Annotated in this window: 43 protein-coding genes and 1 pseudogene; 26 read left to right on the forward strand and 18 right to left on the reverse strand. The window is 60.4% G+C overall.

Features of this window, described 5'->3' with window-relative positions; genetic code table 11:
* Window positions 1-203: 203 nt before the first annotated feature.
* From FSO04_RS30900 to FSO04_RS30915, 4 genes are all read right to left on the reverse strand, one after another.
* On the reverse strand, window positions 204-1,853 hold the full coding sequence (locus FSO04_RS30900) for an outer membrane protein assembly factor BamB family protein (protein WP_154565407.1): 1,650 nt from the start codon (window positions 1,851-1,853) through the stop codon (window positions 204-206).
* Between the two features lie 228 nt (window positions 1,854-2,081).
* Window positions 2,082-4,901 carry an ATP-binding protein gene (locus tag FSO04_RS30905; protein WP_168435906.1) on the reverse strand — a complete coding sequence of 940 codons (2,820 nt, stop codon included), beginning with the start codon at window positions 4,899-4,901 and terminating at the stop codon, window positions 2,082-2,084.
* Window positions 4,898-6,031 (reverse strand): substrate-binding domain-containing protein, encoded by a 1,134-nt coding sequence (locus tag FSO04_RS30910; RefSeq protein ID WP_154565408.1) that lies wholly within the window; start codon window positions 6,029-6,031, stop codon window positions 4,898-4,900. The genes FSO04_RS30905 and FSO04_RS30910 overlap by 4 nt, the downstream gene beginning before the upstream one ends.
* 204 nt (window positions 6,032-6,235) lie before the next feature.
* Complete coding sequence (locus FSO04_RS30915; protein ID WP_154565409.1) at window positions 6,236-6,592, reverse strand: septal ring lytic transglycosylase RlpA family protein; 357 nt, start codon at window positions 6,590-6,592, stop codon at window positions 6,236-6,238.
* A 569-nt stretch (window positions 6,593-7,161) separates the two neighbouring features.
* Here FSO04_RS30915 and FSO04_RS30920 point away from each other — a divergent pair.
* From FSO04_RS30920 to FSO04_RS30975, 12 genes are all read left to right on the forward strand, one after another.
* On the forward strand, window positions 7,162-8,346 hold the full coding sequence (locus FSO04_RS30920) for an FIST signal transduction protein (protein WP_154565410.1): 1,185 nt from the start codon (window positions 7,162-7,164) through the stop codon (window positions 8,344-8,346).
* 93 nt (window positions 8,347-8,439) lie between these two features.
* Window positions 8,440-9,477, forward strand: coding sequence for a ribonuclease Z (locus FSO04_RS30925; protein WP_154565411.1), 1,038 nt, complete (start codon window positions 8,440-8,442; stop codon window positions 9,475-9,477).
* Between the two features lie 145 nt (window positions 9,478-9,622).
* The gene (locus FSO04_RS30930; protein WP_174825323.1) at window positions 9,623-9,841 is read left to right on the forward strand and encodes a hypothetical protein; all 219 of its coding nucleotides are present in this window, start codon (window positions 9,623-9,625) and stop codon (window positions 9,839-9,841) included.
* A gap of 6 nt (window positions 9,842-9,847) precedes the next feature.
* Window positions 9,848-10,327: a DUF417 family protein gene (locus tag FSO04_RS30935; RefSeq protein WP_154565412.1), complete on the forward strand. Its 480-nt coding sequence runs from the start codon at window positions 9,848-9,850 to the stop codon at window positions 10,325-10,327.
* 118 nt (window positions 10,328-10,445) lie between these two features.
* Window positions 10,446-10,733, forward strand: a complete 288-nt coding sequence (locus FSO04_RS30940; protein WP_154565413.1) for a TlpA family protein disulfide reductase — start codon at window positions 10,446-10,448, stop codon at window positions 10,731-10,733.
* A 118-nt stretch (window positions 10,734-10,851) separates the two neighbouring features.
* Entirely contained in the window at window positions 10,852-11,688 is an 837-nt protein-coding gene (locus FSO04_RS30945) for a shikimate dehydrogenase family protein (RefSeq protein ID WP_154565414.1), read from the forward strand.
* 593 nt (window positions 11,689-12,281) lie between these two features.
* Window positions 12,282-13,679, forward strand: coding sequence for an MFS transporter (locus tag FSO04_RS30950; RefSeq protein ID WP_154565415.1), 1,398 nt, complete (start codon window positions 12,282-12,284; stop codon window positions 13,677-13,679).
* Between the two features lie 189 nt (window positions 13,680-13,868).
* The gene (locus FSO04_RS30955) at window positions 13,869-14,921 is read left to right on the forward strand and encodes a Gfo/Idh/MocA family protein (RefSeq protein WP_154565416.1); all 1,053 of its coding nucleotides are present in this window, start codon (window positions 13,869-13,871) and stop codon (window positions 14,919-14,921) included.
* Window positions 14,922-15,160: 239 nt separating this feature from the next.
* Window positions 15,161-15,991: a 3-oxoadipate:acetyl-CoA acetyltransferase gene (locus FSO04_RS30960; protein WP_154565417.1), complete on the forward strand. Its 831-nt coding sequence runs from the start codon at window positions 15,161-15,163 to the stop codon at window positions 15,989-15,991.
* 115 nt (window positions 15,992-16,106) lie between these two features.
* Window positions 16,107-18,026 carry a bifunctional sugar phosphate isomerase/epimerase/4-hydroxyphenylpyruvate dioxygenase family protein gene (locus tag FSO04_RS30965; RefSeq protein WP_154565418.1) on the forward strand — a complete coding sequence of 640 codons (1,920 nt, stop codon included), beginning with the start codon at window positions 16,107-16,109 and terminating at the stop codon, window positions 18,024-18,026.
* A 54-nt stretch (window positions 18,027-18,080) separates the two neighbouring features.
* Window positions 18,081-18,914: a sugar phosphate isomerase/epimerase family protein gene (locus FSO04_RS30970; protein ID WP_154565419.1), complete on the forward strand. Its 834-nt coding sequence runs from the start codon at window positions 18,081-18,083 to the stop codon at window positions 18,912-18,914.
* A 235-nt stretch (window positions 18,915-19,149) separates the two neighbouring features.
* Window positions 19,150-19,620: a ribonuclease gene (locus tag FSO04_RS30975; protein ID WP_168435907.1), complete on the forward strand. Its 471-nt coding sequence runs from the start codon at window positions 19,150-19,152 to the stop codon at window positions 19,618-19,620.
* A gap of 441 nt (window positions 19,621-20,061) precedes the next feature.
* Here FSO04_RS30975 and FSO04_RS30980 read toward each other — a convergent pair whose 3' ends face one another.
* Window positions 20,062-20,349, reverse strand: coding sequence for a hypothetical protein (locus FSO04_RS30980; RefSeq protein ID WP_154565420.1), 288 nt, complete (start codon window positions 20,347-20,349; stop codon window positions 20,062-20,064).
* 66 nt (window positions 20,350-20,415) lie between these two features.
* Here FSO04_RS30980 and FSO04_RS30985 point away from each other — a divergent pair, with 66 nt between their 5' ends.
* The 3 genes from FSO04_RS30985 to FSO04_RS30995 all read left to right on the forward strand — a co-directional run bounded on the left by FSO04_RS30985 (window position 20,416) and on the right by FSO04_RS30995 (window position 23,589).
* Window positions 20,416-20,868, forward strand: coding sequence for a DUF3828 domain-containing protein (locus FSO04_RS30985; protein WP_154565421.1), 453 nt, complete (start codon window positions 20,416-20,418; stop codon window positions 20,866-20,868).
* Window positions 20,869-21,278: 410 nt separating this feature from the next.
* A complete protein-coding gene (locus FSO04_RS30990; protein ID WP_154565422.1) occupies window positions 21,279-22,658 on the forward strand; it encodes a M14 family metallopeptidase in 1,380 nt (459 codons plus the stop codon).
* 409 nt (window positions 22,659-23,067) lie between these two features.
* Entirely contained in the window at window positions 23,068-23,589 is a 522-nt protein-coding gene (locus FSO04_RS30995; protein ID WP_166618286.1) for a PH domain-containing protein, read from the forward strand.
* 157 nt (window positions 23,590-23,746) lie between these two features.
* On the opposite strand, the gene FSO04_RS31000 is transcribed toward FSO04_RS30995, so the two are convergent.
* The 4 genes from FSO04_RS31000 to FSO04_RS31015 form a co-directional block, all read right to left on the reverse strand.
* Complete coding sequence (locus FSO04_RS31000; RefSeq protein ID WP_154565424.1) at window positions 23,747-24,199, reverse strand: cupin domain-containing protein; 453 nt, start codon at window positions 24,197-24,199, stop codon at window positions 23,747-23,749.
* A 156-nt stretch (window positions 24,200-24,355) separates the two neighbouring features.
* The gene (locus FSO04_RS31005; RefSeq protein ID WP_154565425.1) at window positions 24,356-24,787 is read right to left on the reverse strand and encodes a (R)-mandelonitrile lyase; all 432 of its coding nucleotides are present in this window, start codon (window positions 24,785-24,787) and stop codon (window positions 24,356-24,358) included.
* 45 nt (window positions 24,788-24,832) lie between these two features.
* Window positions 24,833-25,660, reverse strand: coding sequence for an SDR family oxidoreductase (locus tag FSO04_RS31010; RefSeq protein WP_154565426.1), 828 nt, complete (start codon window positions 25,658-25,660; stop codon window positions 24,833-24,835).
* Between the two features lie 35 nt (window positions 25,661-25,695).
* On the reverse strand, window positions 25,696-26,442 hold the full coding sequence (locus FSO04_RS31015; protein WP_154565445.1) for an SDR family oxidoreductase: 747 nt from the start codon (window positions 26,440-26,442) through the stop codon (window positions 25,696-25,698).
* A 117-nt stretch (window positions 26,443-26,559) separates the two neighbouring features.
* On the opposite strand from FSO04_RS31015, the gene FSO04_RS31020 reads away from it, so the two are divergent.
* The gene (locus FSO04_RS31020; protein WP_154565427.1) at window positions 26,560-27,495 is read left to right on the forward strand and encodes a LysR family transcriptional regulator; all 936 of its coding nucleotides are present in this window, start codon (window positions 26,560-26,562) and stop codon (window positions 27,493-27,495) included.
* A 175-nt stretch (window positions 27,496-27,670) separates the two neighbouring features.
* A complete protein-coding gene (locus tag FSO04_RS31025; RefSeq protein WP_233465036.1) occupies window positions 27,671-28,372 on the forward strand; it encodes an SH3 domain-containing protein in 702 nt (233 codons plus the stop codon).
* 175 nt (window positions 28,373-28,547) lie between these two features.
* Here FSO04_RS31025 and FSO04_RS31030 read toward each other — a convergent pair whose 3' ends face one another.
* The 5 genes and pseudogenes from FSO04_RS31030 to FSO04_RS31050 form a co-directional block, all read right to left on the reverse strand.
* Window positions 28,548-29,282, reverse strand: coding sequence for an LrgB family protein (locus FSO04_RS31030; protein WP_168435909.1), 735 nt, complete (start codon window positions 29,280-29,282; stop codon window positions 28,548-28,550).
* Window positions 29,283-29,404: 122 nt separating this feature from the next.
* Window positions 29,405-29,728 (reverse strand): annotated as a pseudogene (locus FSO04_RS31035) (CidA/LrgA family protein); the annotation flags it as partial.
* A 150-nt stretch (window positions 29,729-29,878) separates the two neighbouring features.
* Window positions 29,879-30,142, reverse strand: coding sequence for a DUF4148 domain-containing protein (locus FSO04_RS31040; RefSeq protein ID WP_166618287.1), 264 nt, complete (start codon window positions 30,140-30,142; stop codon window positions 29,879-29,881).
* Between the two features lie 402 nt (window positions 30,143-30,544).
* Window positions 30,545-31,267, reverse strand: a complete 723-nt coding sequence (locus tag FSO04_RS31045) for a response regulator transcription factor (RefSeq protein ID WP_325063540.1) — start codon at window positions 31,265-31,267, stop codon at window positions 30,545-30,547.
* The gene (locus tag FSO04_RS31050; RefSeq protein WP_154565431.1) at window positions 31,191-32,861 is read right to left on the reverse strand and encodes an MASE1 domain-containing protein; all 1,671 of its coding nucleotides are present in this window, start codon (window positions 32,859-32,861) and stop codon (window positions 31,191-31,193) included. The genes FSO04_RS31045 and FSO04_RS31050 overlap by 77 nt, the downstream gene beginning before the upstream one ends.
* Window positions 32,862-33,304: 443 nt before the next feature.
* Between FSO04_RS31050 and FSO04_RS31055 the strand changes: the two genes are divergently transcribed.
* The gene (locus FSO04_RS31055) at window positions 33,305-34,360 is read left to right on the forward strand and encodes a hypothetical protein (RefSeq protein ID WP_154565432.1); all 1,056 of its coding nucleotides are present in this window, start codon (window positions 33,305-33,307) and stop codon (window positions 34,358-34,360) included.
* Between the two features lie 32 nt (window positions 34,361-34,392).
* Here FSO04_RS31055 and FSO04_RS31060 read toward each other — a convergent pair whose 3' ends face one another.
* Window positions 34,393-35,148 carry a TrmB family transcriptional regulator gene (locus tag FSO04_RS31060; protein ID WP_154565433.1) on the reverse strand — a complete coding sequence of 252 codons (756 nt, stop codon included), beginning with the start codon at window positions 35,146-35,148 and terminating at the stop codon, window positions 34,393-34,395.
* A gap of 296 nt (window positions 35,149-35,444) precedes the next feature.
* On the opposite strand from FSO04_RS31060, the gene FSO04_RS31065 reads away from it, so the two are divergent.
* The 4 genes from FSO04_RS31065 to FSO04_RS31080 all read left to right on the forward strand — a co-directional run bounded on the left by FSO04_RS31065 (window position 35,445) and on the right by FSO04_RS31080 (window position 38,200).
* Window positions 35,445-36,131, forward strand: coding sequence for a hydrolase (locus FSO04_RS31065; RefSeq protein ID WP_154565434.1), 687 nt, complete (start codon window positions 35,445-35,447; stop codon window positions 36,129-36,131).
* A gap of 206 nt (window positions 36,132-36,337) precedes the next feature.
* Window positions 36,338-36,484, forward strand: coding sequence for a hypothetical protein (locus tag FSO04_RS31070; RefSeq protein WP_233465038.1), 147 nt, complete (start codon window positions 36,338-36,340; stop codon window positions 36,482-36,484).
* 23 nt (window positions 36,485-36,507) lie between these two features.
* Window positions 36,508-37,425, forward strand: coding sequence for a glyoxalase (locus FSO04_RS31075; protein WP_154565435.1), 918 nt, complete (start codon window positions 36,508-36,510; stop codon window positions 37,423-37,425).
* Window positions 37,426-37,501: 76 nt separating this feature from the next.
* Window positions 37,502-38,200 (forward strand): YoaK family protein, encoded by a 699-nt coding sequence (locus FSO04_RS31080; protein WP_154565436.1) that lies wholly within the window; start codon window positions 37,502-37,504, stop codon window positions 38,198-38,200.
* A 118-nt stretch (window positions 38,201-38,318) separates the two neighbouring features.
* On the opposite strand, the gene FSO04_RS31085 is transcribed toward FSO04_RS31080, so the two are convergent.
* Complete coding sequence (locus tag FSO04_RS31085) at window positions 38,319-40,079, reverse strand: FAD-dependent oxidoreductase (protein ID WP_166618288.1); 1,761 nt, start codon at window positions 40,077-40,079, stop codon at window positions 38,319-38,321.
* Window positions 40,080-40,464: 385 nt separating this feature from the next.
* Between FSO04_RS31085 and FSO04_RS31090 the strand changes: the two genes are divergently transcribed.
* Window positions 40,465-43,230 carry an MGH1-like glycoside hydrolase domain-containing protein gene (locus FSO04_RS31090; protein ID WP_168435910.1) on the forward strand — a complete coding sequence of 922 codons (2,766 nt, stop codon included), beginning with the start codon at window positions 40,465-40,467 and terminating at the stop codon, window positions 43,228-43,230.
* 223 nt (window positions 43,231-43,453) lie between these two features.
* On the opposite strand, the gene FSO04_RS31095 is transcribed toward FSO04_RS31090, so the two are convergent.
* Window positions 43,454-43,717 (reverse strand): DUF4148 domain-containing protein, encoded by a 264-nt coding sequence (locus FSO04_RS31095; RefSeq protein WP_166618289.1) that lies wholly within the window; start codon window positions 43,715-43,717, stop codon window positions 43,454-43,456.
* Between the two features lie 568 nt (window positions 43,718-44,285).
* On the opposite strand from FSO04_RS31095, the gene FSO04_RS31100 reads away from it, so the two are divergent.
* The 3 genes from FSO04_RS31100 to FSO04_RS31110 all read left to right on the forward strand — a co-directional run bounded on the left by FSO04_RS31100 (window position 44,286) and on the right by FSO04_RS31110 (window position 46,421).
* Window positions 44,286-44,651, forward strand: a complete 366-nt coding sequence (locus FSO04_RS31100) for a DUF2946 domain-containing protein (protein ID WP_154565439.1) — start codon at window positions 44,286-44,288, stop codon at window positions 44,649-44,651.
* A 137-nt stretch (window positions 44,652-44,788) separates the two neighbouring features.
* Entirely contained in the window at window positions 44,789-45,847 is a 1,059-nt protein-coding gene (locus FSO04_RS31105) for a transporter (protein ID WP_154565440.1), read from the forward strand.
* On the forward strand, window positions 45,837-46,421 hold the full coding sequence (locus FSO04_RS31110) for a TlpA disulfide reductase family protein (RefSeq protein WP_154565441.1): 585 nt from the start codon (window positions 45,837-45,839) through the stop codon (window positions 46,419-46,421). Before FSO04_RS31105 ends, FSO04_RS31110 begins: the two co-directional genes overlap by 11 nt.
* 73 nt (window positions 46,422-46,494) lie before the next feature.
* Here the strand turns inward: FSO04_RS31110 and FSO04_RS31115 are convergent.
* Window positions 46,495-46,652, reverse strand: a 158-nt coding sequence (locus tag FSO04_RS31115; RefSeq protein WP_154565442.1) for an aldehyde dehydrogenase family protein, incomplete at its 5' end; no start/stop codon positions are given.

Genomic DNA, 46,652 nt, shown 5'->3' on the forward strand with positions numbered 1-46,652 from the left:
AACCCGTGCGCGTTCGTGCGGATGATGGTCGTTGGCCCGTGCAGCGGGCACACCGCTTTCATGGTGTCTCCTGAGACTCATAAGTCAACTGGTCCTATCGTACACGCAGCTCGCCGGTCCGGTATGGTCCGATGCTGGCGAGCGCTATTGCAACAGTTTTGACCGACCGACGGGGTGCGTTAAGGGTTATTCGATGCCGTGTGCTACAGACCGAAGGCACGCAGTATGTGGTCGAGGCCCGCCACGAAAAGCTGCCCGTTCACGACTGTGGGCGACGTTAGGACGCCGCCCGCGGGCCGCTCAGCGACCGGAAGGTTATCGGTGCTCCAGAGTATCTGTCCGCTTTTTGCGTTCACCGCATACACCTGGCTGGCGATGCCGTCGGCGTAGTACACCACCCCGTTGGCGACGATGGGAGGGATGGACGGATTGTCGGAAATCGTGTTTTTTCCGACCGGTTGCTGCCAGGCAAGGCTGACGGTACACGTGCTGTTGAAGGCCAGCGCGAGAAGCCCGTGCTTGTTGAAGCCGGTCGGCGAATCGGAGGGCGACCCGATGTATAGCTGTTTCAGTACCGGATCAAATGCAGGCAGACCGATGTTGGTTCCGGCATCCCTGGGCTGACTGATATCCAGTGTCTGAACGGGGCCGGACGGGATGGTGGCCTGGTTATAGAGGAACAGTTCGCCGGTCTTCTGGAACGCTGCCAGCATCGTTGGGCAACTACGCGGCTGGAACAGCGGTGCCGTCGCACCGAAGTCGGCGTCTTTGGTAGCCGGCGGCATCGGTGCGTTTGACGCAGTCACAGCGAGGCTGCTGGTGAGCTTGACGACGTGTTCTGCAAACGCGGTATTTTGCGGACTGGCGAACGCGTTGCCCGTCAGGGCGTACACCGCTGACCCGCCACGCACGACCGAGACGCCCCCAAACCCCCAGATACCACCGCCATTCGGTCCGGTTGCACCGTCCGGGTACCATTGCTGCAGGATCGCCCCGTTGGTAACCGAGAGTTGCACGCCTTTTCCATGGTACGGCGTGAAATCGCAGGCACTGGCCGTCGTGACGTATAGCGACGTGCCGCTAAGCGTCGGGCCGCCGAAGACAAAGGTCCTTGACACATCGGCCTTATCCGGGATCAAGACGTGCAATGCCGGAAGGTCGGCGCCGGTTGCCAGGTCATACGCATGTAGAAACCCGTCCCCACTCACGATGTACAGCCGGTTCCGGGTACGGTCGATGGCGGGCGTCCCGATGTACCCGATGTTGCCACCTGACATGTTGAAGTCGGCGCAGGTGGTATGCGCGGGCGTGACCTTTTGTTGCCAGATGACGGCACCGGTGGAAGCGTTAAGCGCAAACATGCTCCCCTGGAGGGTCGCGGCATAGACGACATCAGTCAGCGTGCCGTTGATGTTCACGCCCGCCGCCAGCGTCGGCTGGGTCAGGATGGGGCCGCCCAGATCCTTCGTCCAGTGAGTGTGCAAACTCGCCACGGTGGACGTCGTCAACACCGTCTCCACCGGGTTATTTCCGGTCCGCTGCGCGTTCATGCCGAACGTGGGCCAGTCGGTCGCGGTGAAGGATGGGGCGAGGGCGGCGCCAGGTGTCAGTGCGCGTGTCGCGGCACTAACAGCCGCAGATGCGAGGTTCGGAGGATCCTCCGCTGGCTCCGACCCGTCTGCAACGTTGTCCGGATCGACGCCACTTAGCGGCTGCTGCTGGCTCACGTGCGAAGCATCGGGGGGCGCAGTCGCTTGCGACGTTTGCGCCTGCGCACTCGAGCCGCCGGCAACAGCGAGCATCACAGCGGCGACCAGTGTACGGGGTTTGAGGGCGGGGCGGGCGTTCGTCATTAAGACACCTCCTGCACGTCGACTAAAAATGAATGGCTGGTAGGGAAACGTAATAGGTCGAAAATGTGACTGTATGGTGATTGTTCATAGCGCAAAGCATAGTCCTTCCGGAAGGACCGCATTAAGAATGCATCCGCTGCCGACGCTGTCCACTCTCATCAGGCACCAGCCGGCCACGAAGCCTCATTCGCCCGTCTTGCGGCTCGGACGCTCAGACGTCGGTGCCAATCATGGTGCTTGCCTCCTTTCCAGATATTGCTCGACGAAGCTGAGGATTGCTTTGGATCGGTAATCCTTCGCTAGCTGGCAAAGGTGGTCGGCGAAAGGACGATAGCGCTCGTCAAGCTCGGTCAGGTGCGTGGCATGTTGCACGATGGCACGCATGTCGCCCAGTCGCGCCAGGTGGTGTAGCGCTTCGATTTCCCCCGGCGGCGGCACGATCAAGCTTCCCACGGAGGGATCGGCGGCGCGTACAGCCGTTCGGCCCGCTCCGGCGGCTTGCGTCTGCGGAACTTCGTCGCTCCACTCGATATTCAGGAGGGCCGCGACCTGTGACAACAGCCGACTGAGGTCAACCGGTTTTGACAGAAAGGCGTTTGCACCGGCCGCCAGGCTTTTCGCCGCATCACTCCCCGAGGCGCCGGCGGAAACCGCAACGATGGGCAGATCCCCGAACTCCGGCATTTCGCGAAAGCGCCGCGTTGCTTCGAGCCCGTCCATCCCAGGCATGAGGACATCCATCAGGATGAGCGCCGGCCGTAGCGCTTTGGCTTTCTCCAATGCTTCAAATCCGTTGACGGCCTCCACCACGTCGAATCCGAGCTGGCCGAGCATATCGACTGCCACAGCACGGTTTGCCGCTACGTCATCCACGACGAGAATGGTCTTGCGCGGCCCCTTATAGCCGCTTACCGCCCATTCGGACGGGACGACAACTGCCTGAGGCGCCACCACCGGGACGTTCAGCTCGAACGAGAAGGCGCTGCCTGCACCGCGGCGGCTCTCGACGCGGAACTCGCCACCCATCAAACGCACAAGCTGCCGGCTGATGGCCAGGCCCAGCCCCGTGCCACCAACTCGGTGCCGAGCATCGCCCACTTGCTCGAAAGGCTGGAAGATCGCCTCCAGACGCGCTTCGTCTATGCCAATGCCGGTGTCCTGCACTTCGAAACGCAGCCGCGCAGGCGGCAGATAACCGACGCGCAGACACACACTCCCCTCTTCGGTAAATTTGATTGCGTTGGAGAGCAGGTTGAGCAGCACCTGGCGCAGCCGTTTTTCGTCGACCCGCACGCCCGCGGGCAGATCGGGTGCCATCTCGCACGCGAAGGCCAAGCCCTTTTCCGTTGCCTTCACCCGAATCGTCTCGGCGATGAAGTAGATGAACCGGTCAAGCGAAATGTCGGATAGGTTGAGCTCCGCCCTTCCGGCCTCGATTTTGGCCATGTCCAGGATGTCGTTGATGATCGCAAGCAGATGTTCGCTGCTGCGCTGGATCACCGTGACCCCATCGACCTGGCGTTGATCGAGGCGCTTATCGCGCTTCAGGATCTGCGCGTACCCTAGAATTCCGTTCAACGGCGTGCGCAACTCGTGGCTCATGTGCGCAAGAAAGTCACTCTTGGCTTGATTGGCCGCATCGGCGTGTTCCTTGGCGACGGCCAGTTCAGCCGTTCGCTCGCGGATCATATCTTCGAGGTGCTCGCGATAGCGCCGCAGTTCCTCTTCGGCACGCTTCTGCTCTGTGATGTCGCGTGAGATGCCGAGCAGGAACTGCGGCTCGCCGCGCACGTCGACGATCGGGATCTTCATTGTGTGCACCAGGCGCGGCCCGTGACGTGTGTGAACCGGCTCCTCTGGCACGTCGACCATCTGCTGCGACTCCAGCACGTCACGATCCTTCAGTGCGAAGAAATCTGCCTCCTGCGCCGGAAACAGCTCGTGGACGGACTTGCCGATGAGTTCCTCGCGCCGGTAGCCGAGCAGTTGCTCTCCCGCCTTGTTAAAACGCACGAAGCGCAGCGTCGCCGCATCCTTGACGAAGATCATGTCGGGGATGTTCTCGATGATGCTGTCCAGGAAGTGCTCGCTCGCTCGCGCAGCCTCTTCGGCGTGCTGCCGTTCGGCGATCTCGGCCGTCTGGCCCGCAAGCGCCGTGCTGAGTTCGGCCGTGCGCTGTGTCACGCGTGCCTCGAGTTCGGCGTTGAGTTCCTTCAGCGCATCCTCGGCTTGCCTGCGCTGGCGCCGGTCTTCGAGGAACTGCTCGACTGCGCGCGCCATATCGGCAATCTCATCGCGGCCGTGAACGGGGACACCGGCTTGCACGCCGTCGACGTCACCTTGCCGCAGGAAGTGGCTGACCCGGCGCAGCCGCGCCACGACGTGGCGACCGAGGAATGGCCGGGCGATCAGCCAGGCAAGCAGCAGGCTCACCGCAACTTCGCCCCCCACCCAGTTGCGCGTGCGGTCCAGGTCTTCGGCCAGATCCTGAACCGCTTTCCGGTAGTCGCGCGTGAAATAACCCAACTGCTGGCGCGCCGCGGCGGCCAGAGCGTCAGCCTGGCGGCGCAGATCGTCGTCCAGGCTGGCCAATGACGCGCCGGACCGCGGCGCGGCTCCGGTGCCCAGCGCAGTCTCGCGCACCTGCGCCTCGATGTTGACCGTGTTGCGGAAGCGCTGGCTCGATCGATGCATCGCCAGCGCGTCGACACCGACGTTGTCGCTCGTGGTCGCGGAGGCGAGGCGGTCCACCAGGCGGTCGAAGGATGCCAGCTGTTCGATGACATGCCGATGCGTCTCGCGCACAGCGTCCACCGTATCGTCACTGGACAACTGCAATGCCAGGCGTTCGATCATCAGCGTGCGCTGCGCCAGGTCCTGTGCGTCCTCCTGGCGGGCCAGCCGCTCTTCGGCCAACTGGCGGATCGCGTGGACCGAGCCGGCCAACGAGTAGAGGGTCGTGGCACTGACCGCGATTACCAGGGCGGCCAGGCACGAAACCGCGAGCGTGAACTGCGCGGTGAGCGATCGTGGGAGTGGAAGTTTCACGGGCGTTGCCAGATGCGGCGATAGACGTCGCGATAGCCGTTGGCCGGGTCGTAGAGCAGACGATTGCCGCCGTCCGCGGCGATGTTGTCCGCCGTCACGAGATGCACCGGAAACACGTAGTCCGTGACGCCTTCCCTGGCGAAGAGCCGGTTCATCTCGTCGACCAACTGCCAGCCGTGCAGATTCACGGGTTCGGCCACGGTGGCCGTCTGGAAGCTGCCCGTCTGGATACGCAGGAAGGCGGACTCGCTGCCGTCGCCAGCCGACAGCATGGCCATGGCGGTGTTCGGCATTTCGGCCTGGGTCAGCACCGGGGCGGCGTAGTCGAAGTAGATGTCGTTGACGGCCAGTGCATACGTCCACCGCTTGCCATACCGCGCGAGCAAGGCGCGTGTCGTGCCCGGCATCAGTTCATGGCTGCGCGAGATCGCCACGTCGCGCACTTCGAGCAAGGTGCAGCCGCTGCACGCGCGCACAACGGCAGCCATTTCATCTGCCTTGCCTTGCGCAATTCGGAAATTGGAGTCGGTGAAGATGACGACTGCCGCATGCCCGCCGGACTGTACGATGGCTGCCAGCGAGGTCACGCGCGCGACCTCGAGCGGATCCGTCGCCACGTTCATCGCCACGGGCGTGCCAGGCACCGGTCCGGCCTGGGCCGCGACATGCCAGCCGACGATCGGAATGCTCCGCTCGGCAAACGGCCGCAGCCCGGGCAGCAGCGCGCGTGCGTCGCCACCGACGATGATCAGACCGTCTGGACGACTTGCCAGCGCATTCGCAAGCATCTTCAGCCGCAGGTCCGGCGTGCCGCCGGAGTCGAATATCTTTACGCTCCAGCCGATGACCTTGGCCGCTTCCAGCACGCCGTCGACTACGCCGACGATGCCGCCGTTGCGCAAATCCTCGGCGACGATGGCGACGCGTTTCCCGAGTTGGGCGCGCGGCCCGTTGCGAGGCCCGTTCCAAGGTGCAGCGGGTTGCGCCGCAGCATCGACGACTCGCTTCGCTCCGGCCAGGTAGTCCTTCGCGCCGACCGTGGTCCCGGGCACGGGGGCAGTCGCCAGACCCTGCGCCGCGGCAACCGACAGCACACACGCGCATACCCATGCCACAAGCAAGCCCCTCATGCTGTTCCCCAAGGGCCCAATCGCGGTTTATTGACCGCTATTGACGACGTACCCAATGCCGCGCGCAGGATGATCCTGCGAATACGATAGTACACCCCGATGCTCGCGTGTCCTGTTCAGCCACGATTACTGTTGGTGGCGAAGTCGCTGGGGTGCTCTTTTAACGACCCGGAACCACAACGCCGTTGACGCCCCGCGTGTTTTCTACCGACTGCCGTTTCCCGTCGTCAAGATTCCGCCGCCGTCCGACTCCGTCTGTGTGTTCGCCGTGCTCTCTACTCGTTCAATCCGTACTTGCATCGACCGTGCGTCTGTCAAACCCAAGGTCTTCGCCGCGGCATAAGAGAGATCGATAATTCGGTGTTTGATGTATGGTCCGCGATCGTTGATACGCACGACAACCGACTTTCCTGTTGCCAACGAACTGACGCGCACATAGCTGCCGAGCGGCAATGTTCGATGGGCAGCCGTTAATGCGCCGCCATCATAGCGTTCTCCATTTGCGGTCAGATGCCCCTGGAACGTTGCCGAATACCATGACGCCTCGCCGGATTGCAACATCTCGTGTCGCATGCGACAGGAATCAACTCTGCACGCAGCATGTTCGGGCGCAATCTGTCCGCAAGCCGCGAACAAAGCGCAGATTCCCAAAACTCCCAAATAGCGGAGTGATAGCACCATAGACCACATGTCAGTTAATGAGGCGTGGTTTTAACGTTCTCAAAAAGCTCAGGCAAGCCGCATGCCCGGGTGACATAACATCTTGACAAATTTTTTGAGGTCTCATGCAGTGGGTCTGTCAGTCCGACCCTGATTTCATTGCAGGTGTCGCCGATGCGATTGGTACCGGCCTTGACGAAAATACGTGAAATACGTATTCATTTGCCGGGGGCCACATGGCTATCATAACGGCCACCGATCTCGCCCGGTGCGCGAAGTTACACGCCGCACCGCTCAATTGTTCGGGCTGCTCGCCACGATGCAACGTCCACGACGTTCCGGACATCACGAGTTGTACTCATGAACCGCAAGCCCTGGCGGCCGGTCTGATCTCGGGTTTCTCAACGGCCGGCTGAACATGCCTTGCCAGCGGAGGTCCAACTTATTGTTGTCTTCGACAGGGTTGGGCCATGTCCCGCGCTTCGTTTGTCCACGCTCACGCCGCCCACGCCGATTGGCGGGTGGCTCTCGCCGAGTGCCAGAGGCAAATTCAAACCCAAATTGCGGCCCGTGCGGCGCAGCTTGACGAATCCGCTCCGTTCACGCTCGGCTGGTGTTACGTGAGCGACTATTACGCACCCGCGTCCGAGGCGATCCTCGACGAACTGCACCGGGGTCAGCCAGGCGTCGCCTGGGTCGGTACGGTCGGTGTCGGTGTGGCCGCCAGCGGCATCGAATACATCGACGAACCGGCCCTGGTGCTGATGCTCGCGGCGCTGCCACGTGAATCGTTCCGGCTATTCTCCGGTTTGCAGCCCCTGCCTGCGACATCCTCCGGGTTCGTGGCCCATACCGCGCTCGTCCATGCCGAGGGCAGCACGCCGGACGTGCAAGAATTGCTGCACGAACTGAGCGCCCGCACGACCACGGGTTATCTCTTCGGCGGCCTGTCCTCGGCGCGAAACCGTCCGCTGCACATGGCGGATGGAGTGTTCACCGGGGGAATGTCCGGCGTGCTCTTCGGCCCCGAGGTCGGTCTGATCTCACGCGTGACGCAGGGCTGCCAGCCCATCGGGCCGGTGCGCACCATCACCCAGGCCCAACACAATCTGGTGGGCACGCTGGACGGCAAGCCCGCACTCAATTGCGTGTTGCAAGATCTTGGACTCGACCGGGATCTGCCAATCGATGTGTTGTCGCAGGCGCTGTCTACCACCCTGGCCGGCTTGAGCACCGGCGCCGAGGACGTGCCGAAATGGCCTGGAAAGTTCGGCGCGGATACACTCGTGCGGCACCTGGTGGGCGTGGATACCCAGCACCGGGTCCTGGCGATTGCGGATCGGGTCGAGCCCGGCATGCATCTGGCCTTTTGCACGCGCAACCCCGAGGCTGCGCGGGTCGATCTGGTGCGCATTGCAACGGAAATCCGCGCGGAACTGGAAAGCGGCACGGCGGGGCACATGTCGGGCGCCCTGTATGTCAGTTGCTCGGGACGGGGTGGGCCGCACTTCGGAGCGCGGCATGCGGAGTTGCAGACCGTGCGAAATGCCCTAGGCGAGGTACCGCTGGTGGGATTCTTCGCCGGCGGCGAGATTGCAAGGAATCACCTTTACGGCTACACCGGCGTATTGACGGTCTTTACGACCCCGGACTGACGCTCCGGACGGTTCTGATTTTTGCCATAGCACGAAGAATATCCATACTGCGTTCATCCACAACAGCCATTCGTACTCCGCCCTGGCAGATTCATGCATGCCCTCTTCAAACCAACGCTTGTCAATGACGCGTTTGGCGACCCAGGTCTATATGTGGACTTTTGCGATGAACGGCGTGCCCTCCTTTTCGATCTTGGCGATATCTCCACGCTGCTGCCCCGCCACCTGATGCGTTTGTCACATGTGTTCGTTACCCATACGCACATGGACCATTTTTCCGGCTTCGATCGTCTTTTGCGCGTGATGCTCGGGCGCAAGGCTGGCATCGTGATGTTTGGCGGACCCAACTTTCTTGCACAAATCGAACACAAGCTGAGCGCCTATACCTGGAACGTAGTGCATCGTTACGAGGTCGAGCTGGTGATCGACGCGCGCGAAATCGGAGTGGACGGTGGCGGGCAGCGCGCACTCTTTTCAAGCCGGAGACGGTTCGTCCGCGAAGCCGGCTCATCCTTTGAACGATCTGACGACGTGGTGCACAACGAAACAACCTTTCGCGTGCGTGGCCGATTTGTCGATCATGACATCCCGTGCCTTGCGTACGTGCTCGAGGAGAAGGCCCGCGTCATCGTCGCGAAGGACCGGCTCGCGGCGCTGGGGGTGTCGACGGGTGCGTGGCTGCGCGAACTGAAACATGCGGTGCTGACCGGCGTCCCCGACGAGACGCCCATTCAGGTTCAGTGGCGCGATCGGCATGGCGACCACGCGATGACCCGACAGGTCGGCGAACTGCGTCACCTGATCCTCGACGTCGTTCCCGGGCGGCGCATTGGCTACATAACAGACTTGCGCTATACGGAACCGAACGTAGAGACCCTGTCGGAGTTGATGCACGACGTGGACCTGCTTTTTATCGAGAGCGTATTTCTTGACGAGGACAAGACCCATGCCCTGCGCAAGAATCACCTGACGGCCCGCCAGGCGGGTCTGATTGCGCGCCGGATCGGCGCCCGGGGGGTTGTACCGTTCCACTTTTCGCCGCGTTACGAAGGACGCTCGGCAGCACTGATTGCAGAAGTGCAGGCGGCGTGGTCCGCTACGTCGGTTCCGGGTGACGAAAAGCCTGATTAGACGCGATGAACGCGATGTCCGCGTTGCCCGGCCAACTGAAAGAAATGATACGAATGAGCATTTTATTGCGATTTTTTAGGCTTAAAAATATCATTCCCTCGGCTTAAAGTGAAGACTCCTACCCACCTGATGAAGGAGTAACACCATGAGCCGAATCACCGTACCCGCAGTTGAGTCCGCCACTGGCGCGACTGCCGAAGTCTATGCCCAGGTCAAGAAGGCCGCAGGCAGCATCCCGAACCTGTTCGTTGCGCTAGGCGCGCTGTCGCCCGAAGTACTCAAGGCGGTGCTGAATGCCGAAGGCGTTCTGGCTTCCGGCACGCGCCAGGACAAAACCATCGCAACTTCTACAGAGGCAGTGTGAAAGATCATGAACATTCATTTCCGAGTGGCAGAAAAGAGCAGCGGGACTTATCTGCATCTGGCATTTTTGCGGTGGTCGATGGTGGCCATCTTCATCTGGTTCGGGATACAGAAATTCACGCCCTATGCGGCCGACGCCATCGCGCCGTTAATCTCACACAGCCCGTTGATGAGTTGGCTGGGCGTGTTCGGCGTAAGAGGTGAAGCCCGGATTGTGGGGACGATCGAACTGACGACCGCGGCCGCTCTGATCATCGGATCGATGATTCCAGCGGTGTCCGCCTTAGGAGCAGCGATGGCGAGCGCCACCTTCCTCCTGACGACGTCCTTTGTTCTCAGCACGCCGGGTATCACTCAAATAAGCCCGACCGGTTTCCCGATCATCTCGACCTTGCTGGAGCAGTTTCTGCTGAAGGATATCGCCCTGTTGGCAGCCTGCTTTACCCTGCTTCTCGCCTCTTTGTCGCCGCGCGCTGCGGCGTCGTAAAGGCTCGGATCCATGTCGTATCCTGGCGTCGTTGCTCCATAAAAGCCGAAGGATTCCACAGCATGAACATCGCACCTGCTTCTTTCCCATTTGACCTGGTATCAACGAAGCGGGAACCATGCAGGCTCTTGCTCCGCGTGACGGAAAACCGCTCGTCATCAATCTCTGGGCAACGTGGTGCGCACCTTGCCAGGCCGAGATGCCGGTACTTGCAAGCGCCCAGGCAAGATACCCAGGATTGAATCTGGTTTTCGTCAATCAGGGGGAGCGGCGCGATACCGTGGATGCATTCATCAAGGCGCTGAATTTGCGCATCGCTAATTCGCTGTTCGATCCCGAACTCAGCGTTGCCAAGGCTACAGAAACGACCGCATACCCGACCACACTCTTTTACGATGCGTCGTAAGCAGCACGTCCGTCGCGCGGCCGCCCTAGTTGGTCCGCTGTCATATATATTGATTGTTAGTGATGGTCGACGCGCCGAAATCCCGGCCTGGTTCTGGAATCTTTTCGGGAGTGCTGCAATGATCAGCGGAAGAACTACCCTTATCGCGCATCTTGGGTATCCCACCGAGGCGTTCAAGGCGCCCATGATCTATAACCCGTGGTTCGAGAAAAACGGCATCGACGCAGTCGTCATGCCGATGGGCGTGAAGCCAGACGATTACCCGACCTTTCTGGCTTCACTGTTCCGGCTCACCAATATCCGCGGCGCGCTAGTCACCATGCCGCACAAAGTCACCACCGTCGGCCTGGTTGACGAAGTGACGCCGACCGCGCGCATTGCGGGCGCATGCAACGCGATTCTCAAGCGGCCTGACGGAACCCTGCTGGGCGATCAGTTCGACGGCGCCGGCTTTGTGCGCGGCGTCGAACGCAAGGGCTGCCTGCTCGAGGGGGCACGCGCGCTCGTATTGGGCAGCGGTGGCGTCGGCTCGGCCATCGCCGCGTCATTGGCTGCGGCAGGTTTGGCGGGACTGGCGCTGTTCGATGCCAGCGACGCCGCGGCCGGTGCGCTCGGCGAGCGGTTGCGCACGTATTACCCGCAACTGGTCGTCACCACTGGATCAAAAGATCCGGCGGGCTACGACCTGATTGTCAATGCCACGCCGCTCGGCATGAAGGACGACGATCCATTGCCATTCGACATCGACCGCATCGCACCGACCACGTTTGTGGGCGAAGTGGTCATGAAGGCGGAATACACGCCGTTGTTGCTGGCGGCGAAGGATAAAGGATGCAGCGTGCAGGTCGGCACCGACATGCTGTTTGAAATGATTCCTGCGTACCTCGAATTTTTCGGCTTTGGCACTGCCACACCGGACGAGTTATACGCGGTTTCGCAAATCAAATACTCGTAGCGGTCACATTCGACGCAGTGCGTCTCCCGGTTCTGGTCCTATAGGCTGCTCAAGCTGATTGCTGCGACCGCACAACCGTTGCGATCCCTTAGCGGTACTGATATCCCTCGCATGCCCGTTTCGAGCTATTGCTCAGAGAACGCATAGCCGCGGTTAAATACCTGCTGATCGCCAGCGCTTTCGCCGTGCCCTCGATCCGGTCTTTGTCGTGCATCGCCGAGCTCCGTAGAAACCCGATTTTCGGGCGAAAGTCGCGCGTGATGCGCGAATAGCGCCCACTTTTTGCCGATTGATGTTGTCCCCTATCGGTCCGTCGCGTACTTTTCAAACATACCGTTCGCGCGATCGCAGCGGCGCAAACTTAGACGCTCACGCGGCTCTCTTGAAACGGCCACGCCCGTCTCATGAGTCTGCCGGATGCACATCATGAACACTTCAGATTCGCCTGCGCGGGTAGCGCTCGTCACCGGAAGCATCGGTGAATCGTCAGAGGTATGGCGATCGCGCTCACGAGGCGCGGCTTCCAGCCTTCTTGACCGCTGACGTGCAGGGCGCACGCCGACTTCAATCAATTACTAATATTGGAGACTCAAATGGCTAGCATCACGGAACATGAACCGCACGGCGCACATCAGACCAAAAAGGCGACCGCCAGCGGCTGGATCGGCTCGGCGCTGGAGTACTACGACTTCTTTATCTATGCGACAGCGGCGTCCCTGATTTTCCCCCAGTTGTTCTTCCCCTCAGGGAACCCCAAGATCGCCATTGTCGCGTCGCTGGCAACCTATGGGGTTGGATATGTCGCGCGGCCGATCGGCGCCTTCGTACTCGGGCACTGGGGCGACACCCATGGCCGAAAAACGGTGCTGCTCCTGTGCATGTTCCTCATGGGCTTTTCGACGATGGCCGTCGGCCTTCTTCCGACGTACCACCAGGTCGGCCTGCTCGCCCCAGTGCTGCTCGTCATCCTGCGTCTCATCCAGGGTTTCGCGGTGGCTGGGGAGATCTCCGGCGCCAGTTCGATGATTCTCGAGCACGCGCCATTCGGGCGGCGCGGCTACTACGCCAGCTTTACGCTGCAGGGCGTGCAGGCCGGACAGATCCTTGCCGCGGCGGTATTCCTGCCGCTCGCACATTACATGCCTGAAGACGCGTTTAACTCGTGGGGTTGGCGCATCCCCTTCCTGCTGAGTGTCGTCGTGCTGTTTGCGGGCTACATCATTCGTCGCGAAGTTCACGAGACGCCCGCTTTTGCCACGGAGGAGGAGCAGGGTGAAGTCCGAAAATCGCCGATCATCGAAGCCTTCACGCATTGCTGGAGGGAGATGCTTGCCGTCGTCGCCCTGGCGCTGATGAATGTCATCCCGGTGGTCACCACGATTTTCGGCGCGGCCTACGCGGTCCAGCCGTCATACGGGGTCGGCTTTCACAAGAGTGTCTACCTGTGGATCCCCGTGATAGGCAATATCGTGGCGGTGATTGTTATTCCAATTTTCGGCAATCTGTCGGACAAAATCGGCCGGCGGCCGCTGATCATCGGTGGTGCGCTCGGTTCAGGGTTGCTGTCGTTCGGCTACCTCTACGCGATCAGCATTCACAGCGTGGCGCTGGCAATCGTTATGTCAATGCTTATGTGGGGCATCGTCTACCAGGGCTACAACGCGATTTTCCCGAGCTTTTATCCCGAACTTTTCCCGACACGCGCCCGTGTCTCGGCAATGGCCATTGCCCAGAACATCGGCACCACGATCACTGCATTGCTACCCGCACTCTTCGCCACCGTGGCGCCGCCCGGATCAACCGACATTCCCCTCACGATCGGGGCAATCACCTTCGGCATAACGATAATCTCGGCGTTCGCGGCCTGGATGGTCCGGGAGACGTACCGGATTCACCTGAACGATCTCGGTGAACGTGGCGCAGTTCCAGTCGACAAGCTGGACTACAACCTGATGCGCAAGCAAACCCTTGCCGCGGCGAAGGCTGCCTGAGTATCCGTGTGGGCGCCAGCGTCAGCGAGACCGTGCCGGTTGCGGGGTCTCGCATCCGGCTCTATCGCGGGACCGTTGCCTCTGACAGCGCTCGCTGTGCCGCCCGGGTCAGCGAGCGGGAGTCGCCGCACAGATGACGTGCGGCATCGGCTGGCAGCGCTCTGTCCGTTACCCGAGGGGTGCATATCAATGAACAAGACACGAATTGCCGTGGCCGGCGCCGGTTACATCGGCCTCGCCCATATGGGCGTGACACAGCGGAGTCCGACCTGCATGCTATCGGCCGTTGTGGACCCGGGTCCTGCTGCAGAGGCAGTCGCGGCCAAGGCTGGTGTGCCGCTTTACCGGTCACTGGACGAAATGCTTGAAAAGAACCGCCCCGATGGCGTGATTCTCGCGACGCCTAACAAGTTGCATGTCGAGCACGCACTGAAGTGCATCGAGGCGGGAGTGCCCATGCTGCTCGAGAAGCCGATCGCGCCAAGCGTTGAGCAAGCCGAGGTGCTGGTGGAGCAGGCCGACCGGGCGGGGGCGAAGATCCTGATCGGCCATCATCGGGCGCACAGCCCGATCATGGCGCGCGCGAAGGAAATGATCGATGAGGGCCGGCTCGGAAAACTCGTTGCCGTGATGGGTGCCGCGGCATTTTTCAAAGCCGACGAGTACTACGCCGAGGCGCCATGGCGCCGGGAACCCGGCGGCGGCCCGATCCTGATCAACATGATTCACGAGGTGCACAACCTTCGCATGCTGTGCGGCGACATCGTCGCGGTGCAGGCGTTGTCGTCGCACGCCACGCGTGGCTTCCCGGTGGAAGACACCGTTGCGATCAACCTGCGCTTCGCCAATGGCGCACTGGGGAGCTTCATGCTGTCCGACACAGCCGCTTGCGCGCGCAGCTGGGAGCAGACCTCGCAGGAGAACAAGGCTTATGCGACCTATCTCGACGAAGACTGTTATGTCATTGCCGGCACCTTCGGTTCGCTGTCGGTGCCGACGATGCGCATGAAGACGTACGCCCGCGCGCAAGACCGCTCGTGGTGGAAGCCGTTCGAAGTCAGCGTCGCCGAGATGACGCGCGAGGATCCGCTCGCGCGTCAGATCGAACACTTCGGCCGCGTCGTGCGAGGGGAAACCGAACCGATCGTCAGCGCACGGGACGGTCTGCGGAACCTGCGCATTACCGAAGCCATCACTGAAGCTGCGAAAAGCGGATCGATCTTCGACACGACGCCGGTCTGATTTCGCTGCCCGACATCACAGCATCGCGGTCGCGTTCTAGCCAGTGGAGGAGAAAAAACATGCGGCTGCGCCGCCGAATGGCGCACACCGCGGTCGCTTAAGAGTACCCGGACGTCAGCGCGTCCGGGTTGAACTAGACTTGGTAGTGGCATGCTGCGCGGACAGTTTCCCGAGCACGCTGTCATGATTGCTCGCGACATGCGCGAGACAGGTTGGACCGATATCCTGGAGTGTTAGCCATGAGTCAACCATGCATTATCTCCGTAGCCATCACAGGCTCAGTGCCGCGCAAGAAGGACAATCCGGCCGTGCCGATCACAATCTCAGAGCAGATTGAAAGCACCCATGAAGCGTACGAAGCCGGTGCATCGCTCGTTCATCTGCACGTGCGCGACGAACAGGAAAACTCCAGTTCCGACCGGTCGAGTTTCGCCGCGCTTCAGGACGGCATCCGCAAGCACTGCCCCGACATCATCATTCAGTTTTCGACAGGCGGCCGCGGTCGCTCATTCGAGCAGCGTGGCGCGATGCTCGATCTGCGCCCGGACATGGCATCGCTCGCGACGGGTTCGGTCAATTTTCCGACTACCGTCTATGAAAATCCGCCGGACTTCGTGCGCTCGCTCGCGAAGATGATGCTCGACTACGATGTCAAACCGGAAATCGAGATCTTCGATCTGGCGATGCTGTACAGCACGGTGGACCTCGTGCAACAAGAGCTGCTGAAATCCCCGGTGCATGTTCAGTTCGTGATGGGCGTGAAGAACGCACTCCCGGCACGTCGAGAGATTCTTGAGTTCGAGGTCCAGCAACTCAAGGCGTTGTTGCCGGATGCAACATGGACCGCGGCTGGCATCGGGCGGCACCAGCTCGAGGTGAACCACTGGACGTTGCAGATGGGCGGGCACTGCCGCACGGGTCTGGAAGACAACGTGCGCTGGGACAAGGAAACGCTCGCGAAGAGCAATGCGCAACTGGTCACGCGAGTGGCGTCGTTGTGCGGCGAATATGGCCGGCCGGTGGCGAGCGCAGCCAAAGCGCGCGAAATGCTGGGTCTGCCGGCTCGATAACCCGACGCGATGCGCGAGCGCCCGGCCCAGCGGGCGGTCCGCCTCAATGGCACGCGCGACGTCGGGCAACGATGCCCCATGGAGGGCGGCGGTAACGTAAGCCGAGGAACAAGTCATGCGCCGAACCATCGCGACCGTGTCGCTCAGCGGGACGCTGCCCGAGAAGCTGGAGGCCATTGCGGCCGCGCGCTTCGACGGTATCGAACTGTTCGAGAACGACTTCATCAACTTCAAGGGCACAGCCCGGGACTTGCGCGTCATGGCGGCCGACCTTGGGCTGACCATCGACCTGTATCAGCCGTTTCGCGATTTCGAAGGAATGCCCGAAGCGCAGTTTCGGCGCAGCCTGGAGCGTGCCGAGCGCAAGTTCGACCTGATGCAGGAACTGGATGCGCCGGTCATGCTGTGCTGCTCGAATACGTCGCTGCTCGTCATCGACGATCCGGCGCTGGCAGCCGCGCAACTGCACGAACTTGCCGGGCGCGCGGCGATGCGCAACCTCAGGGTCGGCTTCGAAGCGCTCGCGTGGGGGCGTGTGACCAAGCTGTATGGGCAGGCGTGGGAGATCGTCCGGCGCGCTGATCATCCGCACCTTGGGTTGATACTCGACAGCTTTCACACACTGTCGCTCAACGATGACCCGTCGGGCATCGCCGACATTCCGGGGGAGAAGATCTTCTACCTGCAGATGGCCGACGCGCCGCTACTGTCGATGGATGTGCTGCAATGGGCGAGGCACCACCGGTCGTTTCCCGGCCAGGGACAGTTCGACATGACGAATTTCCTCGAGCAGGTGCTGCTGGCGGGCTATACCGGACCCTTGTCGCTCGAGATTTTCAACGACGTATTTCGCGAGACGCCCAATCGGCGCACTGCGGTCGATGCGATGCGCTCGCTGTTGTATCTGGAGAGCCAGGTGCGCCAACGTCTGCAGGAGCCGGCGCAGAGCAACGCACGCTTCACGGACCGGCGCGCGAGCGTGCTGCAACGCGTCGAGCTGTACAGTCCACCCCCGGTGCCCGACATCATGGGACTGTCGTATATCGAGTTCGCCGCGGATGAATCTTCAGCCGAAGCTTTTGACGTACTGCTGCGGCAGTTCGGCTTTCGGCGTGCCGGCACCCATCGCTCGAAGGCCGTCGTGCTGTACCGGCAGGGCGACATCAATCTGATTGTCAACGCACAGCCGGACTCCTTCGCACGCCGCCGCTTCGAGGCCCACGGGCTGTCTGTGTGTGCGCTCGCCATGCGCACCGCCGATCCGGCAAGCGCGGTCGGCCGCGCCACCGCGATGCACTCCCAGCGCTACGATGGTCCTTTGGGGCCGCATGAGCAGCGGGTTCCGGCGATAGTTTCGCCCGGGGGGATGCTGATCAGCTTCGTGTCGTCCGCGCTCGGACCAAATGGTCTGTACGAGGCGGATTTCGTGCTGGAGGACGAGCCTGGCAGGTCCGCCGCTGGAGCCGGCCTGAAACGTATCGATCACGTTGCGCTCGGGCTCGCCGTCGATCAACTCGACACGTGGATCCTGTTTGTGCGCGCGGTGCTCGGCCTGGAGCCCGGGGAGAGCCTCGAACTCGCCGATCCGTTTGGCCTGGTACGCAGCCGCGGCGTAGCCAACGCAGATCGCAGCGTGCGGCTGGTGCTCAACGTCTCGCTGAGCCAGCGCACGCGCACGGCCCGCACGGTGAGCGCCGGAGGAGGCGTGGCGGTTCATCACATAGCCTTGAGTACCGATGACATCTTCGACGCAGTGGCGCGCCTGACGGCCAGCGGCGCGCGCTTCGTGCCGATCTCGGGAAACTACTACGACGATCTGATCACGCGCGTCGACCTCGATGACGATCTGCTGGCGCGCTTGCGAAGCGCGGGCGTGCTGTTCGACCGGTCCGCGGCCGGCGACTATTTCCATATCTACACGGAGTGTTTGGACGGCGGGCTGTTCTTTGAGGTCACGCAGCGCGTGAATGCATACGATGCGTACGGCGCGATCAACGCGCCGGCACGCATGGCTGCCCAAGCTCAAGGAGCCTGACGACACAATCGATGCGGCACCAGGTCCTTCATCGAACGAATGGAACGAGACGACATGACACAGCAATCTTCGCGCGCGCTCTCGCTGTCGGCGCTGACCATACTCGAACTGAGCCCGCCGCAGATGGTCGAGTGCGCAGCCCGGGCCGGCTACGATTTCGTCGGCCTGCGGCTGCTCCCGGCGACCGATCACGAAGTGCGGTACGAGCTCGTCGGCGATACCCCGCTCAAACGCGAGACGCTGGCGCGCCTGAAAGACACCGGCGTGCGCGTGCTCGACGTCGAGATCCTGCGGCTCAAGCCCGATACCAATGTGACCGCGTACAAACCCACGCTCGACACCGCCGCCGAACTTGGTGCGCGCTACGTGCTGGTGGCTGGCAACGACCCGGATGAGGCTCGTACCGCCGAGCGCCTTGCGCAACTCTGCGATCTCGCCGAGCCGCTCGGCCTTTCTCCATCGCTCGAACCGATGCCGTGGACCGACGTAAAGAACATCACGCAGGGCGCGCGCATCGTGAAGGCAACGCGGCGGCGCAACACAGGGCTGATCATCGATCCCATCCACTTCGACCGGGCAGCGTCGTCAATTGACGAACTGCGCGCGTTGCCGCGCGAGTATTTCGGATACCTGCAGTTCTGCGACGCGCCCGCCGAACGTCCCACCGATCTCAACACGCTGCTGTATCAGGCGCGTTGCGAGCGTTTGATTCCCGGGGAGGGCGGTCTCGATCTGGCGGGCATCCTGCGGGCGCTGCCCGACGATTTGCCGATCAGCATCGAAGTGCCGATGGAGCGCTGGGCAAAAACGGCGAGCGCCGTCGAGCGGGCTCGCAAGCTGCGCGATGCGACATTTGCCGTCGTCGAACGGGCCTATGCGGGGGTGTAAACGGCGGGCTGATCTTGCCTGGCCGAGTTTACCAGTCCACCAGTTCGACGATAAAACGATTCTCACCGCAATCTGCTTGATCCGCCTATTTCTCGAACGCCGAGAACCGCGCATCGGCCTGGTTGTCGAGTAAAAAATTCCTATGTCCGCCGAACATTGATTCGCTCTGCCGTTAGCGATACCCTTAAATCGTTCGTGATCGTCGAATGTTAGTCAACCCGGAGACGACCGTATCGTGAAGCGAGCGTGGGCTTTCTCCTGCATCCTCGCCTTGAGCGCTATCCTCGGCGGATGCGGCAAGGACGGATCGCGAAACGCTACTCAGGAACCGGGCGCATCCGCGAGTCACGCACCGGTTCAGCTTGGGCAGGCCGCGAGCGACACACCCGCCGCATCGGGCGCGCAGGAGCGGAGCGCGCCGGCCGCCGTCACTAAGGCGCAGTTGCCGGGGGAAGCAGCCGAAACACTGCGTCTGATCAAAGCGGGCGGCCCTTTCCCTTTTGGCGAGGACGGTGTCTTGTTCCGTAACAGCGCGGTATTGCTGCCGCAGCATCCGCGCGGCTATTACCACGCATACACAGTTCGCACGCCTGGCTCGGCGGATCGCGGGCAGCGCCGCATCGTATGTGGTGGACCGCGTAGGCAGACCGGCGACTGCTACTACACCGACGATTACTACGCCAGTTTCAAACGCATTGCACAATAACTTGAGCCAATTAAAAACGCCCCGGGCCTCCTATAAAGCAGACGCCCGGGCGTTGTATTTTCAGAAGGCGTGCCGCGATGGCACGATCAGTGGCGTTTGCCCTAGCCGCTACCCGCCATCTGCTGCGATGGTGTCGTGAGCGACAGGTAAGAGGCTTCCGGCGGATCTATCACGGTTGGCCATCGAACGGCAGGAAATGCCGTTCGACGGCAGTCGACCCGCGCGAGCGAATGTCCGTTGGACCTTGGAAACAGCCGTTGCTCTCGCGGTGGCCCGAATGACGGCAAGGGGTCGGAAGTGTGAGTTCGCTGATGCAGGAAGCTGCCATTCGACTGCTCGATGCTGCCACTGTCAGCAATCCGCCACATTGCTGACGTAGAACCCGACCTGCCCCAATGTCGGAAATGGCCGATGAGCCGCCGGACAAAGCCAAAACGCAAATCAGCGCGTACCGCCACGCAACGGTTCAAGCATGTCGTGGATGCCAAACGTCATCATCGCGAGAAACGCCAAAAGCGCCAGATAGTAAAACGCATAAGTGAGTTTCACCGACGGCGCAATGCCATAGTATCGAACGTTCTCCGGACTAGCCGGATCGTAATGCCATGCGCGCTTGAGTTGCGGCATCGCCAGGATAGCCATGACAATCAGGAGTGGACTAGGATGCCACGCGAACAATCCGACAAGCACAGGAACGAGATAATGGGCATGCTCCGTGAAGCCGACCATTAACATAACGATCCGGGACGCAATGCAACCGGCATATAAAATTTATCGATACAACTGAGACGAAAGATGAAGAAGCTATTTACCTTCGCCGTGTCGGTACTGCTGCTGGTTGGCGGGTTGCTTTTCCAGCAAGGGGCGTTCGCGGATAGCGCGACTCCTGACGCAAGCACGAAGGCGTTTTACGCCTGGTATATCAAGTTGGAATCTAAAGATACCTATCCGTTGTTGGACAAGGGCATTTATGTCTACGTGACCAAAACGACGGTTGACAGACTTCGAAGCGCGTATCGCCATAACAGGCTGCCTGGCGACGTCGACTATTTCACGAAGGTTCAGGACTACGACGAACAGGACTGGTCTAACAACATCGCAACACACCAGGCGATCATGCTTGACGATGTTGCGGTTGTTCCAGTTACTTTCGGCTCGAAAGACAGAATCAGCGTGTTGGTTTTTCTGCGCAAGCAAGGTGACAACTGGAAGATCACCAAAGTCGACGACACGCTAGATTATCAATAGACATGTCTAACGTAGGCGGTCACGTTGTCGACCTCCTGATGCATGTTCAAGGCATACACCTAACTCAATCCCTTTCCGGCAATGTCAGACTCCGACACGCTCGATCGGTTTGAGATGACCCAAAGCATCACCCCCACCGCCTCGGCCGCCGTGAGGCCGAACGCCTGGCGCAACTGGACCGCTGTCACGAGACGAACGCCGTGTGACACGCTTTAGCTGTCGGCGCCGACTAGGTAGTCACAACATTAGTTGAAGTTGTCTTCAGCCTTTCAGCCTGTCGATCGTATAGGTGTAGGGATCGGTTTAGCAGGGATCACAGGCATCAACCAGATATTCGAATGACACGTGGTTTTGAAATGACTGCCGCTGTACCGTCTTTAAGATTACGAAGGCAGAAAACTGAAGGGAGAATGAAAGTGTCGAACTACCATGCCAGAATTACCGGAAGCGACTACGCGGCGATGGCCGACCTCGTGACAAAGTATAAAGTCACGGTCGCCCGGCATACTGTCGAGAAAGTCGCAGAAGGCTACCGCGTCGACGCGCACGCTAGCGACGAACAAATTCGTGCGCTTGAAGCTGCGGGTTACAAGGTTGAACGTCTTGAGGATGCGCAAATCGAGGGTGTGGCGCGACAGAAGGAGAAACGCAAAAGCCCAGTCGGCGCATTGACGCGTGAAGCATTGTCGGTCGCCGCTGGCACGGGATACCTCGACGTCGCGCATATTGAAGCGGCCCTGGTTGCCGAATCAGAGGCTCCGAATGACGCGTTCACCACGTTGATCAAGCTGCCGAACGAGACATGGGAGCAGCGTGTTTGTCACGCGCTCAAGATTGGCAAAGGCAGCGGCGCGGGCCGCGTCGGAATCTATTTCCTTGGCGGCGTTCACGCACGCGAATGGGGCAGCCCCGACATTCTCGTCAACTTTGTGCAACTGCTCGCCAACGCATACCGGACAAATACGGATATCACAATAGGCAGCAGGACCTTTACCGCAGCGCAGATCAAATCCGTGGTGGAGAAGAAGGACATTTACGTCTTTCCGCAAGCCAATCCTGACGGACGCAACTACAGCATGCTGACCGAACCGATGTGGCGCAAGAATCGTCGACCGGCGCCGGCGGGACATACGCAATCCCAATGTGTCGGTGTCGACGTCAACCGCAATTACGATTTTCTCTGGGACTTCCCAAAGTACTTCGATCCGAAGTCGCCGATTGCAAACTCCACGGATCCGTGCGATCACGATGTCTACATTGGCCCCGCGGCAACCTCCGAGCCGGAGACAAAGAACGCTGTCTGGATGTTCGACAACTTTCCGCACATTCGCTATTTTGTCGACCTGCATAGCTACTCGGAAGACATTCTGTACAACTGGGGTGACGATGTCGATCAAAGCGCCGATCGAGCGATGAATTTCCAGAACCCCGCGTATGACGGCAAGCGCGGCATCGCCAACGACAAGGTGTACCGAGAGTACATCGCGGCCGAGGACAAGAAGATCGCAGTCAATCTGGCGAATGAGATGCGTGATGCGATCAAGGCATCGCGTGGCCGACTCTACAAGACGGAACAGTCGATGAGCCTTTATCCGACTGCCGGCACGTCGGATGACTATGCGTTTAGCCGTCACCTGGTCGACGCAAAAAAAGCGAAGGTGTTTTCGTACACGATCGAGTGGGGCAGTCCGCAAAATCCAACCCCATTCCATCCCCCGTATCCGGAAATGAAGCAGATCATCGACGAGGTCACGTCGGGACTTTTGGCGTTTTGCATTTCGGCGCAGTGACTATCGTGCCTCCAGCAGGAAAAGGTTTCAGCAGCAACGAATCGCGGACCGCTCTAATGGTCCAGCCGAAGTTCGGTATCGGACAAAGCTGGTCTCTGTGCGTACATCGCGGACGATACTCGTCGTAAAGGCTATACTGGCACACCATAGGTATCAAGTCGCGCTACGACTTCAAGACAGTGACGTGCGAGTCAACTATGTTCGCTTCAACAGCCGATGCGTCGACGATGCGTTGCGTCGCCACCGGACGTTTGAAACATGTGCAACTAAGCCGGCGCGTATGTCTGCATGGCGCGAGAATCGCTGCATTCCCGCCGGCCACTCAATTTGCTGACGCGCAACCGAATCAGGCAGCGCTGCCTTTTTCGACGGACAAATGGTCCGTGGGTCAGAAAAAGGGACATGTGCAATGGCCAATCAGGTAATTTTCAGTGGCGCTCCGTCGCAGGCATGCAACCTTGCCGCGATCCTGAAGGGGGGCGCTGTCATGGCAATGATTGGCGCTATACATGTCTACGCGTCTAACTCTTTCCCGCTTCAGTGGCATGTGCTGCTCGCACAAGCTGGTGCGGTTTTGATCGGTGTCGGGTTGCCGTTCGCCAAGACCGCGTTCACCCGAATCGTCATCGATACCGCGCGGATTACCTGGACGCAAGGTATTCTGCATCGCCGTGTATCAATTCTCGAGATTTCCCGGATTCAGTGCGTCACGTCGATCCACCCATGGTGGCAGCGCCTGTTCGGCGTCGGCACGATCATTCTAACGACCAACGATGCAACTCGTCCCGTGAGGCGTCTGCCGGGCATCAAGGGCGCTGACCAGGTCGGCAGGAGGCTTGCCGAGGCCGTTGCCATGCATCAGGAGCGGGGCATTTCCGCAAACACATATGATCCGAACGCCGCTGGTTACTCTCAGGCGCAGAGTGGTTGAGCAGGCGGTATCGGTTCGCGACTGACAGGTCTTGTTGACCGTCCCATATTGGCCGCGTGCCTTCAAACGGCATGTGCAGTTTCCGATGCTCGCGTGTCCTGTTCAGCCACGACATGGTGACGCGTCATGGCGCAAAGCTCCCTTGCACTCAGATCAATCAGAGCGGTGAAGGCAGAACGCTCGACCAGTCAGGTAAGGCATCAAGATCCGGCCGCATCGTGACGCTCTCCTGTTCGTTGGGATCGGTTCGGGCGATTACCGCGACGCAAGGCTCATCCGCGCTCGCGTTGTACGGAACATGCGGCATCCCTGCGGGGATGTAGAAGAAATCTCCGGCCTGAACCACCGCATGGTGCTCCAATCGTTCGCCATACCAGCACCCCGAGATGCCGCTCAGCTGATAGATGGCCGTCTCATGCTCCGCATGGAGATGCGCTTTGGCCCGGGCAGCCGGCGGAATTGTTGCTAGCTGAAGATGCACATGCTTCGATCCCACACTTTCAGCTGAGATACCTACCGCATAGGTCAGCCCTTGCTTCCCCTCGAACTGTGGGCCAGCTTGCACCAGTTGACAGGTTGGAGTGCCAGGCTTGTGTGTGCTGATGTTCATCGCTTCTCCAAACAATGAGCGCCGACGTCGGCGAAATGGCGTGCATACGACCGCAGAATACACCCGCCCGCTGTTTGAAAACGGTCATCCTTTATCGGCAGATGTCGGCCATGAAGCGCCATTCGACAACATCGTTAGACAGTCTCGGTTGGTGGCTTAGTCAGTGACGAGCGGGCCAGCCTCATACTGCTCATCGGTTACCGACTCCATCCACTCGACGTTCTTGCCGTCGAGCATTTCAGTGACCGCAAAGTGCGACATCGCCGTGGTTGCAGCAGCACCGTGCCAGTGTCGCTTTCCGCACGAGCACGAGACGATGTCACCAGCGCGGATTTCACTGCGCTGGCCACCTTCGCATTGAGTCCAACCTACCCCTGAAAGCACGACCAGAATCTGACCGAGTGGATGCGTATGCCAGTGGGTGCGCGCGCCGGGCTCAAACGTCACGATGGCACCACCGGTTCGCCCCGGCTCCTCCATCTGGAACAGGCTGTCGATACGGACGGCGCCGGTAAACCAGCTTCCCGGGCCTTTGATGGACGGCTTGCTGCCGTTGCGGATGATGGTTTGGGCTTGTTTGTCTGTCATAGCTTCTAATCCTTTCACGTAGGAGTCTGGCGTAACGTCACACCATTATTGCGGTGCCAGCTCTCCTAACCAGTAAGACGCCGTCACGCCACCATCCATCAGGAAATCGCTTCCGGTGATGAATCCTCCGTCAGGCCCCATGAGCAGCGCGGCAACATTTCCAACTTCATCCGGCGTGCCGGCGCGCTTGGCCGGGCACCCGTCAATCATGCGCCGATAGCCTGCCCCACGCGGGCCGGATAACTCGTCCTTCGCAAGCGGCGTGATGATGATGCCTGGGCTGATGGTATTGATACGAGCGCCACGCTTGCCCCAGCGGACTGCCTCAAACATCACGCGCAAGGCGTTGCCGCGTTTCGACAACTGATAAGCATGCAACGAATCCTTTACCTGATCAGACTGAAGCATTGGCAGCTTTAGCAATTCTTCGACAGGCGTCGTCGCAAGCGCGTGGTTATCTTCCGTGGTCAGCGGCGGCAGACGATGACCGGACTGAGAGGCGATTACAACTCCCGCTCCGCCCTCGGCCATCACTTCGCCAAATACTTCGAGGATCAACGCCGTGCCGTAGAGATCGATTTTCAGGATCGTCTCTGGTGAGGCCTGCGACGGCGAAACGCCGGCCGCATGAATGAGGCCATGGACGGCGCCCAGTGAAGTCGCTTTCGCGACCAGGGCTTCAACGGACGCACGCGATGAAATGTCGACGGCCGCCGTCGTCACCTCAAAACCCGCCTCGCTCAGCGTCTTTGCCGCTGCGTCGGCCTGCTCCTGACGCAGGTCGGCGAGTAACAGGTGTTTGCCTGTGCCCACCCGTCGCGCAATGGCTTGCCCAATTGATCCCGGACCGATTACAACGATGACTTTTTGCATGACGCTTCTTCCTTGTTCCTGGATTGGCCGATCGCTTAAATTTCCTGACGAGTGGGTCGAAACAGGATTTCATTTACGTCGACTTCCGGAGGCTGACTAATCGCGAAGGCGACGGCGCGTGCGAACGATTCCGCTGGGATCGCGATCTCTTCGTAGAACTTGCTGATGAAGCCGGCTATATCCGGTTCCGTAATGCTGTTCGGAAGCTCAGTCGCAACCGCACCCGGCGAGAGAATCGTCGTGCGAAGACCGTAGGGTTTGACTTCCTGGCGCAAGCCTTCCGAGATCATGAGCACGGCGCTCTTGGTTGCCGCATAGACAGCGCTGCCGGGCCGCACGATCCGTGCCGCCACGGAAGCGACGTTGATGATCTGGCCGCTCTTCTGCTGTTTCATGTGTGGCAAGGCAGCGGCGATGCCGTACAACACACCCTTGATATTTACGTCGATCGTCTGGTTCCAGTCATCGATCTTCAGGCGCTCAAGCGGTGAATGCGGCATCAATCCGGCGTTGTTGAGCATGACGTCGACGCGCCCGAAGGTCTGCACTGCTGCATCGACCAGGGCTTTGACATCCTCGTGACGAGTCACGTCGGTTGCCATAGCCAGTGCCTTGCCGCCTTTGTCGATTAATTCCTGTGCCAGCGACTGAATGCGATCGACCCGCCGCGCGCCCAGTACGACGATCGCGCCCTGCGCGCTCAGATGCTTGGCAGTCGCTTCGCCCAAGCCGCTGCTGGCACCCGTGATAACGACAACTTTGCCTTCAATGTTGTTGCTCAAGCCATTGCGCGTTTCCACAGACCTTCTCCGGTTGAAATCAATGTCCAGATCTTAGGTTGATGTGAATTCATTAACAATAAGGCTACAATTTCACGGGGTGTTAAATTGAAGTTAATTATGCTGCGCACAGGTCTGTCGGAACTGACGGCGTTCATTGCCGTCGCTGAGCATCGAAGTTTCCGCGCGGCGGCGAAAAAACTGGGGGTTTCCGCGCCGGCGTTGAGTCATGCGATCAGGAATCTCGAATCGGGTCTCAACGTGCGCCTCTTCAATCGGACGACCCGCTCGGTAGCGCTAACTGAAGCTGGCGAACATTTGTTGCGGCGTGTCGGTCCGGCACTTGCCGACCTTGAAGATGGCATCAATGAAGTGATGTCCGCAGGTACCCGGCCGTCCGGATCAATCCGGATCAGCTCGGCCGAAGCCGGCGCGAGACCACTGATCCAGCACGTGCTTCCGGATTTTCTCGCGGCTTATCCGGAGATTCACGTGGAGGTCGTCGTGGATACCCGATTGATCGATATCGTGGCAGACGGATTTGACGCTGGGATACGGGTGCTCGACGATGTTCCGCGCGACATGATTGCGGTCGAATTCGGTCCGGCATTCCGGTTTGCAGCGGTCGCATCGCCCGAGTATCTCTCTCGCCACCAGCCGCCTAAAACACCTCAGGACCTAAGACAGCACAAATGCATCCGCTATCGATTTCTTAGCGGTACGCTATACCACTGGGAGTTTGAACGTCGAAGCAGTGGCCTCAATGTCGATGTCGATGGCCCCATGACGCTAGGTAACTCAAACCTGATGGTCGATGCCGCGCTGGCCGGCATCGGTGTCGCCTGGGTTCCGGAATATCTTGTCGTGGAACATCTGGCGACCGGCCGATTGGTTCATCTACTACCGGACTGGAGTCCATCCATGCCAGGCTTGTGTCTCTACTATCCGGCTAACCGGCACCCACCGGAAGCGCTTCGGCTGTTTTCGCAGGCGGTACGCGAATGGGCCAACAAATCGACGAAAGATAAAGGCAACGCAAAGAGCGGCAAAGCATGAAAGTTGCTGAACGGTAAGAACGCTGACAAACCGTAATTGCGCAGACAGTCGGGTGCAATTCGAACGCCCCCAGGCTTGTCAAAGCAATGTGGCCCTGCTATCGAGGCGCCGTTAAGGCCGGGACGAAACGAATAGCGCACCTCATGCATGGGCCGCTCTTTCCGAGGGAGGAATCGTGCAAAAGAAAATCGTCACTCGAGCCATCGCGGGAGGCGTTTGCCTGATGGCGCTGTTCGGCGCTGCGTTCGCTCAATCGCTGGCGTATACGAATCAGCCCGTGGACGTTTATGCGGGTCCGTCCGGGGATTATCCGGTGGTCGCGCAAGTGCCGCCGAGCGCGGAGCTTACGGTGTACGGCTGCGTTTCCGATTACAGCTGGTGCGACGTCGGAGCGCCCGGACTGCGCGGCTGGGTCTACGGCGAATATCTCGACTATCCGTATCAGGGTACCGAGGTGCCGATCATGACTTACGGCTTGCAGATTGGGGTGCCGGTCGTGGCGTTCTCGTTCGGAACTTACTGGGATCACTACTATCGCGGCCAGCCTTGGTATCACGACCGGGACCGGTGGGCGAATCATCCGCGGCCGCATGGTGGCCAGCCGGCGGCGGGCGGTCCGGCTATGAACCCGAGGCCGGTCATGCACGGCAGCCCGCAGCCGCAGCCGCAGCCGCAACCCCAGCCCCAGCCGGGGTACGCTCATGGGCCGATGCAGCCGCAGCCGGGATATACGCACGGGCCTGCGCAGCCGCCCGGGCAAATGACGGGCGGCCCTCAGGGACAGGCTGCCGGGCACCCGGGCGGTCCGTCCGGTGAGCACGGCGGCGAGGCGCGCGGCGGCAATGGAGACCGCAATCATCCGCCGGATAACCATTAGCGATTGAACGCTTCTCGCCCGCCACCGCTTCGCGATCGCCTGGCAACGCGCCTCGCGCCCATGCCGCTCAATTCGACGGATGATCGTCGAGGTGATCGTGAAGCGGGTCCGGGCTCTTTTGCGTCGAGCGCAACACGCCTGCGTCGTCGAAATAGAAGTAAGTGGGTCTGTCGCGTCAGAAAAAGCCGCTCAGGATTGGATAAATAATTGGCAGGACAAAGGACGTCAGAATGCCGTTCAGGCCCATCCCGAGGCCCGCAAATGCGCCGGCTTCTTCACTCATCTGCAACGCACGAGCAGTGCCGATTCCATGGGACGCGACACCCAGTGCGAAGCCACCCAGGTCATGCCTCGACACGTGAATCAACCTCAAAAGGCCGCTGCCAATCACCGCGCCAGTGATGCCGGTCATGATCACAAGGACGGCCGTCAGCGACGGCAATCCGCCGATTTTCTCGGAAATACGGATAGCAATTCCTGCCGTAACGCTCTTCGGCGCAATCGTGGCAAGTATTTGACCCGTGGCTCCCAGGAGCCTTGGGATCAAAAGGGCCGATGAGATGCCCGTCGCACAGCCCGCCACAAGTGCGCCAGCCAATTGCGGGGCCAGCCGGCGCAATTTAGGCAATTGCCGGTGCATCGGTATAGCGAGCGCGACGATTGCCGGTCCGAGCAAAAATTGAATGGGCTGGGCGCTTTGCATGTAGGTGACATACGATGTGTTCGATTCACGCAAGGCAAGTATCAAAAGCGCCACTGCAATTAACACGGGATTCGCGAGCGCACTTTTTCCCAGCGAACCGTGGACGACCTGCGCGATTACGTACGCGAGGAACGTGAGGGTCAGCCAAAGAAGCGGTGTTGTTCCGAGAAATGCCCACGCGGACGCGATGTTCTGATGAACGTTCACGGTGTATCAACCTTCTCAATGTCGGCAGCCGCAAGCGCTGTGTTTCCGTCGGCATGGAGCGGCGATGCAAACGGTGTTGTCGGGGGTGCAAGCGGTGCAGCGCGCGCGGGCCATAAAGCGCACAAGCCTTGGCCGACAAGCGCGGTAACGACGATTGTTAGCGCCGTACACACAACAACGGACACGGCTATTGGGAGCAGGTCATGCGCCACGCGGCCGGCAAAGACCATGATGCCGACGCCTGCTGGAACGAACAAAAGAGGCAGAAACCTAAGCAGGGCAAGAGCGTCGCTCTCAATGGCGGATGAAAGGCCGGGGCGGAGACTCAGCGAGGCTAACAACAGGATCATCCCTATAACCGCGCCGGGGATCGGCAGGTTCCCGGCGTAGGCTATCAATTCGCCAAGGCACTGGTAGGCGAGAAGGACAGTGAACGTCTTGATCATCGGGTCACCTTCGCTTCGGACGCGCACACGTTGAGCCACCAGCAAAGCACGACAAAGTGGGTGAAAGCCGCCGTGCCAGAACTTGTTCACCCGTTGGCAATATTCATCATTGCAGTGAGCAAAAAGGCGTCGGCCATCCCGTGCATCTGCTCACTGCCCGCCGTAGAGCGAGTTCAGGCGATCCATCGTGCCGTCCTGCTGGGCGCGCTGCAATTCCTGTTTGACCTCCGCGCGAGTCTTGGCATGGAGGGCGCCGCTATTGCTACTGCCCATGGACGTACCGCCGACAGCGTCCGACGTCATAGCTGCGTTGCTGTCGGTGGCCGTCCTGGATGTGTCGGTGATGTCACCCGCATAGGCGAGCGTGGTGCACAACGTCAATGCGGCAATAGGGATCAAAGTCAGAGCTTTCATCATATCCTCCAGCATGGTGCATGACATGCCCGACGCCGATCGAATCACGCAGTTTGCGCCGGGATTTCGTGCCGCTTCGAAAAGCATCAAGGGTTCTCGCAAGGACTCGGCACGCTCTTGCATACCCGGGAAGAATTTCCTTCATTCCCGAGTCATCTTCCTTTTTCGTATCGCGACCGCTCCAGGATAGGACCGGTGCATCCAGCCTGGATCTATTTTCATCACCTGCAACCTGGCGGCGATCCTCGTGGAGCTGCTGGGTTTCGACTGCCCACCCCGTCCACGGGTTGCGGCATGCCGGCAGGTACCACTGCACTGTATGCGCTGACCGCAAGCGCATGAATAAGGCGCTTTTCCTAAACGAGGCTAGGGGATTGCCTTATTCAGTGACTGGGCTCCGCTCTATTGGCTCTCGATCCACTGAATTGCAAAGCGCATCAGCTCGTTGCCGCTACGGATATTCAACTTTTCTTTGATGTTGGCCCGGTGTGCCTCGATGGTCTTGACGCTCCGATTCAGTTTCGCGGCGATTTCGCGGGTACCGAAACCGAGTCCGATCAGATGCAGGACCTCGAATTCCCGAACCGAAAGGCTCGCAATTGGGCCGGCCGGCGTTTTTCTGGGACCCGCCAGGGCTCGCGCCAGGTTTTCATGCATGGCGGCGCTCAAATAAATATTGCCTGCCAGCACTTCGCGGATGGCGCTCACGACATGCTCCGTGGCCTCGAGTTTCATCAGATACCCGTTTGCCCCGGCCCGTAGTGCGCGTTCGGCAAACAGGCTTTCGTCATGCATGCTGAGGACGAGGATTGCCAATTTTGGGTAGCGGTGGCGGAGGGTCTTGACAAGATCCAGGCCGGAGTCCGATTGCAGACTGATGTCCACAATGGCCATGTCGGGCAGGCAGTCCATCGCCGCCAGGGCCTCTTCGGCGCTGCCGACCGCGCAGCAGACGTGCAGATCCTCTTGCAGATTCAGCAAGTGCGTCATCCCCTCCCGGATGATGGGGTGGTCATCCACGATCAGGATTTGAGTCGCGCGGCCTGGGCTAGACGGCTTCCCGTGCATGGTCTGGGCGCTCCGGTATCGGATAGCTGATGGCGACCGTGGTGCCACCCAAAGCATTGCGGGCCACCGTACAAGAGCCGCCCAGAAGACTCGCCCGGTGACGCAGGTTTTGGAGTCCCAGTCCGGAGGCACGCGCCATTTGTTCCGGGCCGACGCCCACCCCGTCGTCACTGATTGAAAGCGTCTGCAAGCCGCCTACGCGCTCCAGGTCGATCCAGATGTGACGGCCTTCGCTATATTTCAGCGCGTTGTTGACTGCTTCCTGTGCCGCACGATACAGGTTGATCTGAGTAGGCTGATCCAGTAAGTCTACATCTGGCTGGATCCGGAGCATGCAGTCTATGCCGTCAAGCGTGCGAGCCGTTTCCGCCAGCCCATGCAGTGCGGCCGCAAGGCCACCATATTCAATGGCGACCGGGTCCAGGCCATGGGCAATCCTGCGGGTCATCAAGGACGACTGCTTCACCAATCCGACGATGGTAGCGGCGTCGGCCGCGGCTGGGTGGCCCTGCGTCTGCAGTTTCTGATTCAAGGCGGCGCAGTACAGACCCAGGCTGGTCAGGTGTTGCCCAAGTCCATCATGCAGTTCCCGGCCAAAGAGTCTTTGCTGCTGATCGCCGATCTGGATCAGTTCTTCTTCCAACAGACGACGTTGCGCGATCTCCTCCTTTAGTTCGCTGTTTGTCTTCTCCAGGTCTTCGGTTCGCTCCTCTACGCGCCGTTCCAATTCGACGTAGGAGGCCTGCAGCAGGCGATGGACGCGCTGCTCCTGAGCACGTGCCGCCACCAGCAGCAGTCCGGTTACCGCCACGACGTTCGCGAATGTGCACCACCTCACGAGGCTATCCACCGGAGAGTTGGCGGCGAAGGGGCCGGTGCCGTGGGTGGTACCCCAGATGGCCACCACTGAGACTATCAAGGTCGCGAGACTGGTGCCCAGGTGATCGAAGCGGAGAGCCGCCCAGATAATGAACGGAAAGATCGCCAAGGCTGCAGGATAGTAGCCGTGTCCGGCAAGTTGCGGGGCACCGAAGATGAGGTAGCTCACCCAGAAGGTCGCAATGGCCAGTCCGCACGCCTCCACGGCCTGCTCCGCCGAGCGGATGGGGTTCGGATACGCGAGCAGGCTGAGCAGGGGCGGAGCCACCACCAGCACGCCCATCATGTCACCGAGCCACCATTTCAGAAAAGCTGCGCCGTACTCGGCGGCCGGCATCAAGCCCCCTCCTAATACGGCGGTCGCACCAATCAGCGCACTCACTGCCGTGCTGAGCACCGCAGCGAGAGCAATGAGGGCTAACACGTCCTTGATGCGGTCGAGGGTGATCTGGAATCGGGCTACGCGGTTCAACAGTATTGCCGCCGTCAAGGCTGCAACTATCGCGCCAACACTAATCACAGCGGCCACTGGCAAGGGCACGCCCACCGACACGTTGGCGAGGAGGGAGCCAATGACGATTCCGGGGGCAACTTCGAAGCCCAGAGCGAGCAGTGCAACAAGGGCGATGCCACTGGAGGGCCACACCAGAGACACTGCGCCGCCCACTATCGCATAAGCAAGTCCTACTTTTGCGCCCGCGTAGTAAGCCAATGCCACAAGCCCGGTGAGCAGGAAGAGTCTAAACCTGGAATCGCCCCGAATAATGGCCATTGTTCGCTTCACCCCCTCATGCGAACGATGCCCAACACGTCCCGGCACAGCCCGCAAGCAGCAATCCTGATGAACCTATCAATATGGCGAATTTGATGCCGGGATTACGCGGGTCACATTCCTCATATCAAGGCGACCAAAACTACTATGAACCCACGTCAGAATTCTTCTGCGCGCCATCGCACATACGAAGGATCATCATGGTAGTACAGGGCGAGTTCATTCAGGCGGGTGGCCTCCTATTTCGTGAGAGGTCGGATCGTCCCTGCGAGGTCTCGCGTTGCATGACCGCTTGTCGGACCGCACTACCGTTCGGTATCGATGGGTGTTCCCTCGCATCGCCCGCCAAAACACAGGTTCGAACTGGCGGAACTCCGTTCGGCCTCCGCCCGGGGCCTATGCTTGATTGGCGCATTCGCACTATATGACCAAGGAGGCGTGTCATGAAACCCGCGCTATGTGTCGCCGTCGTCAGTATGCTGTTCGGGGTCCAACTGGCGCACGCCGCCTGCCCCAACGACGCCGTCTTCCTCATTCTCGGTGATCAGATTCGCGGTTACTCCTTGCGCGCCAACGGAGCGACGGAGCCCTGCCAGGTGCTGCAAGGGCCGCTCACCACCCTCATGACCGCCGGAGCGACGGTGATCGACAAGAAGGACTCCTTTCACGTCGCGCAGTTTCTTACCAACAGCACCGTCGACATCTTTCCGCGAAAGGCCGAGGGCAATGAGGCGCCCAGGCGGTCGTTCATGTTGACGATGACAAATGACCTGCTCAGCATCGCGGTGGATTCCCACCTCAACGACTTCGTCCTGACCGTTCGCCCCACGGAGGCGGGGGTGCTGGTCGCTCCCGCCAACAGCTCCGGGCCTGTAACCAACCCGGTTCACATCACCGATCCGAATATCGTCCAGTACGTGAGCATTGCGATTGACAGCGACGACAATCTGCTGATTGCGGGCTATGACATACGGGGGGCGGCGATCATCGACACGTTTGGCACGCGTCGGAGCATGACCTCGCCTCCGCTTCTGCGCAGCCTCACGGGTAGCAAAACCGGCCTGCTGCCGGGTGCCGGACTTTTTGCAAGGAACAACATGACGATCGCTGTCGATCCGCGTACGGACGAGTTATTCGTCTACAACCAGACCGCGGACGTGACGCAGATCCAGGTGAGCGTTTTCGCCGCCGAGGCGAACGGCGACGTGCCGCCGGTACGGACAATCAGCGGTCCAGCCACGGGAATCACTGGCTCTGGCTTGCCGGGAAACAAGATCGCCATCTCCTCGGACGGGCGGCTCTTTGATGCCGAGCCGAACCTGCGCATTCTCGCGTTCGCGCCGGGGGCAAGGGGCAATGTGGCGCCGTCTCAGGTCATCGAGGACTCCACCCCCGGTCCAGTCACCCTGGGCGGGATCGCGGTCCGGTCGAGAGGAGGCCGGCAACATGATGGAAATGACGATGCTCAAGGAACGGACGAAGCCGGTGGCAGACCTTGACGCGCAGTACCCTTGACGCGAACTAAAACCGTTCACGCGGGTTTGTCGGACCAATCGGGCGTGCTCGTGTTCCATAGCACTTCGAACAGACTGCACTCGAACGCAAAGAACTCCGCGCTTTGAATGGACAGCGCGTAGTGCTCGGCTCGCGATGAAATGAAGGCCACGGTGTCGTCGTACAGATAGGTCGTGATACCCGCTTCGAAATCCGCGGGCGCAAAGCGGAGTTCGCGGCGATCGCGCGTCGATGTTCGCCACAGATCGCGTGTATCGCCCGGACCGGAGCGGATTATGCGCAGATTGATACCCGCACGGATGCGTCGCACCGCGACGTCCCTGATGACCTCAAAACCCGGCGTCTCAAACAGCTCGCTGTTAGACATCACCGCGCGCAACTCTTTACTCTGACATTCGAGTGTTTCGTTGAGCACAGTCTTGATCCCTTCGATACCCGGGAAATAGCGCACCCGCGGTTTTCCACCCGCTGAGTTGTGAATGGAGCGCAGCCGCGGGAGCACTTCCTGAACGAGCTGACGCTGCGCCTCGATACGCCTGAGCAGCGCGATCGGATCCTGCGGAATGACATAGCTGCGCGCGCCTTTCTGCACGGTCGCGACGAGTCCGTCGGCGAGCAGCCGGTCGAGCACTTCGTATGCATTGGTGCGGCCGATGCCCGCCTTCTGGGCGATCGAAGCGACGGTGGACTCGCCGAGTTCCAGCGAGGCCAGATAGAAGTCGGCCTTGTTTCCGTCGATGCCGGCGGCCTGGAGCATCTCAACAAGGTTCATGTTCGCCAACCTCATGTTCGCCAACCGCTACGCACGGGTGATGGTCGTTACACGTCGATTCGTTCGCTTGGATGGTACAAATAAAATCTTTAATAATCAAATAGATAACAAGTTTATCGCAAGGTCGGAACGTATTTCAAGGACGCGTTTCACGGCCGCGACTAGCATTCATCTCAGTCAATTCGTTGACGCCCGGAGCCGATGAATCACATCGATCCGAAGCGAGGCGAACCGTGGGCCGGTTGAGTGACCCGCTCGTGCGCCTGATCACCCAACCACACTGAAAGGAACCCATCATGAGCAACCCCAAGCTTGAAGTACTGACGCCGCAAAATTCCCAGCTGCTTTTCATCGACCAACAACCGCAGATGGCATTCGGTGTCCAATCCATTGATCGGCAGGTGCTGAAGAACAATGTGGTAGGCCTCGCCAAGGCAGCGAAGGTATTCGGCATTCCCACCACCATTACGTCGGTCGAATCGCAAAGCTTCTCGGGCTTTACCTACCCCGAGCTGCTCGACGTGTTTCCCGGTCAGCCGGTGCTCGAACGCACGTCGATGAACTCCTGGGACGACCAGAAGGTTCGTGACGCGCTGGCTGCGAATGGACGCAAGAAGATCGTGGTTTCCGGCCTGTGGACAGAGGTTTGCAACAACACCTTTGCACTCAGCGCGATGCTGGAAGGCGACTACGAGATCTACATGGTCGAAGACGCCTCGGGTGGCACGTCGAAGGACGGGCATGACTATGCGATGAAGCGCATGATCCAGGCCGGCGTCGTGCCCGTGACGTGGCAACAGGTGATGCTCGAATGGCAGCGTGACTGGGCGCGTCGCGACACGTACGACGCCGTCATGAACGTGGTCAGGGAGCACTCTGGTGCGTACGGGATGGGCGTGGACTACGCGTACACGATGGTGCACAAGGCGCCGCAGCGCGCCAACGGGTCCCACGAGATCGTGCCCGCGGTTCCGGCCAGGTAATCTGGTCACCCACTGCCTCAATTGATGTCATGACTCCGGCCGTGCGGCAAGGTGCCGCCGGCCATCAGGAATCCATACGATATCCAGTTAAGACAGCCCCGATCTGATTCGGCCCGATGGTCGCTTCACGACGCTGAATCGTGCGAACCCGACAGCGAGCGCGATCGCCATCAAGGACGGGAAATTCACGGCCGTTGGCGTCTGACATGAGTACAAACGCGCAAAGGAATCCGCACTGGATCGCTGCGCTGCTCGCGCAGCGCTGGTTGCCGCTGGTGGCGCGCGTGGCGCTCGTCATGGCGACATGCCTTGCCGGTATCAAGCAATCCTCCGGCCGTTCCGGTGTTCAGTAAAACCTCAAAGGACGTTCAATACCATGAGTAATCTTCGCTCCCTGGCAGCGACAGCGCTTGCCGTCATCTGTCTCGCTGCATCGTCAGTCGCGGCGGCTACACCACCAAAAATTCCACAGCCCATTGCAGAGCCGCAGCTCGCTGTGGGGCCGCAATACGACACCACCCATGTCTATGTAGCGCCTGAAGACTTCGACAAATTCACCGATAGTCTTGTCGCAACCTTCGGCGGCCACAAGTCGCAACAGGGCGTCTTTCAGGTGACACCCACGTCGAGCAAGACGATGTCGCAACTCGTTTTCACGCCGGTCGGCACGTTGTCGGTGTTCGGCTTCAAGACGCCTGTTCCGTATCCGTTCGGTAGCGAGCGCACGGGATATCTCGTGACCGACATCGACGCGGCCGTCAAATCGGCCAGGCGGCACCACGCCGACGTCACGGTGGCGACGTTCCCCGATCCGATCGGACGTGACGCGATCGTCTCCTGGCCGGGCGGCGTCAACATGCAGTTGTACTGGCACAATCAGGCGCCGAACTATGGTTCTTTGCAGACGGTGCCCGAGAACCGGGTCTACGTGTCGCCGGAGCGCGCCAATCTATTGATTCGCAACTTCGTGGCTTTTTCGCATGGCAAAGTTGTGTCCGATGATCACAACGCGCCCGCCGTCGAAATTGGCCGGCCGGGAGATACGTACCGGCGTGTGCGGATCGAGTCGGGATTCGGCAAGATGACGGTGCTGGTGACGGACGGCCAGTTGCCATGGCCGTTCGGCCGGGAGATGACGGGCTATGAAGTGACGAATCTCGCCGACACGCTGCAGAAGGCGAAGGCGGCAGGCGTCATGGTGCTGGTCCCGCCGTTCACTTCGGATAAGCGCGAAGCCGCGCTCGTGCAGTTCCCGGGTGGATATATCGCCGAGATTCATGCGGTTACGCAGTAGACGCGGGACGCCGGGGTGATGCGCCATGACGGTCGCGGGGCCGCCCGATGTCATTCCCCAACACGGGAGACGATTGATGAAATCTGAAGACAGCGTGCTCGCCGCCATCGCGGGCTACGTGGACACGCTCAGCTTTGTCGCGCTTTTTGGGCTGTTCACTGCGCACGTCACGGGCAACTTCGTGCTGATCGGCGCCGAAGCGGCAGGTTACGGCCAGGGCGTGTTCATGAAGTTGATGGCGTTCCCCGCATTCATTGCAGGTGTGGCCGTCAGCAGCGTGATTGTGAAGCGCATCGAACCCGCGACGCCCAACCGCGCGGCGTGCGTTCTCTACGTTGTCCAGGCAGCGCTCATGCTGGCCTTTTGCCTCGCGGGTGTCGACGTCTCGCCCGTTGTGCATGTGGACAGCGCGCCCGTCATCGTCTGCGGGATGATCGGCGCAGCGGCAATGGGCGTGCAGAATGCGCACGGCCGGCTTGTCCCGCGTCCCGGTGTGCCCAACACCGTGATGACGGGCAACGTGACGCAGGCCGTGCTCGACTCGATCGACATCCTGTCGCCGCAGATGCCATCCGACGCACGAGCGGTGGCGCGAACGCGTCTTGGGAAGATGTTGCCGACGATTCTCGCGTTCGCCGTTGGCGCAATCCTCGGCGCCCTCGCGTATCGGCACACAGGGTTCTGGGCGTTGCTGCTGCCGTTCGTCGTGCTCCTGTGGCTGGCATTGAAGGCCCGCGGCGTATTGCACCCAGCTCGCGACACGGAGACGCCATGACACGTATGTGGCCCAGGCCGTTCGCAGGTACGAACGCGGTGGCGTTCGTTGCCGTTTTGCAAGCGCGAACTATGTCGGCATCGAACTTAAATTTGGATGGTAGTCAAATCGGAAGCGGTCAAACCTTGCAATCCATCGCGACAGACGGCTTATGGCTGGCAAGAAAGCGGTGAATCTCCGCGACCACGGCGGCCCCCTCCCCCACGGCCCCTGCAACGCGCTTGGTCGAACCCGATCGAACATCGCCAATTGCAAACACACCGTCGACACTGGTATGCAATGGCAGCATGGACCTGGTGGCTCCCGTTTCGAGGTCCGTACCCGTCAACACAAATCCTTTCGGATCCAACGACACACTGCACGTGCGCAACCAGTTCGTGTTGGGGTCGGCACCGATAAAAAGGAACACGTGATGCGTCTTCAAGCATTCGAGACCACCATCGTGTCGCCGATAGTAGACAGAATCTAGCCGTTCATCGCCTTCGAAGGCTGTGATCTCAGCGCCTGTATGGATCGTCACGTTCGGCAACGCGGCAATACGCTCGATCAGGTAATGCGACATGCTGTGCTCGACGTCCTGGCCCCTGACGAGGACATGAACGTGGGCAGCATGCGAAGCCAGAAACACAACGGCCTGCCCAGCTGAATTTCCACCGCCAATCAGCAGCACCGGTTCGCCGCGGCAAAGTCGAGCCTCGATCGACGTCGCCCAGTAGTAGACACCGTGACCTTCGAAGCCCGCAAGGCCGCTCACTGCCGGGCGCCGATACTCCGCGCCGCTCGCGATGACCACCGTTCGTGCCGCAATGCGCCGCGAACTGGCAAGCTCGACCTCGAGGGGGTATGCGCTGCAATGCAAGGCCTTCACTTCGACCGGAATCGCGATGTGCGCACCGAATTTCTGCGCCTGGTTAAATGCCCTGCCGGCTAGCGCTTGCCCCGATATACCGGTCGGAAAGCCCAGATAGTTTTCGATGCGCGCACTCGTGCCGGCCTGGCCGCCCGGCGCGTGGCAATCGAAGACGGCCACTGACAAGCCTTCGGATGCCGCATAGACGGCGGCCGCCAGGCCGGCGGGCCCGGCGCCGACGATCGCGACGTCGTAGAGATGCCCGGGATCGAATTCCGGCACGAGTCCCAGACACGACGCGAGCTGCCCCTCGTCCGGATTGCGCAGCACGGTGCCATCCGGGCAGACGACGAGCGGCATGTCATCGCGCCCGGGAGTCATGCGCTCGAGCAATGCGATAGCATCGGCACCGCCTACGTCAAGCGTCATATGCGGGAGAGCATTGCGTTGCAGGAAATGTTGCAGCGCGAGGAGCCGCTCGTTGTCGGGCGGGCCAACGAGCACCGCCCCTTGCCCACGCTCGATTGCAGCGACGCGCCTCAGAATCAGCGCGCGCATGATCCTTTCGCCGAGCTCTGCCTCGCCAATCATCAGCGCACGCAGCTTATCCGGCGAAATCACGAGCGCATTGACGTCTTCAATAACCTCAGCATCGACGAGCCCGGGCTTGCCTGAAAGCATGCCAACGTCGGACGTGAATTCACCCCGCTTTGCCTGAGAGCGCAGCAAACGTCGATGGCCGAGTCCGTCGCGTGCGGTGTATCGAATCGAGCCTGACAACAGGACGAACATGCCTGGACTCATGCCACCCGCGCGATAGAGAAATTCGCCGACGGCGTAGCTGCACATCGCACCGAATCGCCTTATCCGATCCATCTCAGGGTCCGTCAGTACCGGAAATATCTGATTCCAGCGTGAGGTGCTATATGGAGTCTGCGCATCTGCCGAGGTAGAACGATCGGCGCCGTTAGTGTCGGCTTCTGCCTGGTTCTCCCGCCCGCCCGGTGGCGAAGCTGCGTCGCTGTTCATCGTGAACCTCCCAGCAATGCGATCTTTTGGATAACCCACGTAGTCAATGCCATCCAGTAGTACAAGATAGGTTAGCCCTCAACGCGTCGCAAATAGCTAACCTGATCCTGCTCATGTCCGAGCCCTTGTGATACTCGCGACCGGCACACGCGGACTTCCTGGCGCCCCTCGTTGCACTTTCATTGGAAAATCCGTTAATCAGCTAATTAACGAGACGGTCGGAGATGTTGGTTATCGTCGTTCGCTGCTGGCACCTATCATTAAGGCACCGTAGAGAGGATGTTGAGCGCCTGATGTGCATCGCGCACACGGCGCTCGTGATGGAAAGGGAACGACATTCACGCACTGAACGCGTTGGATGGTCGATTTCGGGTTGGGAGGTTCCGTGCCACCGCTACGCGCAATCAATCTGCTCCAGTCGAAGGAAGGTGCCCGTCTCCATGGTCCGGAACTCGACCGCTGGCGCCGCTGGGGGCCTTATCTAAGCGACCGGCAATGGGGCACCGTTCGCGAAGACTACAGCGAATACGGCACCGCATGGGACTACTTTCCGCACGACCATGCGCGCAGCCGCATGTACCGCTGGGGTGAGGACGGCATTGCCGGATTCGGCAACGACCCGCTCGACTGGTGCGTATCGCTCGCCCTCTGGAACGGGCACGATCCGATCATCAAGGACCGGCTCTTCGGGCTGACGAACGCGCAAGGCAATCACGGCGAGGACGTGAAGGAGCTTTACTTCTATCTCGACGGCACGCCGACGCATTCGTACATGAAGATGCTGTACAAGTATCCTCACGACGCGTACCCGTACCAGGATCTGATCGATGAAAATCTGCGGCGCGGCGCCGATCAGCCCGAATATGAAATTCTCGATACGGGCGTGTTCGACGATAACCGCTACTTCGACGTCTGCGTCGAGTATGCGAAGCACACGCCCGACGATATCGTAATGCGCGTTAGCGTCGAAAACCGCGCGGATCAGCGCGCGGCGCTTCATCTGTTGCCGCAATTCTGGGCGCGCAACCGATGGGCGTGGTCGGGCAAGCCCGGCAAGCCGTCGCTCACGCTGGAGCCGAATACTGAGGAAGGCGCGCGCGTCGTCGCGCACAATCCCGCGCTCGGAACGATGATCGTGACGGCGTCGGCGCAACAGCCGATCGAGTGGCTCTTCTGTGAAAACGAAACGAATGTGCGCCGCATTTTCGGCTTCGAAGGAGCGGGACCGTTCAAGGACGGCTTCAATGACTACCTCGTTGACGGCGACGAGCAGGCAATCCGGCGCGACAAGGGCACCCGCGCCGCCGCGCATGTGTATCTACAGTTCGCGCCTCATGAGCGCTCGGTGCTGTATCTGCGCTGGCGTCCAGAATCGTCCCCGGCTGCGGCTTCGAATACCGTGCCGCTCGAGATCAACGAGCTCTTTGCGCGCCGGCAAGCGGAGGCCGACGAATTCTATGCGGCGCTTCAGCACGACATCCCCGACGCCGATGCTCGGCTCGTGCAGCGTCAGGCGCTCGCCGGCATGCTGTGGTCGAAGCAGTACTACCAGTTCGACGTGACGCGCTGGCATGACGGCGACCCCGGCCAACCGAATCCACCGAGAGCACGGAGGCGCGGCCGCAACGCGGACTGGCGGCACATGTGCAATGGCGACGTCGTGTCGATGCCCGACAAGTGGGAGTATCCATGGTACGCGTCGTGGGACCTCGCGTTTCATGCGGTCGCGTTCGCCATGATCGATCCCGACTTCGCGAAGAAGCAATTGCTGCTGCTCGTGAAGGAGCGTTATATGCATCCGAACGGGCAATTGCCCGCCTACGAGTGGGCGTTCGGCGATGCGAATCCGCCCGTTCATGCGTGGGCAACATGGCGTGTGTATGAACTCGACCGCGAGGTGACGGGCATTGGCGATCATGAGTTTCTTGAAGTCATGTTCCACAAGCTGCTGCTCAATTTCTCGTGGTGGGTCAACCGCAAGGACGCCGATGACCGCAACATCTTTCAGGGCGGCTTTCTTGGGCTCGACAATGTCGGCATCTTCGACCGGTCTTCGCCGCTGCCGACTGGCGGCCGCATAGATCAGGCCGATGGCACTGCGTGGATGGCCTCATACGCGCTCGACCTGATGCAGATCGGCCTCGAACTGGCGATGACGAACAGCGCGTACGTCGAAATCGCGGTGAAGTTCTTCGAGCACTTTCTGTATATCGCGGAAGCGGTCAGTTGCAGCGAAGGCTGCAGAACAGGGTTATGGGACGGACAAGACGAATTCTTCTACGACGTACTGCACCTTCCGGACGGTACCCGTGTGCCAATGCGCATTCGTTCAATCGTCGGACTGATTCCTCTGTTCGCCGTTCACGTGCTCGAGGATCGGGTGTACGGTCATCTGCCGGGATTGCGCGAACGGCTGGCGTGGTTTCTCGATCATCGGCCCAATCTGGCAAAGCTGGTCTCGCGCTGGACCGAACCCGGCACGGGCAACACGACGCTGCTGTCGCTGTTGCGCGGACAGCGGATGACAGCGCTGTTGCGCCGCGCGCTCGATGAAAACGAATTTCTCTCCGAGCACGGCGTGCGGGCGCTTTCCCGTGTGCATCGGGATGCACCGTACGTCTTCGACCATGATGGCGTGAGCCTCCGCGTTCAATACCAGCCAGCCGAATCGGACTCGCGTGTTTTTGGCGGCAATTCGAACTGGCGCGGGCCGATCTGGATACCAGTCAACTATCTGCTGATCGAATCGCTGTATGAGTTCTATCGCTACTACGGTGATGAGTTTCGCATCGAATATCCGACGGGATCGGGCAACCGCGCTTCGCTGAGCGGGATCGCCGACGACCTTGCACGGCGAGTCACCACGCTCTTTCTCAAAGACGCACAAGGCGTGCGGCCCGTGATGGCCGCTTATCCGATGCTGCAAGCCGACCCGCGTTCGCAGGATCTCGTCCTGTTCCATGAGTACTTTCACGGCGACACTGGACGCGGGGTCGGCGCTTCGCATCAGACCGGCTGGAGCGGGCTCGTCGCGCTGCTGCTCCAGCCGCGCATGATGAAGCTGTCCCATGTAGCGCCTGATGTTGCGCCCGATGTAGCGCCTGATGTTGCGTCGGTGGCCGAAGACACCGCATCAGCCATGGCTCGGTAGCGATGTGTTAGCGTTCCACCGCGAAACAGGCTGCCTGGCGACGTCGACTATTTCACGAAGGTTCAGGACTACGACGAACAGGACTGGTCGAACAACATCGCAACGCACCAGGCGATCATGCTCGGCGACGTTGCGATTGTTCCGGTTACTTTCGGCTCGAAAGACAAAATCAGCCTGTTGGTGTTTCTCCGCAAGCAAGGCGTCGGCCATCCCGTGCATCTGCTCATTCTCCGCCGTAGAGCGCGTTCAGGCGATCCATCGTGCCGTCCTGCTGGGCGCGCTGCAATTCCTGTTTGACCTCCGCGCGAGTCTTGCCATGGATGGCACCGCTATCGCTACCGCCCACGGACGTACCGCCGACTGCGTCCGACGTCATAGCTGCGTTGCTGTCGGTGGTCGTTTTGGATGTGTCGGTGTTGTCACCCGCATAGGCGAGCGTGGTGCACAACGTCAATGCGGCAATAGGGATCAAAGTCAGAGCTTTCATCATATTCTCCAGCATGGTGCATGACATGCCCGACGCCAATCGAATCACACAGTTTGCGCCGGGATTTCGTGCCGCTTCGAAAAGCATCAAGGGTTCTCGCAAAGACTCGGCACGCTCTTGTAATACCCGGGCAGAATTTCCTTTATTCCCGAGTGATCTCCCTTTTTTGTATCGCGACTTGCCCCGTTCTTTCCCTACTCTTTTGTAGGATATTTACCCATCGGCGCTGTCAAAAGCTTGCGCGACAATCGTCTACAACACACTAGCCGGTCGGTACGTCAAGATCATGCCTCGCCTTTTCAATTCGAAGATTGGCGGCATTCTCAGATTGCTTGCAATCCCGATGGCAATGCTCGCACCGCCGGTCTCGCAAACCCTTTCGGCTGATCAACGTGTCGATCTGACCGCGGGCGCTTTCTGTTCCGCGCGAAACGGTCCCGACTCTCAATTACCCAACGATGTACCTGTCCAGCCGATCCGGCCCCTTCCGGCTGATGGCACGCATAAGGAAGGTGCTATACGGGCCCGCTATCCGACGGATAGAATCCTGAAAAATTTTTGACTACCCATGAAGCTCGGCGTCCACAAACACTCCGTCGCGTGGCTTGGCCTTATCGCCATGTGGCTTGTCGTTTTCGCGCCGCTCGTGAGCCAGTTGCTCGTTGCCTCCCGCGCCGATGAGCCGGTCAGTGCCATCTGTTCGGCAGTCGACAGTGACGCTCCCGCCGCACACCATGCGTCCCCGGACAAGACCGCAGCGTGTGGATACTGCGACTTCCTCGCTCATCATGTAGCCGCTCCGAGTGTCCCTCCGGCCGGCCTCGTTGCAACGCTTTCACTAGCGGATGCGCAAGTATCGGCGCCGCCCCCGTTTGTCCCTCACTCGGCCGCGTTTCCATCCGGCCGGCCTCGCGATCCTCCCGTCCTTTCCTAGTCGTTGTTTCTGTCAGTCGCAGCGTCAGCCTGCTTCGTAATCAGGCCGTCGCGGCAGTCTGTCGTCTCAGGAAAACACGCACGTCCTTCCTCCCGAGGGGGGGTCGACGAGCGCCCGCATCGAGCGGAGAGGAAACCATGTCTACCAACCCGAACGCGCTATTGCGCTGCACGCTGCCTTTCGTCATGGCCGCGATCTTTCCCGCTGCGGCTCACGCATGCGCCACTTGCGGCTGCTCCTTGAGCACCGATGCAGCGATGGGCTATTCCGCCGCCCCTGGCTGGCGAATCAACATCGAATACAACTTCATCAACCAGAACCAGTTGCGCAGCGGCACCGGTTCAGTGTCGAACACACAACCCGCCAGCATCAATGACGCCGGTGGCAGCCAGGAGGTGGAGCGCCAGACGATCAATCGATACATCAATCTCGGCATCAGCTATAGCCCAAGCGCGAGCTGGAACTTCAGTGCGCTCATTCCTTATATTTACCGTAGCCACACGACATATGGCAACGCGACGACGGACCAGCTCACTCCCGACAACGTGAGCGGCGCAACCAGCAAAGGCCTGGGAGACATCAAGCTGATCGCCAGCTATCAGGGTTTTCTACCTACGCACAATCTTGGATTGCAGCTTGGCGTCAAGTTACCCACGGGGCGGTATGGCGGTCAGAACGTCAACACCGGCGCAACCGTTGGGCACAACCCAGTGTTCTTCTCGAACGGCCCCAATGCGGCCGCAGGCCAGGCGCTCGACACCAGCTTGCAGCCGGGCACCGGCAGTACTGACCTGATTGTAGGGGCCTACTATTACCAGGCGATCAGCCAGAACTTCGACGCGTTCATTAACGGGCAATTCCAGTCCGCAATCGTGGAGAATCTCGATCACCCCGGCGCGACATACCGCCCCGGGAATCTGGCCAGTTTGAGCCTCGGCCTGCGCTACGAGGCGAATCCGAAGTGGGTTCCGCAGTTGCAGATCAACGTTACCCGCAAGAGCCATGACCAGGGCACGCTTGCGGATACTGCGAACACAGCGGGAACCGTCGTCTATCTCAGCCCCGGCATCACCGTCAACGTATGGAAAAACCTGGAGGTGTATGGCTTCGTGCAGCGCGCTATATACAGCAAACTCGACGGTTATCAGTTGTTTCCACGCTGGAGCGGCAACGTGGGGATGAGCTATGCGTTCTGACGAATCGCGAGCGCCACTGGCGCATGACGACCCCGCCTCCTCGATATCGACTGCGCGGCGCGCGTGGTTGCGTGCCGTGCTGGCAGTGTGCCTGGGTGCAGGCGGGTTGGGCCGGCCCTTGGTGGCCCGCGCGGCCACGCTGGCCGTTGGTCAACCTGCTCCGCCTCTAGTCCTTCATACACTGGATGGCCGGAGCATAAGCAGCGCTGATCTGCTCGGCAAAGTGGTTATTCTGACGTTCTGGGCCACCTGGTGCGAGCCGTGCCGTGACGAACTGCCTCTGCTGTCGGCCTATGCCGTGCGCAACGCAAATAGCGGGCTGCAAATACTCGGGTTCAGTCTGGATGGAGCAGACGATCTGTCAACCGTTCGCGAGGTTGCCGCCGGCCTTAGTTTTCCGGTGGGCCTGCTGGGCAGCGCCTGGGCAGGTGACTACGGGCGCATGTGGCGCATTCCGGTGAGCTTCACGATCGGACGAACGGGTCTCCTCGCGGACAACGGGTGGGACGACAAATCTCCCGTTTGGACATCCGATCGCTTGCAACGCGTTGTCACGCCACTTCTGAGGCAATAGAGGCGTAAATGACGGGTGCGAATTGTGGTGACCGTCTGCTTACGAGCCCACCGGATTTGACCGTTTCGCGCTTCTAAACAGCCAGGACCGACACTGCCTTCGTCACCAGATAACCTTCCATCGCCTCCGGACCGCCTTCCGACCCATAGCCCGAATCCTTCACGCCGCCAAACGGCATTTCCGGCCAGGGCGTGGCAGGCTGGTTGATCCACAGCATGCCGACTTCCATCT

Origin of the sequence: Paraburkholderia madseniana (genome assembly GCF_009690905.1) — a bacterium.
GTDB classification, from domain to species: domain Bacteria; phylum Pseudomonadota; class Gammaproteobacteria; order Burkholderiales; family Burkholderiaceae; genus Paraburkholderia; species Paraburkholderia madseniana.

What these genes read in the sequence shown, in the direction of transcription:
- FSO04_RS30900 (WP_154565407.1), bottom strand. Translation starts at nt 1,853, where the DNA reads ATGACGAACGCCCGCCCCGCCCTCAAACCCCGTACACTGGTCGCCGCT.
- FSO04_RS30910 (WP_154565408.1), bottom strand. Translation starts at nt 6,031, where the DNA reads ATGAGGGGCTTGCTTGTGGCATGGGTATGCGCGTGTGTGCTGTCGGTT.
- FSO04_RS30915 (WP_154565409.1), bottom strand. Translation starts at nt 6,592, where the DNA reads ATGTTGCAATCCGGCGAGGCGTCATGGTATTCGGCAACGTTCCAGGGG.
- FSO04_RS30920 (WP_154565410.1), top strand. Translation starts at nt 7,162, where the DNA reads ATGTCCCGCGCTTCGTTTGTCCACGCTCACGCCGCCCACGCCGATTGG.
- FSO04_RS30925 (WP_154565411.1), top strand. Translation starts at nt 8,440, where the DNA reads ATGCATGCCCTCTTCAAACCAACGCTTGTCAATGACGCGTTTGGCGAC.
- FSO04_RS30930 (WP_174825323.1), top strand. Translation starts at nt 9,623, where the DNA reads ATGAGCCGAATCACCGTACCCGCAGTTGAGTCCGCCACTGGCGCGACT.
- FSO04_RS30935 (WP_154565412.1), top strand. Translation starts at nt 9,848, where the DNA reads ATGAACATTCATTTCCGAGTGGCAGAAAAGAGCAGCGGGACTTATCTG.
- FSO04_RS30940 (WP_154565413.1), top strand. Translation starts at nt 10,446, where the DNA reads ATGCAGGCTCTTGCTCCGCGTGACGGAAAACCGCTCGTCATCAATCTC.
- FSO04_RS30945 (WP_154565414.1), top strand. Translation starts at nt 10,852, where the DNA reads ATGATCAGCGGAAGAACTACCCTTATCGCGCATCTTGGGTATCCCACC.
- FSO04_RS30950 (WP_154565415.1), top strand. Translation starts at nt 12,282, where the DNA reads ATGGCTAGCATCACGGAACATGAACCGCACGGCGCACATCAGACCAAA.
- FSO04_RS30955 (WP_154565416.1), top strand. Translation starts at nt 13,869, where the DNA reads ATGAACAAGACACGAATTGCCGTGGCCGGCGCCGGTTACATCGGCCTC.
- FSO04_RS30960 (WP_154565417.1), top strand. Translation starts at nt 15,161, where the DNA reads ATGAGTCAACCATGCATTATCTCCGTAGCCATCACAGGCTCAGTGCCG.
- FSO04_RS30965 (WP_154565418.1), top strand. Translation starts at nt 16,107, where the DNA reads ATGCGCCGAACCATCGCGACCGTGTCGCTCAGCGGGACGCTGCCCGAG.
- FSO04_RS30970 (WP_154565419.1), top strand. Translation starts at nt 18,081, where the DNA reads ATGACACAGCAATCTTCGCGCGCGCTCTCGCTGTCGGCGCTGACCATA.
- FSO04_RS30980 (WP_154565420.1), bottom strand. Translation starts at nt 20,349, where the DNA reads ATGGTCGGCTTCACGGAGCATGCCCATTATCTCGTTCCTGTGCTTGTC.
- FSO04_RS30985 (WP_154565421.1), top strand. Translation starts at nt 20,416, where the DNA reads ATGAAGAAGCTATTTACCTTCGCCGTGTCGGTACTGCTGCTGGTTGGC.
- FSO04_RS30990 (WP_154565422.1), top strand. Translation starts at nt 21,279, where the DNA reads ATGAAAGTGTCGAACTACCATGCCAGAATTACCGGAAGCGACTACGCG.
- FSO04_RS30995 (WP_166618286.1), top strand. Translation starts at nt 23,068, where the DNA reads ATGGCCAATCAGGTAATTTTCAGTGGCGCTCCGTCGCAGGCATGCAAC.
- FSO04_RS31000 (WP_154565424.1), bottom strand. Translation starts at nt 24,199, where the DNA reads ATGAACATCAGCACACACAAGCCTGGCACTCCAACCTGTCAACTGGTG.
- FSO04_RS31005 (WP_154565425.1), bottom strand. Translation starts at nt 24,787, where the DNA reads ATGACAGACAAACAAGCCCAAACCATCATCCGCAACGGCAGCAAGCCG.
- FSO04_RS31010 (WP_154565426.1), bottom strand. Translation starts at nt 25,660, where the DNA reads ATGCAAAAAGTCATCGTTGTAATCGGTCCGGGATCAATTGGGCAAGCC.
- FSO04_RS31020 (WP_154565427.1), top strand. Translation starts at nt 26,560, where the DNA reads ATGCTGCGCACAGGTCTGTCGGAACTGACGGCGTTCATTGCCGTCGCT.
- FSO04_RS31040 (WP_166618287.1), bottom strand. Translation starts at nt 30,142, where the DNA reads ATGAAAGCTCTGACTTTGATCCCTATTGCCGCATTGACGTTGTGCACC.
- FSO04_RS31045 (WP_325063540.1), bottom strand. Translation starts at nt 31,267, where the DNA reads ATGCTTTGGGTGGCACCACGGTCGCCATCAGCTATCCGATACCGGAGC.
- FSO04_RS31050 (WP_154565431.1), bottom strand. Translation starts at nt 32,861, where the DNA reads ATGGCCATTATTCGGGGCGATTCCAGGTTTAGACTCTTCCTGCTCACC.
- FSO04_RS31055 (WP_154565432.1), top strand. Translation starts at nt 33,305, where the DNA reads ATGAAACCCGCGCTATGTGTCGCCGTCGTCAGTATGCTGTTCGGGGTC.
- FSO04_RS31060 (WP_154565433.1), bottom strand. Translation starts at nt 35,148, where the DNA reads ATGAACCTTGTTGAGATGCTCCAGGCCGCCGGCATCGACGGAAACAAG.
- FSO04_RS31065 (WP_154565434.1), top strand. Translation starts at nt 35,445, where the DNA reads ATGAGCAACCCCAAGCTTGAAGTACTGACGCCGCAAAATTCCCAGCTG.
- FSO04_RS31070 (WP_233465038.1), top strand. Translation starts at nt 36,338, where the DNA reads ATGAGTACAAACGCGCAAAGGAATCCGCACTGGATCGCTGCGCTGCTC.
- FSO04_RS31075 (WP_154565435.1), top strand. Translation starts at nt 36,508, where the DNA reads ATGAGTAATCTTCGCTCCCTGGCAGCGACAGCGCTTGCCGTCATCTGT.
- FSO04_RS31080 (WP_154565436.1), top strand. Translation starts at nt 37,502, where the DNA reads ATGAAATCTGAAGACAGCGTGCTCGCCGCCATCGCGGGCTACGTGGAC.
- FSO04_RS31085 (WP_166618288.1), bottom strand. Translation starts at nt 40,079, where the DNA reads ATGAACAGCGACGCAGCTTCGCCACCGGGCGGGCGGGAGAACCAGGCA.
- FSO04_RS31095 (WP_166618289.1), bottom strand. Translation starts at nt 43,717, where the DNA reads ATGAAAGCTCTGACTTTGATCCCTATTGCCGCATTGACGTTGTGCACC.
- FSO04_RS31100 (WP_154565439.1), top strand. Translation starts at nt 44,286, where the DNA reads ATGAAGCTCGGCGTCCACAAACACTCCGTCGCGTGGCTTGGCCTTATC.
- FSO04_RS31105 (WP_154565440.1), top strand. Translation starts at nt 44,789, where the DNA reads ATGTCTACCAACCCGAACGCGCTATTGCGCTGCACGCTGCCTTTCGTC.
- FSO04_RS31110 (WP_154565441.1), top strand. Translation starts at nt 45,837, where the DNA reads ATGCGTTCTGACGAATCGCGAGCGCCACTGGCGCATGACGACCCCGCC.